Origin of the sequence: Halomonas sp. M4R1S46 (assembly GCF_025725685.1) — a bacterium.
In the GTDB taxonomy this organism is placed as follows: domain Bacteria; phylum Pseudomonadota; class Gammaproteobacteria; order Pseudomonadales; family Halomonadaceae; genus Halomonas.
Genome location: NZ_CP107008.1, coordinates 339,163 through 394,711, shown reverse-complemented (window position 1 = coordinate 394,711; position 55,549 = coordinate 339,163). Strand labels below are relative to the sequence as shown.

Genomic DNA, 55,549 nt, shown 5'->3' with positions numbered 1-55,549 from the left:
GCGGTAGAAGAGGTGGCGGCTGACCTCGTCATCGAAACGCAGGCTGTTGTAGCCCAGGGCACAGGTGCCGGGCTCGCTCATCGCGGCCTCGATCCGGCCGGCGAACTCGGCCTCGGGCAGGCCGCGCCGCCGGGCCTGCTGGGGGGTGATGCCGGTGATCAGGCAGGCCTGCGGATGCGGCAGGTAATCGTCGGCGGGCCGGCAGAACAGCTCGAGGGGCTCGTCGATCTCGTTGAAGTCGGCATCGGTGCGGATGGCCGCGAACTGTGAGGGGCGGTCCCGACGCGGGTCGGCGCCGAACGTCTCGTAGTCGTGCCACAGGAAGGTCAGCGGGGCGGCTTTCGGCTGCGCCATGGGCGAGGCTCTCCGAGCAGGCGATGGGACAAGGGGCCCCAGCCTAGCACAGGCCCGCCCACGACTCAGCCGCCCTCCCCGGCCCTCGGCAGGGTGACGTTCAGCTCCAGCACCGAGCAGTTGTCCTCGCTGTCCAGGCTGATGTTGATGGCATCGTCATCGACCTGGACATAGCGACGGATCACTTCCAGCAGTTCCCGCTCGAGCATCGGCATGTAGTCCGGTTGCCCACGCTGGCTGCGCTGGTGGGCGACGATGATCTGCAGCCGCTCCTTGGCGACGGAGGCAGACTTCTTGCGCTCGCGCTTCAGGAAATCGAGTAGCTTCACCGGCGGACTCCTCCGAACATTCTGCTCAACAGGCTCTTCTTCTGGAACTCGTGGAACCGCAGGGGCACCTCCTCGCCCAGCAGCCGGGACACGGTATCGGCATAGGCCTGGCCGGCATCGCTGCTGTCGTCGTGGGTCACCGGCACCCCCTGGTTGGAGGCCCGCAGTACCGCCTCGGACTCCGGGATCAGGCCGACCAGATCGATGGCCAGGATCTCGCGGATGTCCTCGAGGTTGAGCATGTCGCCCAGATCCACGCGATTCGGGTTGTAGCGGGTGATCAGCAGGTGTTCCTTGATCGGATCGTCGCCCCGCTCGCCACGCCGGGTCTTGGACGACAGCAGGCCGAGGATGCGGTCGGAGTCACGCACCGAGGAGACCTCGGGATTGGTCACCACGATCGCCTCGTCGGCGAAGTACATGGCCAGCTGGGCGCCGCGCTCGATGCCCGCCGGCGAGTCGCAGATGATGTAGTCGAAGTCCTTGTTGAGGGTGTTGAGCACGGTCTCGACCCCTTCCAGGGTCAGCGCATCCTTGTCCCGGGTCTGGGAGGCCGGAAGGATGTGCAGGTTGTCCACGCGCTTGTCGCGGATCAGCGCCTGGTTGAGGCCGGCCTCGCCCTGGATGACGTTGACCAGGTCATAGACCACGCGTCGCTCGCAGCCCATGATCAGGTCGAGGTTGCGCAGCCCGACATCGAAATCGATAACCACGGTCTTCTGGCCGCGCAGCGCCAGGCCCGTCGCGATGGCGGCAGCACTGGTTGTCTTACCGACCCCCCCCTTGCCGGAGGTCACAACAATGATCTTGGCCAAGTGTCGCATCCTGTCTGTCATGGTGATGGAAAGGCGGCAGGCCCATGGCCACTCCGCCGAATCGTCGTTGTTTGTAGCACTTCAGTCCAGCGACATGATGCTCAGCTGGTCGTCGCTCAGGCGCACCTGCACGGCCGTGCCGAGCAGTCTCGGGTCGATGTCTTCGAGACGCTTGTAGTTGCCGGCGACCGACAGCAGCTCGGCACGCAGCTCGCGGCAGAAGATGGCCGCCTGGGGATCGCCGTGGATACCCGCCAGAGCGCGTCCGCGCAGGGCGCCATAGACATGCACGCTGCCGCCGGCCAGCACCTCGGCACCGGCATTGACGGCCCCCACCACCACCAGGTCGCCCTCGGGGGCGGTGATCTGCTGGCCGGAGCGTACCGTGCCGCGGAAGATGCGCCCGCCGGCGGCAACGGCCGGCGGCGCCAGCGCTTCTGCGGCCTCCTCCCCGGCCGGGGATTCGCCGGCGTCGACGGCCGGCACGCTCTCGAGCGTACGGGGGCGCGCCGCCTCCTGGGGCGGGAACCAGCCGAGCCCCAGGGCCCAGGCCGACTGCTTGACCGGGTCGGGGCCACCGCGCACCGCCACCGGCAACAGCTTGTGGGCCCGGCAGACCGCACAGATCCGCTCGAGCGCCAGGTGCGGCTCGTCGAGGCGTTCGACGCTGAGGACCACCGGGGTGTGCTGGAAGAAAGCGGGGGACTGACTGAGCTTGCCGGCGAGTTGTTCGCGTATGCGCTCGGGGTCGGCGCTCGTCAACTCCATGACCGTCATCGGCAGCATGCCGCCCTTGAAGGTGAATGCCATGCCGTCCCTGTCCACTTTGAGACTCATTGCCGAACTCCACGTCGGGTGTTGGTCGGGGTGCTTCACCAAAGCTAAGCGAGTGCCCCGGACCCTGCAACTGATGATAAGCCCAGCACCGCCCCCTTGTCAGTGTCTCGTCTCGGCAACACCCTGCCGCGTCGCCCTTTTCTGCCAGATCGCCGCATGCTTAGATAAGTCCATGACCCGGCGTCTTGCACGCCGACCGTCCAACTCGTTCGCCGGCGCGCCAGCGACACCTGCCGCGCCCATCTCAGGAAGCCCCATGTCAGGATTCCTTCGCCGACTCTTCGCTCCTCGCTGGCAGCACCCCGATCCCGAGGTGCGGCGCCAGGCCATCGCGCGACTCGATCCCGCCCAGGATGGCCAGCGCCAGCAGCTCGAACGCCTCGTGCAGGATCCCGATCCCGGCGTGCGTCGGGCCGCCCTGGCCGGCCTGACCGATCCGGAACGCCTGCTGTCCCTGCGCCGGCAGGGTGATGACTCCCATGAACTCCGCGAACGCTTGATCACCCTGCTGTGCGGCCGCGAGACCTCGCTCGACCTGCCACACCGCATCACCCTGACCGAGGGCCTCGACGACCCCGAGCTGCTCGAGCGGGTGGCCCTGGAGGGCGATAACCAGCAGCTGCGCCTGGCCGCCCTGGCGCGCCTGGACGGCGAGGAGGCGCTGATCCGCCAGGCCTGCGAGAACGGCATCGCCGCCGTGCGCCACGCCGCCGCCGCCCGGGTCGAGAGCGAGCGGGGACTGACGCGCCTGACGCAGGAGGCCCGCCGCGACCGCCAGGTGGTGCGCCAGGCCCGGGAGCGCCTGAACCGCCTGCGCGCCGATGCCGCCTCCCTGGCCGACGCCCGGGCCCGTCGCGAGGCCCTGCTGGCGTCCCTCGAGGCCCATGCCAGGGCCGCCTGGGAGCCGCTCTATGCCGGCCGCTTCCGCCACCTGATGCGCGAGTGGGCGCGTCTCGACGACCTGCCGGACGGCGAGCAGGAACGGCGCTACCAGGATGCCTGCCAGCGCTGCCGCAAGGTGATCAGCGACCATGAGGCCCGCGAGCAGGCCCAGGACGAGGCCGAACGCCATCGCGAGAAGGCCGACCGCTCCCGCGAGGCCCTGGTCGAGGCCCTCGAGGAAAGCCTGCAGGCCCTGCGACACGGCGAGCGCCTGGCCGACCAGGACATCGCCAGCCTGCGCTCCCAGAAGCAGTTGCTCGCCAGCCGCTGGCAGGCACTGTCCGACCAGCACCTGGCCGACGACGAACTGCGCCGCCGCTATGACGCGGCCCTCGCCGGGTACGAGTACATCGTCAAGGCCCGGGTGCGCCTGGACGAGCGCGCCGGTGCCATCGAGCAGGCCCTGCAGGAGGGCGATGACGAGCGCCTGGCCGGCCTGGTCGAGGCCTGCGGCTGGCCCCCGGACCTGCCACCCTCGCCCCTGCTCCAGCGTGCCCACGCGCGCCTGCACGCCGCAGACACTCCGCGCGACCAGGATGTCGAGGCCCGCCTGGCCCGCTTCGCCGAAGCGCTCGACGAGCTGGAGCGACTGCTCGAGAGCGGGGCCTTCAAGGGGGCCAGCCGGCTGCACCAACGCTTGCGTCACCAGGCAGAATCGCTGCCGGCCGACCGTCTCGGGACGCTGCGGGGCCGCCTCAAGCGGCTCGGCGCCCGGCTGGCGGAACTGCGCGACTGGCGCGGCTTCGTCGCCGGCCCCAAGCGTGATCAGCTATGCGAGGCCATCGCCGCCCTGGCCGACGACGACAGCCTCGGCGATGCGGAACTGGACCGCCGGCACCGCCGGCTGGTGAAGGAGTGGAAGGACCTCGGCGATGCGGCCGCCAACCGCGAGCAGTCCGCGGCCTTCCGGGCGGCCTCGGACCGCATTCACGAACGCCTGGCCGACTGGCGGGACCAACGCCAGGCCGAGCGTCAGCAGAACCTGGCCGCCCGGGAGGCACTCTGCGAGCAGCTGGAGACGCTGCTTGCCCAGCCGGCCGAGCAGGCCGACCCGGACGCCCTGCGCGAGATTCGCGACCGCGCCCGCCAGCAGTGGCGGCGCCACTCGCCGGTGCCCCGGGATGCCGCGGAGGCCATCGGCCGGCGCTTCGGGCGCATTCGCCATGCCTTGCAGGCGCTGATCGAACAACGGGCCCACGAGATCGCCGAGGCCAAGCGCGCGCTGATCGAGGAGGCTCGTGCCCTGCGCGACCGCGACCAGGCGCCCGCCCAGCAGGCGGACGCGGCCAAGGCCCTACAGCATCGCTGGCGAGCGCTCGGTCGCGCTCCCAAGGGCGAGGAGCAGGCCCTGTGGCGGGAGTTTCGTCACCTCTGTGACGAGATCTTCGCGCGCCGGGACGCCGCCCGCAGCGACCAGGCACAGCGCGCCAGCTCGCGACTGGACGCCATGCAGCAGCTGATCGACCGCCTGGATGCCTGGCATCCCGCCAACAGCAGCGAGACCACCGACCTGGAGGCGGCCATCCAGAAGGCCTCCGCCCTGGAACCGCTGCCGGCCGGCCGGCGCGGTGAGGGCATGCGTCGCCGCTGGTCGGGCATCGTCCGGGCACGACGCGAACGGCTGGCACGCCTCGCCCTGGCCGAGGAGGTCCATCGCTGGCGCCGGGTGCGACCGCTGCTGGAGGCCCACCTGGCGGCGGATGCCGCCTGCCTGGCCGGCGCCGCCCCCGACGAGGTGGCCGATGCCGGAGACCTGCCGGAGGACCTGCGCCGGGCCCATGTCCAGCGCAATGCGGCCCGCCAGGCGCCGCCGGCGCCGGAAGACGTCGAGGAACGCCTGGCCCGCCTGCGGGTCCACCTCTCGCTGCTGGCCGGCGACCCGGTCAACCGGCAGGACGATCCCCTGCGCCTGGCCATCCAGGTGGAACGGCTCAACGAGAACCTGGGACGGGAGCCGTCCCGTGCCGAGGAGCTTCGCGGCGTGCTGGCCGACCTGCTGGCCACCGGCCCGATCCCCCCGGCCCTCTGGGAGCGCGAGGTCGGCGACCTGGACCGCACCCTGGAGAGCCTCTCGCAGCTGCCACCGCCTTGACGCCCCGGCGCTCCCAACGCAAAGCGCGAGGCCATGGCCTCGCGCTTTGCGTGTCGGGTGAGCGAGTCGGGGGCGGTTCAGCCCATGAACTGGCCACCGTTGATGTCGATGTTGGCCCCGGTGATGAACCCGGATTCCTTGTCGGCCAGGAAGGTCACCAGCCGGCCGATCTCCTCGGGCGTGCCGTAGCGCTTGACCGGGATGGTCTCGCGAATCGCCTCGCGGACCTTCTCCGGGATCTTCATGATCATGTCGGTGGCGATGTAGCCGGGTGAGACGGTGTTGACGGTGATGCCCTTGGTAGCCGTCTCCTGCGCCAGGGACATGGTCAGGCCGTGCATGCCCGCCTTGGCCGCCGCATAGTTCACCTGGCCGAACTGGCCCTTGCGCCCGTTGATGGACGAGATGTTGATGATGCGCCCGTAACCCTGCTCGAGCATGCCCTCGATGACGCCGCGACAGGTGTTGAACACGCTGTTGAGGTTGGTGTCGATGACCTCGCTCCACTGGTCCGGGGTCATCTTCTTCAAGGTCCCGTCGCGGGTGATCCCCGCACAGTTGACCAGCACGCTGATCGGGCCGTAGGTGTCGTGGATCTCCTTGGCCCCCGCCATGCAGGCCTCGTAGTCGGAAAGGTCGGCCCCGGACAGGGCGATGTTGTCGTATCCATCGGCTTTCTGGGTCTCGAGCCAGGCCTTGGCCTTCTCGGGATTGTGGTAGCCCGCGATCACCTGGTACCCGGCATCGGCCAGCGCACGGCAGATGGCCGTTCCGATGCCACCGGTACCACCGGTCACCCAGGCGACGGAAGATGATGTTGTCATTGACTAACTCCCTGATGATTCACGATATCCACTTCTCGTCTCGTTGGACACGGTGTCCAGCCGCTCGGCAACGTCATTGTTGCCAGGAAAGATGTCCCTTTTTTGACACCTCTCCCTGGTCGAGTATGGACCAGAGCCCCGGGGAAATACGAGCCCCGAAAACAGGCTATTGACGCAGGCCAGAATCCATGTAGAATATGCCTCACGTTGATGCGGGGTGGAGCAGTCTGGTAGCTCGTCGGGCTCATAACCCGAAGGTCATCGGTTCAAATCCGGTCCCCGCTACCAAATACCGAAAAAGGCCAGAATCGAAAGATTCTGGCCTTTTTCATGCCTACGGCAGACCTTCTGGTAGCTCGTCGGGCTCGGCTCCGGTCCCCGCTACCCAACATCGAGACAGGCCAAGACCGAGAGGTTCTGGCCTTTTTCATGCCTGAGGTGACAGCGCCGAGTCCTCGTCGGGCTCGGCTCTCTACACCCCCAGGAAGGTCATCGGCTCGACTCCGGTCCCCGCTCCCCAACATCGAGACAGGCCAGGACCGAGAGGTTCTGGCCTTTTTCATGCCTGAGGTGACAGCGCCGAGTCCTCGTCGGGCTCGGCTCTCTACACCCCAGGAAGGTCATCGGCTCGGCTCCGGTCCCCGCTCCCCAACATCGAGACAGGCCAGGACCGAGAGGTTCTGGCCTTTTTCATGCCTGGGGTGTCAGCGCCGAGTCGCTCGTCGGGCTCGGCTCTGCTACACCCCCAGGAAGGTCATCGGCTCGACTCCGGCCCCCGCTCCCCCACATCGAGACAGGCCAGGACCGAAAGGCGGCGGCTCCGGCGCCTCGGTGGGCGTCGGTGCCAGCCCCGCCGGGGCGCGACTGGCCTAGGCCCAGTGACCGACGCCCGCCACCCGGTCGGTGGCCAGCAGCCACACGGGGGCCGCCGACAGCATCACGAGCAGCAACCCGACGCCGGTCCCCCACCACCGGAACCGCTTCATCGTCGCCCTCCCCCTTGAATCCCGCTGCGATCACCCGCATCTGGGTAACAAATTCACCATCATTTCAAGGCCAGCCCATCATGCCGATCGTCGACCCCCGCACCGGGGAGCCGCTCACCGCCGATAGCGGCCCCGAGCCATCGTCCAGCACCGCCGAGGACCAGCCGGGCGCCGAGCTGATCATCGATGTCGACCGCAGCAACATCCAGCAACTGCTCGAGACCTCCATGCAGGTACCGGTGCTCCTCGATTGCTGGGCCCCCTGGTGCGAGCCGTGCAAGAACCTGATGCCGGTACTCGAGAAGCTCGCCCGGGAGTACAACGGTGCCTTCATCCTGGCCAAGCTCAACATCGACGATAACCAGGATATCGCCGGGCAGCTCGGCGTGCGCTCGGTCCCCGACGTCAAGCTGATCAGCCAGGGCGGCCTGGTCGACCAGTTCCAGGGGGCGCTGCCCGAGAAGGAGATCCGCGAGTGGCTGGGGCGCTACTTCCAGGCCCCTGCCGAGGCCCAGCTGAGCCCCGAGGAGCAGGCCGCCGCCGCCCTCGAGGCCGGCGACGCCACCACCGCCCGGCAGATCTACGAGGAGCTGGTCCAGCAGTGGCCGGAGCATGTCCCCTACCAGGTGGAGCTCGCCCGCACCCTGGTCGCCACCGGCGAGCCCCAGCAGGCACGGGCCCTGCTCGACGCCTTGCCGCCGGAGGAACGGGACGCGGCGCCGGCCCGCGGCGTGCGCGCCAGCATCGAGTTCGGCGAGGAGGCGCCCTCCGCCGAGGAGCTCGCCGCCCTCGAGGGGCGCGACGATAGCGAGGCCCGCTACCGGCGGGCACTGCGCCAGGTCGCCGACGGCCAGTACGAGGCCGGCCTGGAGGCCCTGTTGGCGCTGATGAAGAGTGACCGCGCCTACGGCGACGACGCGGCCCGCAAGACCCTGTTGCGGGTCTTCGATGCCCTGGGCGCCGACCACCCGCTGACCGTCACCTTCCGCCGCAGGCTCTTCGCCCAGCTCTACTGACGACCGCTCGGCCGCCCCCGGGGCGGCCGAGTCGTGTCAGGTGCCGAGCACGCCCTCCAGGCGGTCGAGGGCCGCCTCGAGCTGCCGGGCGGTGGTGCCGAAATTGAGCCGCACGAACCCCGGCCAGCCGAAGGCGGCGCCATCGGACAATGCCACCCCGGCCCACTCCAGCAAGGCCTGCTGGGGGGACTTCTGGGTATCCTGCAGGGCCGGCGCCTCGCGCAGGTCCAGCCAGGCCAGGTAGGTGGAGGCCGGCGAGGCCATCGCCACCCCGGGCCAGCGCGCCACCCGCTCGACCAGCCGCCGGCGATTGTCGCGCAGCGTCTCGAGCAGGGCCCGCCGCCAGGGATCCCCATGGCGATAGGCGGCCTCGGCGGCCACCAGCCCAAGCACGTTGCCGTCCGGCTGCAGCCCCCTGGCCCGGGCGGCGAAGCGGCGACGCAGGCCGGCGTCGGGGATCACCGCGCAGGCCGCGGTCAGACCGGCGAGGTTGAAGGTCTTGGAGGGCGCCCAGAGCGTCAGGATCCGCGCGGCGAGGGCCGGATAGGCCGCCGCCAGGGGGCGGTGGCGGACCCCGTCGTCGAGCAGCAGATCACAGTGCAGCTCATCCGAGGCGACGATGAGGTCATGGCGCTCGACCAACGCCGCCAGGCCGTCCAGTTCCTCGGTGGTCCAGACCCGGCCGGTCGGATTGTGGGGCTGACACCACAGCAGCAGCCGCGTCTCGGGCGTGATGGCCGCCTCCAGCGCCGCCAGGTCCAGCGTCCAGTCGCCGTCGGGGCCGGCGGGGGGACGCAGGGCGACCCGCTGCGGCAGGCGCCCGGTGTGCTCGGCCACCTTGAGGAAGGGGGGGTAGATGGGGGTCACCGTCAGCACGCCCTCACCCGGCTCGGTCAAGGCCAGGCTGGCGAGGTGCAGGGCCGGGACCACCCCCGGCAGCCACAGCTGCCAGTCCGGCTCGATCTCCCAGCCATAGTGCTCGGCGCTCCAGGCACAGAGGGTCTGCCTGAGGCTGTCCGGCACCAGTCCATAGCCGAAGACACCATGCGCGACCCGGGCATGCAGCGCCTCGATCACCGCCGGGGGCGAGCGGAAATCCATGTCGGCCACCCACAGCGGCAACACGTCCTCGCCGTAGCGATGCCACTTCTGGGACGGCCAGTCGGAGGCCCCTTCGACCCCGGACGGGTGGCGGCGCTCGACGGGCGTGGCAAAATCGAATTCCATAGACAGTCCTGCTTCCAAGGGGGCCAGACGAATGCCTGAGACCATGCCGCAAAGCGGCTTCTATGCCAAGGTGCGCCGCGGCCTGCCCGCCGTCATCGCCCGCTGGCTGACAACCGGCCAGGGCGATGCGGATCGCCTGGCACTGATCCTGGCCGAGACCGCCCGGGTCGCCAAGCTGGGCGCGCCGGAGGCCACCCCCAGCGGCGCCACCCTCGACGCCTGGAGCCGCGCCGACGGCGGCGAGGAGATCCCCCTCTGGGCCGGCCGCACGGCGGTCTTCCTGCTCGTCCAGATGCCCGCCCGACCGGTGCCGGCCGACGACGACGAGGCCTGCGCCTGGGCCTACTGCTGGCTGCGCAACCGGGCCGATGAGGATTACCAGAGCGCGGCGGGCGCCCTGCCGGAGCACCTGCGGGAGCCGCTCGCCGCCGCCCTCAAGGCGGCCTGGACGGACCGTCAGGGACTGCGACTGGTCTGAGAGCCCGTCTGCCGCTAGCGGCGGCGACTCGGCCGCTTGGGGCGGAAGCCCGGGGGCTTGGTGGACAGCCAGTCGACGAAGGCCCGAATCTCCGGGTGGCGCATCAGCGCCTCACGGCTGCGATAATGCTCAGCCAGCTCGCGCTCGCCGAGCACCCCATGGATGTGCTTGTGACAGGCATGGCAGACCCACAGGATGGACGTGAGCCGCTCGACGCGATCGAACCGACGGCGATAGCGCGCCTTGCCATGCAGCGCGCGGGGAATCAGGTGGTGTCGCGTCAGGGGCGCCGCCCGCCCGCACAGCTCGCAGGTCTCGGGGCGCGGCGGGGGCGAGAGGTCGTGACCGGCCATGGGCACCTCGACGACGGGCATTCATTCAACACAAGGATAAGGGAAACGGCATGGACGTTCCGTTGAGCTGGCAACTGGCCAAGCTGCTGGTGTCGATCGGCGTGGTGCTGGGGCTGTCGGCGATCGCCGAACGCCTCAGCACCCGCGTGGCGGGGCTGCTCTCGGGCTACCCCCTGGGCACCGCCATCGCGCTGTTCTTCATCGGCCTGGAGCTCTCGCCGGGCTTCGCCGCCGAGAGTGCGGTGCATACCCTGGCGGGGTTCTCCGCCACCCTGGCGCTGGGCGGCGGCTACCTGCTCTGCGCCCGCCGCGACGGCCTGCGGGGGGTGCTGACGGGCACCGCCGGCGGCCTGGCCGCCTGGCTGCTGGTCAGCCTGCTGTTGACCCGCATCGAGTTCACCCGGGTCAGCGGCACCCTGACCACCCTGGTGGCGATCCTCGTCTTCATCCGCCTCTACCGCCGCGTGCCGGATATCGCCGCCCAGCCCAAGGGTGGCTTCAGCTGGCCGGCGCTGGGGCTGCGCGCCGGACTGGCCGCCGCCATCATCTTCCTGATCACCGGCCTCGCCCATGTGGTGCCGACGTCCTGGGCCGGGGTCATGGCCGCCTTCCCGGTGACCATGTACCCCTTCCTGGTGATCCTCCACCTGACCCATGGCGCCGCTCCGGTGGCCACGGTGATCAAGCACTACCCGGCCGGCCTCGGCTCGCTGCTGTGCTATGCCCTGAGTGTCTCCCTGACCTACGACAGCCTGGGCCTGGTGCCGGGCACCCTAACCGGCTTCGCCGCCGCCACCGCCTGGCTGCTGGCCTGGACCCGAGGTCAAGCCTGGTGGCAGGCCCGTCGCGCCGCCGCGTCTTGACCGAGCGCTTGCTCGGGGTAATGCTGGAAGCCCCGGCCAGCCGGCCATCGCCCATGAGGAGCCCGCATGTTCGTCCGCACCATCGAGCCCGCCTTCCATGACACCGACGCCCTGGGCCACATCAACAACACCCGCCTGCCGGCCTGGTTCGAGCTGGCCCGCAACGATCTCTTCCGGCTGTTCACGCCGGACCTCGACCCGCGCCAGTGGCGGCTGATCATGGCACGCATGGAAATCGACTACCGGGCGGAACTCTACTATGGCCACGACATCGAGATCCGCACCTACCTCACGCGACTCGGCACCAGTTCCTTCACCGTGACCCAGGAGGCCCGCCAGAACGGCGCGCTCGCCAACCTGGGGCACACGGTGCTGGTGCAGTTCGACCATGACGCCAAGCGTGCCGTGCCCATCGAGGGCGAGCTGCGCCGGGCGCTGGAGGCGCACCTGCAGGAGCCGGAGGCCATCGACGCATGACACCGGCCGTGAAGGTGCTGGAGCAGGCCGGTGTGGCCTTCGCCCTGGCCAGCTACGCGCATGACCCGCGCCGTCCGGCCTACGGCGAGGAGGCCGCCGAGGCCCTGGGACTGTCGCCCTGGGAGGTCTTCAAGACCCTGCTGGCCCGGCTCGACGATGGCCGGCTGGCGATGGCCATCGTCCCGGTGGCGAGCCAGCTCGACCTCAAGGCCCTGGCGCGGGCCGCCGGCGCCCGCAAGGCGGTGATGGCCGACCCCGCGGAAGCCGAACGGGCCACGGGCTATGTGGTGGGCGGCATCAGCCCCCTGGGCCAGAAGAAGCGCCTGGCCGCCTTCGTCGACGACAGCGCCGAGCCACTCGCCGCCCTCCATGTCAGCGGCGGCCGGCGGGGACTGGAGATCCGCCTCGCCCCCCGGGACCTGGCCCGGCTGCTCGAGGCCCGCTTCGCGCCCCTGGCCCGGCGCTGACCGGCACGCCGAGCCGAACGCCATGGGGCGCGGTCCCATGCATACCGCCTCGGCATCGCCGAGCCCGTCCACCCGAGGGAGCCGCCGATGGGTATCCGCTACGATCTCTGGCTCGACCCCGATGATGTCGCGCGTCACCGCGCCGTCGAGGCCGACCTGGAACGCTTCTTCATGGAGCGTTTCGCCGACTTTCCCCACATCCGCTTGTTCGGGGAAGACCCTTACGATTATGATGCGCCGTTCAACCGCCTCTATGACGTGCTGATGGCGCGGGCCGGCGAGTACTGCGAACGGCAGTGGGGCTACGTGGCCACCCCCGAGCAACTCAACCGGACCTTCTTTCGCGCCGTGGGCCGTTCGAACAAGTTCATACGAGACCCCGACGATGGTGATCCGTCCCGACACGATGCCTGACGAGCGCCAGCTGGGCCTCATTGCCGAACAGCTCGGCCGTGCGCCCCGCGGCATCGAGACCCTGGCCGCCACCGACGGCGCGGGCACGCCGCTGGTGCTGCGCATGGCGCCCATCGTCGACGGCAAGCCCTTCCCGACCCTCTACTGGCTCAGCTCCGAGACCCTGAAGGTCGAGCTGTCCCGCATCGAGGCCGCCGGCGTCATCAAGGCTCTCGAGACCCGCCTCCGGGACGACCCCGAGTTCCTGGCCGCCTACCACCGCAGCCATGCCGACTACGTGGACGCCCGCTGGCGGCACATGAGCGCGGCGCAGCGGGCCGAGGTCGAGCGCCTGGGCTATGCCGACGTGCTGCGCGAGCGCGGCATCGGCGGTATCGCCAACTGGGACCAGGTACGCTGCCTGCACACCCAGTACGCCCACCACCTGTGCGGCGACAACGTCATCGGCCGCTGGCTCGACGCCGAGTATGGCGTGATCGACGGCCTGCCCTGAGCCGACTTCACGACGCTTCCCCCTCCCCCGACATCACATCCAAGGAGTCCCCGATGTACCTCGATACCCCTGTGATCGCCAGTCTCGCCCTGATCGCCAGCCTGGTCGGCATCAGCGTCGGCGGCATCGCCCTGCTGCGCCAGGCCATGAAGCGCGACGCCGCCCGCACGCGCTGAACGCTCCGGCCTGGCCAACACAGCGAAGGGCGCCCTGCGGCGCCTTTTTTCGTGGCGCCAGTGCTTTGCCGGGAGCGATTCCGCACCGCTAGGCTAAGAGACCCATCAAGGAGGACACCATGGCGAGTATGTGCATCTATCTGGGCTCGCGGGAAGGCCGCGACCCGCGCTTTCTCGAGGCCGCCCGGGCGCTGGGCGTGGCCCTGGCCCGGCGCGGCCATGCCCTGGTCTACGGCGGCGCCCGGGTGGGCATGATGGGGGCGCTGGCCGACAGCGTCCTGGCCGCCGGCGGCGAGGTCACCGGGGTGATGCCCGACCACCTGGTCGAGCGCGAGCAGGCCCACCACGGACTGACACGGCTGATCCGGGTGCGCAACATGCACGAGCGCAAGGCCAGCATGGCCGCCCACAGCGATGCCTTCATCGCCCTGCCCGGTGGCATCGGCACCCTGGAGGAGCTCTTCGAGGCCTGGACCTGGCAGTACCTGGGGCTCCACGACAAGCCCATCGGGGTGCTCGATACCGACGGCTTCTACGCGCCCCTGCTGGCGTTTCTCGACTCCACCGTCGACCACGGCTTCCTCGACGCCCGCACCCGGACCAGCCTGCTCGCGGCGCCCGAGCCGGATGACCTGCTGGCGGCCATGGAAGCGCGCCTCGCCGATCGCTGACTCACGGAGACCTGCCATGCATGCCATCCATCATGACCAGGACCGCCTCGTCTGGGCCGAGGCGGACGCCCCCGCCGGCCCCGGCCACCGGGAGATACGCCTCCGGGTGGCCTGGGCCGGCGTCAACCGCGCCGACCTGATGCAGCGCGCGGGCCAGTATCCGCCCCCGGCCGGTGCCTCGACGACCCTCGGCCTGGAAGTCAGCGGCACCGTCATGGCGGTGGGTGAGGGCGTCACCGACCTCGCGGTCGGCCAACCGGTCTGCGCCCTGCTGGCGGGCGGTGGCTACGCCGAGGAGGTGATCGTCGACGCTCGGCAGGTGCTGCCGCTCCCGGCGGGCCTCGGACTGCGCGAGGCCGCCGCCCTGCCCGAGGTGTTCGCCACGGCCTGGCTCAACCTCTTCATGGAAGGCGCCCTGGCGCCAGGGGAACGGGTCCTGCTGCATGCCGGGGCGAGTGGCGTCGGCACTGCCGCCATCCAGCTGTGCCGGGCCTTCGCCCATCCCTGCTTCGTCACCGTGGGCAGCGAGGCCAAGCTCGCCGCCTGTCGCGAGCTGGGGGCAGACGCCGGCTGGAACCGCCACGCAGGCAGCTTCGTGGACGCCGTGAAGGCCTGGGGCGGTGCCGACCTGATCCTCGACCCGGTGGGCGCCAGCTACCTCGCCGACAACCAGAAGGTGCTCAATGCCGATGGCCGGCTGGTGGTGATCGGCCTGATGGGCGGACGCCAGGCGGGGCTGGACCTGGGACGGCTATTGATGAAGCGCCAGCGGCTGATCGGCTCCACCCTGCGCGCCCGCCCCCCGGCGGCCAAGGGCGAGATCCTCGCGGCCCTGCGGGGCCATGTCTGGCCACGGCTGACCAGCGGCGAACTGGCCCCCCTGGTGGACCGGAGCTGGCCCATCGCCGAGGCCGAGGCGGCCCACGATCATGTCAGGCGGGATGCCAACATCGGCAAGGTACTGCTGGAGGTGGGCGGCGAGGCCTGAGCCTTGTCAAGTGCCTAGCCGGTCGCGTCGTCCGCCAGGGTGCGCTGATAGGTGAGCTGCAGCAGCAGGGCATCCTCGCCGGCGCGATGCCGGTGGATGCCCTGCTCGCGGATGATCGCTTCCTTGGTGGCACTCCAGCGCGCGAGCTGGACCTCGCTGAGCAGTCGCCGCAGGGCCTCGAGGCGGAACGCCGGGAGCATGCCGGCATGGTGGAAGAGCAGTGACAGCCAGGTGTTGTCGTACCCCCAGCTGTCGCTGTAGGCGATCCCGATCTCGCCGAGCTCGTCGTTGAGCCAGCGGGCCACCTGACGCACGGGGTAGCCTTCCCGCTGCAGGCGTCCCCGGGAGATGCCATGCAACAGCTCCGCCTTGGGGTCCCAGTGGGTCCATTCGGCGAGGGGCTGAACGAGAAAGGCACAGGAACTGCCATCGGACCGGGCCAGGCCGACCTCGATGGGGTAGCTGCCGCGCCCGAATCCGGACGCTTCGATATCCAGCAGTGTCGGTAGCGTCACGGGCTGGGGAATCCTTGGTGATGAAAGCCACCGGCTTCGACAGGGTGACCGCTTTCACCGCCTCGTCATGAGGCGAGCCATCGTCCTAGTGTCGCGTTCCGGCTTCGCTCGTGTCCAGTGACTCGTCAAGCCCGATGAAGCGATCGGCCAGGGTCTGCCAGTGCGCCTGGCGTTCGGCGTCGACCGGCAGGCCGAGCTCACCGTCACGGTAGGCGCGGGCCAGTCGCGCGGCGGCCAGGGCATGTCCCGCCTCGCCGGCCCGAGCGTACCAGGTCACCGCATGGTCATCGCGGCGGGGATACAGGGCGCAACCGTACTCGTAGATCTGGCCGGCCTGGTACTGCGCCCGGGTGTCGCCGCCCTGGGCGGCCTCGAGCACATAGCGGGCACCCCGCGCCTTGTCCTGGGGCGTGATGCCGCGATGGAAGAGCATATGCCCGTACACCGACAGCGCCGCCGGATGGCCGGCATCGGCGCAGCGCTGGAAGAGATGCATGGTCAGTCGCTGGGTACGCGGCGAGCGCGGCAGCCAGCGCGTATGGAACAGCTGCTGTGCCAGACGGTACTCGAGCCGAGTGAACAGTGATGATGCCTGCTGCATGGCAAACAACCTTGCGTCCAGTGGTCCGAAAAATGACGTCGAGCACCACCCTGTGTCCGGCGCCGCTTCCTAGGATGACAGCCGCCCTGCGGACTCTACCGGGGCAACGGGTGGGCAAGCATACGCCCGCCCCGGCGGGGACTCAACCCCCGGGCCGTTTACGGGGCCTGGCCCCCTCGCTACCATGCGGAGCGGACCGCCCCCAACCTCACGAGGAGTGACGGATGCAGACGCGCCCCCTGGGCACTACCGGTATCGACGTCAGCCGACTGTGCCTCGGCACCATGACCTTCGGTGAGCAGAACACCGAGGCCGAGGCCCATGAGCAACTCGACCGTGCCGTGGCCTTCGGCATCAACTTTATCGACACCGCCGAGATGTATCCGGTGCCGCCCCGGGCGGAGACCCAGGGGCGCACCGAGGCCTATATCGGCAGCTGGCTCAAGGCACGCGGCTCCCGGGATGACGTCATCATCGCCACCAAGGCCAGCGGCCCCGGCCTCGAGCACATCCGTGGCGGCCCCCGGCTGACCCGCGAACACCTCCACCGGGCCATCGACGACAGCCTGGCACGCCTGCAGACCGACTACGTCGACCTCTATCAGCTCCACTGGCCCGATCGCCGCACCAACTACTTCGGCCGGCTCGGTTACCAGCACGACGAGGAGGAAGACGCCACCGACCTGGAGGAGAGCCTCTCGGCGCTTCAGGAACTGCTCCAGGCCGGCAAGGTCCGCGCCGTGGGCCTGTCCAACGAGACCCCCTGGGGCGTGATGCGCGCCCTCCACCTGGCCGGGACCCTGGGACTGCCGCGGGTCGCCTCGGTGCAGAACCCCTACAGCCTGCTCAACCGCTCCTTCGAGGTGGGCCTGGCCGAGATCGCCCACCGCGAGAGCGTCGGCCTGCTGGCCTACTCGCCGCTGGCCTTCGGCAAGCTGTCCGGCAAGTACCTGGACGGGGCGCGGCCGGCGAACGCCCGCCTGACGCTCTTCGAACGCTTCCAGCGCTACAACACGCCCCTCGCCGACGAGGCCACCCGGGCCTATGTGGAGCTCGCCCGGGAGCACGGCCTCGACCCGGCGCAGATGGCCCTGGCCTTCGTCAACTCGCGCCGCTTCCTGACCAGCAACATCATCGGCGCCACGACCATGGACCAGCTCGAGAGCGACCTGGCCAGCGAGTCCCTGCGCCTCGAGGACGACGTCCTCGACGCCATCGAGGCCATCCATCAGCGCTACCCCAACCCCTGCCCCTGACGCGGCAGGCCCGGGGCTATGAGGGCGATAGTCCCGGGCCCGTCGCCGGCTTGGTATACTTCCCCGGAACTTTCCCCAGGTACAGGAGCGCCCCATGCTCAGCGTGATCTCGCCCGCCAAGACGCTGGACTTCGAGACCCCGGCTACGACCGCCCACCATACCCAGCCGGACTTCCTCACCCGCAGTCGCGAGCTGATCGGCATCCTGCGCGACCTCTCCCCCCAGCAGATCAGCGAGCTGATGGGGGTGAGCGACAAGATCGCCGGGCTCAACGCGGCCCGTTTCGCCGAGTGGCAGACGCCCTTCACCCCGGACAACGCCAAGCCGGCGGCCCAGGCCTTCCAGGGCGATGTCTATGCGGGGCTCGAGGCCGATCGCTTCGATGACGACGACAACGCCTTCGCCCAGGATCACCTGCGCATCCTCTCCGGCCTCTACGGCCTGCTGCGCCCGCTGGACCTGATCCAGCCCTACCGCCTCGAGATGGGCACCAAGCTGGCCAACCCGGCCGGCAAGGACCTCTACGCCTACTGGAAGGAAGAGCTGACCACGGCCCTCGACCGGGCGGTGGCCGACAGCGGCAGCCCGGTGCTGGTCAACCTGGCCTCCAACGAGTACTTCAAGGCCATCGATGCGAAGCGGCTGCAGGCCCGGGTCGTCACCCCGGTGTTCAAGGACGAGAAGAACGGCCAGTACAAGATCATCAGCTTCTACGCCAAGAAGGCCCGGGGACTGATGGCCGCCTGGATGATCCGCCAGCGCCTGGACGACGCCGAGGCGCTAAAGGACTTCGACGTGGCGGGCTACCGCTTCAACGCCGCTCTCTCCGAGGGCGATACCCTGGTGTTCTGCCGCGACGAGCGCGACCGCTGAGCCACTAGAAGAAGCGCAGGGGGCGCGCCGAGCGCCCCTTGAGAAAACGCCGGTGGACGTCCTTGAAGGCGGCATCGTCACAGCGCTCCAGCCATTCATAGGCGACCATGTCGGCGCTGACCATCAGGGCGCCGGCCTGTGCCATCCGCCGTCGGGCCAGCGCCGCCTCCTCGTGGCGCCGGCTCGCCGTCGCCTCCGCCAGCCAGGCCACCTCGTAGCCGGCCTCGAGCAGGGCCAGGCCGGTCTGCAGCACGCAGATATGCGCCTCGGCACCGCACAGCACGACCTGGTGACGCCCGCTCTCGACCAGCGCCCGGGCGAACTCCGTCTCGGCGTGGGCATTGAAATGCACCTTCTCCCAGCGCCGGTGCTCGCCCAGCGCGTCCAGAAGGCCGGGCGCGGTACCGCCCAGCCCGGCCGGATACTGCTCGGTGAGCCACACCGGCACGTCCAGGGCCTCGGCCACGCCTCCCAGCCAGCCCGCCTCGCTGACCGCCTGGTCTCCGCCATCGATCACCGGCAGCAGCCCGGCCTGCAGATCGACGATCAGCAACAGGCTCGCCTCCCGTTTCAGGCGCATGGCATTCCTCCGCGATGAGTTTCGGATAGACAGTGCCCGGCTTCAGCTTAGCCGCTAGAATGGTCGCTTCGAAAGCCCGCTGGCTGCCCGCAGCCTCCAATGGAGATCCCTCGATGCGTCACCTTCTCATCATGCTCGTCGTCGGCGTCCTGGGCTTCGGCCTGGCCGTCGATCATGCCGACGCTCGCCGCCTGGGAGGCGGCAAGAGCTTCGGCAGCTATTCCCGCTCGGCCGACTCCGCCACCGCCACGCCCCCTCGCGCCACCGGCACCACTACCGGCCAGCGCAAGCCCTCGAGCGGCCTGTCGCGCTTCGCCGGCCCCTTCGCCGGGATGCTGGCCGGCGGCCTGCTGGCGTCGCTGTTCTTCGGTGGCGCCTTCGACGAGTTGCGCCTGTTCGACCTCCTGCTGATCGGTGGCGCGATCTTCCTGCTGGTGCGCCTGTTCGCACGACGCCGCCCGTCCCTGGCCGGCGGGCCGGCCTCCTCCCCCCAGGCGCCGCAGGGCCAGCCGCAGGCCTTCCAGGCCAGCGCCCCGGGCAGTGCCAGTGGTCTCGCTGCGGAACCGGCGTGGTTCGATCGCGAGCGCTTCCTGGGCGGCGCCAAGGAGCACTTCATGACCCTGCAGCGCGCCTGGGACAACAACGACGTCTCGCAGATCCAGGACTACGTCACCCCCGAGCTCTACAACCTGCTGCGCCAGGAGCGTGACCAGCATCCGGCCAACAACCACACCGAGATCGTCCGCCTGTTCGCGGAGCTGGGCAGCGTCCAGGAACTCGGCAACCAGGCCGAGGCCACCGTGCTCTTCCATGGCGTCATCGCCGAGAACGGCGAGCAGAACGCCTTCAACGAGACCTGGCACCTGGTGCGCGAGTTGCGCGACGGGGCCCCCTGGTACGTCCAGGGCATCGAGCAGAATCCCGGCGCCTGACCGGGCGCGCTACCCCTCAGGAACGCAGAAGGCCGGGCATGTTGCCCGGCCTTCTGCGTTCCTGAGGGGTAGCGTTCAGTAGCTCGATTCGTCCGCTGCCTCCTCGACGTTCTCTCCCATTTCCTCGACGGACTCGCCGGCCTCATCCATGGCCTCGTCGACATTTTCGCCGGTTTCATCCATGGCCTCGTCGACATTCTCTCCGGCCTGCTCCGCCGGTCCTTCGTCCTCGCAGGCGGCAAGGCCCAGTGACATCATGCCGATGAGCAGTGACAGCGCGAAGGTACGCAACAGTTGCAGCTTCATGGTATCTCCTCCTGAGATGGCGGTATCCAGCGACTTTCTCCTCACAGGCTAGCCGCCATGACGGCGCCTGACCACCGGGATCTGCGCGATTCCATATCTGCTTGTATGCATATACCGACACTCGCCGGGGCTACTCGAGGACCCGGCGCGCGTTCAACGGCTGCAGCGGCCGGTTGTTGGCCTCGCCCAGCAGCCGGGACATGGCCTGCAACTGGGTCTCGCTGGCCGACAGGGGGGCCTTCGCCACCAGCCAGAGGACGCCCTCCGAACAGGGCGGCGTCGTCAGGGAGCCGTTCAGTCGGTAATACTCCGCCGTATCCGGCAGCAAGGCGTCGGCCTCGAGCCCCGCGTCGAGCGTCACCTGCTGTCCGGGCGTCGCGGGAGCCTGGCGCAGCAGGGCCTCCAGGGCCGGCTCGACCTGGCCCTCCTCGAAGAGCAGCGCCAGGACGGCCAGGCGGCCATCCTCGGCCTCGTGCACGAGGTGGGCCTCCATCGGTAGGGCCTGGCCGTGCAGATGGTGCTCGCCGGGAGCGTGGAAGTGCAGCTGTCGCAGCCGATAGCGCTCGCCCTCGTACACGATGGCATTGCCCGGCGGGAAGGTGACCTTCAGCGTATGCCCATCGTGGCGCACCTGGCGGCCAGTCTGCGAGTACTCGATGGATGGGCCGTCCAGCGATGCCTCCAGCGGAGTGGCGATATCGACCGGCGACTGGTTGTGGCCCATCCCGCAGGCGGCATAGTCGGGGGACAGCTCGGCCCAGTGCTCCGGGCCTCGATCGGCGGTGTAGGACCAGGACGCACCGTCGCCGGCGACGGCCGGAAGGGTGATCAGGACGCTGGCAAAGGCGACGGCGGGGACCGTCAGGTGACGTCGGATCATGGCACGGAGACTCCTTTCTCTCGAGTGAAACGGCCGCTGCCCGGCCCTCTTGCCGGGCAGGCGATCCCCCTTATACCCAACGGAACCCGAGATTGCCAATCGACACCGGTGGCGCCTTCTCCCCCTTTCCCCTGACGGAGGTCTCGCCACCCAGCCATGAAAAAACCCGCTGCCTGTGCAGCGGGGTTGTCTCGGAATAGGTGCCTGAACGTGAAAAAGCCCCGACCTCTTTCGAGGCCGGGGCTTTTCCGGAATAAGTGCCTGACGATGTGCGCGCCGGGCTTCCGGCGGCCGGCCATCCGGAGGGCAGCTCCCCGCTGCTCTCCATGGGGAGTCCCTTGCCGGTGCTATCGGCCCAACATGAAAAACCCCCGGCAGCTGTCGCGACCGGGGGTTTCTCGAAATAAGTGCCTGACGATGACCTACTCTCGCATGGGGAGACCCCACACTACCATCGGCGCTGAGCGGTTTCACTGCTGAGTTCGGCAAGGGATCAGGTGGTTCCCGCACGCTATGGTCGTCAGGCGAAAAAGGCTGCGAATCATGCTGACGCGAGTCGTCTCGTCGTACCCGGCCCTTGTCGGCTGTCATCGACAGACCGCTTGGGTGTTATATGGTCAAGCCTCACGGACAATTAGTATCGGTTAGCTCAACGCCTTGCAGCGCTTCCACATCCGACCTATCAACCAGCTGGTCTTGCTGGGTCCTTCAGGAGGCTCGAGGCCTCGGGGAGATCTCATCTTGAAGGGGGCTTCCCGCTTAGATGCTTTCAGCGGTTATCCCGTCCGTACTTAGCTACCCGGCAGTGCCATTGGCATGACAACCGGAACACCAGAGGTACGTCCACTCCGGTCCTCTCGTACTAGGAGCAGCGCTTCTCAAATCTCCAACGCCCACGGCAGATAGGGACCGAACTGTCTCACGACGTTCTAAACCCAGCTCGCGTACCACTTTAAATGGCGAACAGCCATACCCTTGGGACCGACTTCAGCCCCAGGATGTGATGAGCCGACATCGAGGTGCCAAACACCGCCGTCGATGTGAACTCTTGGGCGGTATCAGCCTGTTATCCCCGGAGTACCTTTTATCCGTTGAGCGATGGCCCTTCCATACAGAACCACCGGATCACTAGAACCTACTTTCGTACCTGCTCGACGTGTCTGTCTCGCAGTTAAGCACCCTTATGCTCTTGCACTCATTGCACGATTTCCAACCGTGCTGAGGGTACCTTCGTGCTCCTCCGTTACGCTTTGGGAGGAGACCGCCCCAGTCAAACTACCCACCACACACGGTCCTCGATCCGGATCACGGACCTGAGTTAGAACGCCAATGATGCCAGGCTGGTATTTCAAGGTCGGCTCCACCCGAACTGGCGTCCGGGTTTCCAAGCCTCCCAGCTATCCTACACAAGCAACATCAGCGTCCAGTGTGAAGCTGTAGTAAAGGTTCACGGGGTCTTTCCGTCTAGCCGCGGGTACACAGCATCTTCACTGCGATTTCAATTTCACTGAGTCTCGGGTGGAGACAGCGTGGCCATCATTACGCCATTCGTGCAGGTCGGAACTTACCCGACAAGGAATTTCGCTACCTTAGGACCGTTATAGTTACGGCCGCCGTTTACCGGGGCTTCGATCAGGAGCTTCGCCGAAGCTAACACCATCAATTAACCTTCCGGCACCGGGCAGGCGTCATACCCTATACGTCCGCTTACGCGTTTGCAGAGTACTGTGTTTTTAATAAACAGTTGCAGCCACCTGGTATCTTCGACCGCGTCGGGCTCCGGTCGCGAGGACCCTCACCCTAATGCGGCGTGCCTTCTCCCGAAGTTACGGCACCATTTTGCCTAGTTCCTTCACCCGAGTTCTCTCAAGCGCCTTGGTATTCTCTACCTGACCACCTGTGTCGGTTTGGGGTACGGTCCCACAGTATCTGAAGCTTAGAGGCTTTTCCTGGAAGCGTGGCATCGATGACTTCCAGACCGTAGTCTGTTCGTCTCGTCTCTCGGCCTTAGGGATCCGGATTTGCCTGAATCCCCAGCCTACTGACTTTCACCAGGACAACCAACGCCTGGCTCACCTAGCCTTCTTCGTCCCCCCATCGCAATACTGTGAGGTACGGGAATATTGACCCGTTTCCCATCGGCTACGCCTTTCGGCCTCACCTTAGGGGCCGACTCACTCTGCTCCGATTAGCGTCGAACAGAAACCCTTGGTCTTCCGGCGGGGGAGTTTTTCACTCCCCTTGTCGTTACTCATGTCAGCATTCGCACTCGTGATACCTCCAGCCTGCCTCTCGACAGACCTTCGTCGGCGTACACGACGCTCCTCTACCGCGCGTCATTCGACGCACCCGTAGCTTCGGTACCTGGTTTGAGCCCCGTTACATCTTCCGCGCAGGCCGACTCGACTAGTGAGCTATTACGCTTTCTTTAAAGGATGGCTGCTTCTAAGCCAACCTCCTAGCTGTCTGAGCCTTCCCACATCGTTTCCCACTTAACCAGGATTTCGGGACCTTAGCTGACGGTCTGGGTTGTTTCCCTTTTCACAACGGACGTTAGCACCCGCTGTGTGTCTCCCACGCTGCCACTCACCGGTATTCGGAGTTTGCCTCGGGTTGGTAAGTCGGGATGACCCCCTAGCCGAAACAGTGCTCTACCCCCGGCGGTGATACGTGAGGCGCTACCTAAATAGCTTTCGAGGAGAACCAGCTATCTCCGGGCTTGATTAGCCTTTCACTCCGATCCACAAGTCATCCAAATCTTTTTCAACAGATCCTGGTTCGGTCCTCCAGTTGATGTTACTCAACCTTCAACCTGCTCATGGATAGATCGCCCGGTTTCGGGTCTATTTCCAGCGACTGGTCGCCCAGTTAAGACTCGGTTTCCCTACGCCTCCCCTATACGGTTAAGCTCGCCACTGAAAATAAGTCGCTGACCCATTATACAAAAGGTACGCGGTCACCGAACGAATCGGCTCCCACTGCTTGTACGCATACGGTTTCAGGATCTATTTCACTCCCCTCTCCGGGGTTCTTTTCGCCTTTCCCTCACGGTACTGGTTCACTATCGGTCAGCCAGGAGTATTTAGCCTTGGAGGATGGTCCCCCCGTCTTCAGTCAAGGTTTCACGTGCCCCGACCTACTCGATTTCACAGGATCAGATTTTCGGCTACGGGACTATCACCCTGTATCGTTGAGCTTCCCAGCTCATTCGCCTAATCAGTCACCTGCTTAAGGGCTGGTCCCCGTTCGCTCGCCGCTACTGGGGGAATCTCGGTTGATTTCTTTTCCTCGGGGTACTTAGATGTTTCAGTTCCCCCGGTTCGCCTCCCACACCTATGGATTCAGTGTGGGATACCCAGGTTACCCTGGGTGGGTTTCCCCATTCGGAAATGTCCGGGTCACAGGTTGTTTGCCACCTCGCCGAACCTTATCGCAGGCTTCCACGTCCTTCATCGCCTCTGGCTGCCTAGGCATCCACCGTATGCGCTTCATCGCTTGACCATATAACCCCAAGGGGTCTGATCCGCGATGACAACACGACAATTGCCGGATACGCTTGAGACGTATCTCGCGTCCTTTCTTTCGAAAGAACGTTTGTCAGCATGATTCACATTGTTAAAGAGCATTTAAAGCTGGAAGCTTTAAGCTGGAAGCTGTAAGTGAACACCCGTCATCGAGGCGACACATTCAGCGTCTAGCTTAAAACTTCAAGGACTGTCGGGGGTTGAGAGTGGTGGAGCCTAGCGGGATCGAACCGCTGACCTCCTGCGTGCAAGGCAGGCGCTCTCCCAGCTGAGCTAAGGCCCCTCTGACTTCCCGTTGTCTATAGGGAAATTTGTGCAAGACGAGGCGCTTTTCGCCGACGTGTAGCCTGCTACACGAGGTGGAAAGCAACGACGTATTGCGCAAATTTGGTGGGTCTGGGCAGACTTGAACTGCCGACCTCACCCTTATCAGGGGTGCGCTCTAACCAACTGAGCTACAGACCCAACACCATTTCACCCGCTGACGGAACGTGTCGGCGTGCCGACCTCACCCTCCTCTCCATAAAGGTCAGGGGGTGCGCTCCCACCAACTGAGCGAAAACCCTAGGGTCACGCTGGGCCGATACCCAAACAGTCTTTGCTCTGGCCGATCAGGTAATTCATTGTGGACACTTGCCGAGTGCCGGCGACGTCGTCGATTAAGGAGGTGATCCAGCCGCAGGTTCCCCTACGGCTACCTTGTTACGACTTCACCCCAGTCATGAACCACACCGTGGTGATCGCCCTCCGAAGTTAGGCTAACCACTTCTGGTGCAGTCCACTCCCATGGTGTGACGGGCGGTGTGTACAAGGCCCGGGAACGTATTCACCGTGACATTCTGATTCACGATTACTAGCGATTCCGACTTCACGGAGTCGAGTTGCAGACTCCGATCCGGACTGAGACCGGCTTTATGGGATTAGCTCCACCTCGCGGCTTTGCAACCCATTGTACCGGCCATTGTAGCACGTGTGTAGCCCTACCCGTAAGGGCCATGATGACTTGACGTCGTCCCCACCTTCCTCCGGTTTGTCACCGGCAGTCTCCCTAGAGTTCCCGACCGAATCGCTGGCAAATAGGGACAAGGGTTGCGCTCGTTACGGGACTTAACCCAACATTTCACAACACGAGCTGACGACAGCCATGCAGCACCTGTCTGTGCGCTCCCGAAGGCACCAAGGTATCTCTACCAAGTTCGCACGATGTCAAGGGTAGGTAAGGTTCTTCGCGTTGCATCGAATTAAACCACATGCTCCACCGCTTGTGCGGGCCCCCGTCAATTCATTTGAGTTTTAACCTTGCGGCCGTACTCCCCAGGCGGTCGACTTATCGCGTTAACTGCGCCACAAAGGTCTCAAGGACCCCAACGGCTAGTCGACATCGTTTACGGCGTGGACTACCAGGGTATCTAATCCTGTTTGCTACCCACGCTTTCGCACCTCAGCGTCAGTGTCAGTCCAGAAGGCCGCCTTCGCCACTGGTATTCCTCCCGATCTCTACGCATTTCACCGCTACACCGGGAATTCTACCTTCCTCTCCTGCACTCTAGCCTGACAGTTCCGGATGCCGTTCCCAGGTTGAGCCCGGGGCTTTCACAACCGGCTTATCACGCCGCCTACGCGCGCTTTACGCCCAGTAATTCCGATTAACGCTCGCACCCTCCGTATTACCGCGGCTGCTGGCACGGAGTTAGCCGGTGCTTCTTCTGTGAGTGATGTCCTTCCTCCGGGGTATTAACCCGAAGGCGTTCTTCCTCACTGAAAGTGCTTTACAACCCGAGGGCCTTCTTCACACACGCGGCATGGCTGGATCAGGCTTTCGCCCATTGTCCAATATTCCCCACTGCTGCCTCCCGTAGGAGTTCGGGCCGTGTCTCAGTCCCGATGTGGCTGATCATCCTCTCAGACCAGCTACGGATCGTCGCCTTGGTGAGCCATTACCTCACCAACCAGCTAATCCGACATAGGCTCATCCGATAGCGCAAGGTCCGAAGAGCCCCTGCTTTCCCCCGTAGGGCGTATGCGGTATTAGCCTGAGTTTCCTCAGGTTATCCCCCACTACCGGGCAGATTCCTATGCATTACTCACCCGTCCGCCGCTCGACGCCTGGAAGCAAGCTTCCATCGTTTCCGCTCGACTTGCATGTGTTAGGCCTGCCGCCAGCGTTCAATCTGAGCCATGATCAAACTCTTCAGTTTCAAAGCTTGATAGTGCATTGAGTGCACCAAACTTGGCTCAAGGTTCAAACGTCTCGTTTGACGAGTCGCTTGCCTTGATATTCAGTGACTGGTCACCGACATCTCGACAAGCGCCCACATGAATTACCTGATCGATTGTTAAAGAGCATCTTGCGTTGCCGTGCCGTCTGGCCCGGCGCCCTGCAAGGAAGGCGTATTCTACGTGATCGGCGTTTCGCGTCAAGCCCTTTTCGATGGCTTCCGAGGAAGCGATCCGGGCGACCGAAGTGTCATTCCGTCGTGGAGTGACTGCCGATCGAGTGGCGTGCATTCTACCGTTTCCGGCGAACCTGTCAACCGAGTCTTTTCAAAAACTCTTGAAGAAACAAGCACTTCTGCCACTCATCACCGCCTGCAACGTTGCCCGTCGCCGGCAGCGGATGCGTACTTTACGGATTCTCCGGGGGTGACGCAAGCCCTTTGGGGAGAAATTCTTCACGCCCCCGATTCCCGCTATCCACAGCCCGTCACGGACGAGCCCCTGTGGATAGTCCTGTGCCTTGGCCCGAAACACGAACGCCCGCCAGGGGGCGGGCGTCTCGGAGCGCGGTGAGGCCGCCGGATCAGGGGGTCTTGCGCAACTTGCGCCACACCGCCAGTACCGGACCGGAAGCCACGTAGGTACCGAACAGCAACAGCAGCATGACCGACGGCTCGATGGAGATGACCACGAAACCGAGCACGATGGCCAGCAGCATGACGAAGGGCACCGGCCCCTTGAGGTCGACATCCTTGAAGCTGTAATAGCGGATATTGCTGACCATCAGGATGCCGGCGGCCCCCACCAGGAACAGCATCAGCAGCTTGAAGCCGAAGGCATCGGCATCGAAGCTGTGGAAGGTCCAGACGCTGGCGGCCACCACCGCCGCCGCCGAGGGACTCGGCAAGCCAATGAACCACTTCTTGTCGACGCTACCGAGCTGGACGTTGAAGCGCGCCAGGCGCAGGGCGGCGCAGGCCACATAGAGAAAGGCCACCACCCAGCCGGTCTTGCCGACATCCTGGAGGATCCAGGTGAAGGCCACGAGCCCCGGCGCCACGCCGAAGGACAGCATGTCGGAGAGGCTGTCGTACTCGGCGCCGAAGGCGCTCTGGGTATGGGTCAGGCGGGCCACGCGACCGTCCAGGCCATCCAGCACCATGGCAATGAAGATGGCGATCGAGGCGGCGGTGAAATCGCCGTTGATGGCGGCGACCACGGCGAAGAACCCGGAGAACAGCGCCGAGGTCGTGAACAGGTTGGGCAGCAGGTAGATGCCCTTGCGGCGCACCTTCTTGCCGTCTTCCACGGCCTCTTCGACCACCTCGGATTCGCGGACGAACGTCGCGGCCAGGTCGTCGTCACTTGCCTCGTCCGTCTCGTGCTCGCGGTTGCGGGGGTCCTGGCTCATCGTTCACATCCGTTGCGGCTTGGGTTGCCCCCATTCTACACACTCGGGCGGCGATGACTCACCGGCCATCGCGATGACCAAACGCGACGAGGGCGCGGTTCGCCGCGCCCTCGTCGATACTACCGGCGTGGATCGATCAGTTCTTGGACTTGTCGACCAGCTGGTTGGCGGCAATCCACGGCATCATGGCGCGGAGCTTCTCGCCGACCTGCTCGATGGGGTGCTCGGCATTGAGGCGGCGACGCGCGGTCATCGACGGGTAGTTGCTGTTGCCCTCGTTGATGAACATCTTGGCGTACTCGCCGGTCTGGATGCGCTTGAGCGCGTTGCGCATGGCCTCGCGGGACTGGTCGTTGATGACCTCGCCGCCGGTCACGTACTCGCCATACTCCGCATTGTTGGAGATGGAGTAGTTCATGTTGGCGATGCCGCCCTCGTACATCAGGTCGACGATCAGCTTGAGCTCGTGCAGGCACTCGAAGTAGGCCATCTCGGGCTCATAACCGGCTTCGGTCAGGGTCTCGAAACCGGCCTTGACCAGCTCGACGGCGCCGCCACACAGCACCGCCTGCTCGCCGAACAGATCGGTTTCGGTCTCGTCCTTGAAGGTGGTCTCGATGATGCCGCTGCGACCACCGCCGATGGCGGCGGCGTAGGACAGGGCCAGCTCCTTGGCACCACCGGAGGCATCCTGGTGGATGGCGATCAGGTCCGGGATGCCGCCGCCGCGGACGAACTCGGAACGCACGGTGTGGCCCGGCGCCTTGGGCGCGATCATGATCACGTCCAGGTCGGCGCGCGGCTCGACCTGGTTGTAGTGGATGTTGAAGCCGTGGGCGAACGCCAGGGTGGCGCCCTGCTTCAGGTTCGGGGCGATCTGCTGCTCGTAGATGGCCTTCTGGTTCTCGTCCGGCGCCAGCACCATCAGCACGTCGGCGGCCTTGGCGGCGTCTTCCACGGAGGCGACCTTGAGGCCGGCGGCCTCGGCCTTGGCCGCGGAGGAGGAGCCCGGGCGCAGCGCGACGGTGACGTCGACACCGGACTCCTTCAGGTTGTTGGCATGGGCGTGGCCCTGGGAGCCATAGCCCACGATGGCCACCTGCTTGCCCTGGATGAGGGAGAGATCGCAGTCCTTGTCGTAGTAAACGCGCATGAGGGGTGCTCCTGTAGAGAAAAAGGGAAGATCGGTGTCAGCGTCGATGGCCACCCGCGCCGTCTGTCGCGGCGCTGGGCGTCTTGCCGCGGGTGTCTCACCCGGCGATGTCTCGACTCTACGCCAGGCCCCGCATTGCGTAAAACGCTATATTTGCAATACCACATCCCGAGTTATGCAATAATCAGCCCATGGACATGCGCCCCCTCAAGCACTTCCTGACCCTGGCCGACACCCTGCACTTCGGCCGCGCCAGCGAAGCCTGCCACGTCAGCCCCTCGACCCTCTCCCGCTCGATCCGCCAGCTCGAGGAGAGCCTCGGCGTGCGGCTCTTCGAGCGCGACAACCGGCATGTGGTGCTGACCCGCCATGGACAGAGCTTTCACGCCTATGCCCGGGATACCCTGGAACAGTGGGAGCAGATGCGCCAGTCGCTGATGAGCGAGGCGCTGACCCTTACCGGCGAGATCAGCATCTACTGCTCGGTCACCGCCAGCTACAGCTTCCTCTACGACCTGCTCAGCGAGTTCCGCACCCGCTACCCCGGCATCGAGCTCAAGCTGCACACCGGCGACCCGGCCCAGTCGATGCCCCGGGTGCTGGGCGGCGACGAGGACATGGCGATCACCTCTCGTCCCCGCCAGCTGCCCGAGGCTCTGGCCTTCAAGTCGCTGACTCGCTCGCCGCTGGTGTTCATCGCCCCGCGGGACGGGGCGCCCTGGGTGCCGCCCGACCCGCGGATCCCCAGCGCCGACCAGTGGCGGGACGTGCCCATGGTGCTCTCCGAAGCGGGGCTGTCCCGGGAGGTCAGCGACACCTGGTTCAAGGCCCTCGGGGTGACGCCGCGGATCTATGCCCAGGTCGCCGGGCACGAGGCCATCGTCAGCATGGTGGGCCTGGGGTTCGGGATCGGCGTGGTGCCGCGCATCGTGCTGGAGGCGAGCCCGCTGGTGGAGCGCGTACGCATCCTGCCGGTCAAGCCGGAACTGCCCCACTACGACGTGGGCCTGTGCGTGCTCAACCGCCGCCTGAAGAGCCCGTTGATCAGCGCCCTGTGGGACGAGGTCGAGGAACGCGGCTGAGCCCACAAAAAAAGCCGCCCCGAAGGGCGGCTCGTGCTCGACTGGCGGGGAAGCCCGCTCAGAGGGACAGCACCTTGTCCCCCCGGGCAATCCCCGACACCCCGGTCCTCGCCACTTCCAGGATGCCCACCGGCGCCATGGCCTGGAGGAAGGCATCGAGCTTCTCGGCATCGCCGGTGATCTGCACCGTGTAGAGGCTCGGCGTCACGTCGACGACCTGCGCGCGAAAGATGTCCACCGTGCGCTTGACCTCGTCGCGGGCCGCTCCCAGGGCCTTGACCTTCACCAGCATCAGTTCGCGCTCGATGTGGCTGCCCTCGGTGAGGTCCACCAGCTTGACCACGTCGATCAGCTTGTTGAGGTGCTTGGTGATCTGCTCGATCACCCGGTCGTCGCCCACGGTGGTCACGGTCAGCCGTGACAGCGTCTCGTCCTCGGTGGGCGCCACGTTGAGGGTTTCGATGTTGAAGTTGCGCTGGGAAAACAGCCCCACCACGCGTGACAGAGCGCCCGGTTCGTTTTCCATCAGAATCGAGATGATATGGCGCATCAGGTCCGCTCCGTCTTGGAAAGCAGCATGTCACGCATGGAGCCCAGGGGCACCTGCATCGGATAGACGTGCTCGTGCGGGTCCACGGCCACGTCGAGGAACACCAGCTCGTCCTTGTCGGCAAAGGTGCGCTCCAGTGCCGGCTCGAGCTCCTCCATCGTCTGCACCTTCAGGGCGGTGAAGCCATACGACTCGATGAGTTTCTGGAAGTCGGGCAGCGACTCCATGTAGGAGTGCGCATGCCGGGACTTGTAGTTGAGGTCCTGCCACTGGCGCACCATGCCCAGCGAGGCGTTGTTCAGGTTGACGATCTTCACGCCGCCACCGAACTGCTTACAGGTCGACAGCTCCTGCATCATCATCTGGAAGCTGCCCTCGCCGGTCACGCAGACCACCTGCTCGTCGGGGAAGTTCTGCTTGATGCCCATGGCCGCCGGGAAGCCGAAGCCCATGGTGCCGAGGCCGCCTGAGGTGATGAAGCGGTTGGGCTTGTCGAACTTGTAGTACTGGGCCGCGAACATCTGGTGCTGGCCCACGTCGGTGGTGACGTAGGCCTCGCCGCGGGTCAGCCGGCAGATCGCCTCGATGACTTCCTGGGGCTTGATCGTCTCGCCGGGCTTTGACGGCTCGTAGAGCTTGCCGCGGCGCTCCTCGCGCCAGCCCTCGATGGTCTGCCACCACTCCTCGAGCGCGTCGGGATTGGCGATCTCCTTGCCCTGCAGCAGGCTGATCATCTCGTTGATCACGCCCTGGGCCGGGCCGACGATGGGCACGTCGGCGCGCACGGTCTTGGAGACCGAGCTGGGATCGATGTCCACGTGGATGATCTTGGCCGTGGGGCAGAACTTGGAGGTGTTGTTGGTCACCCGGTCGTCGAAGCGCGCGCCGATGGCGATGATCAGGTCGGCATGGTGCATCGCCATGTTCGACTCGTAGGAGCCGTGCATGCCGAGCCAGCCGAGACACTGCTGGTCGCTCTGCGGATAGGCGCCGATGCCCATCAGCGTGGTGGTGATCGGGTAGCCCAGGCGCTTGACCATGTCGGTCAGCCCCTCGCAGGCCCGCCCCGTCACCACGCCGCCGCCGGTATAGAACACCGGGCGCCGGGCCTTGAGCATCAGCTCCACGGCCTTCTTGATCTGGCCGGTATGGCCGCGGGCGACCGGGTTGTAGGAGCGCAGCTTGACCTTCTTCGGATAGACGTACTCGTAGCGCTCGGTGGGTGCGGTCATGTCCTTGGGAATGTCCACCACCACCGGGCCGGGGCGTCCGGTTGCGGCCAGGTAGTAGGCCTTCTTGAGGACTTCCGGAATCTCGCTCGGGTGCCGGATCGAGAAGCTGTGCTTCACGATCGGCCGGGTCACGCCGATGATGTCGGTCTCCTGGAAGGCATCGTCGCCGATCAGGTGGCTCATCACCTGACCACACAGCACCACCATGGGGATCGAGTCCATGTAGGCGGTGGCGATGCCGGTGACCGCGTTGGTGGCGCCGGGCCCGGAGGTCACCAGTACCGTGCCGGGCTTGCCGGAGGCCCGGGCGTAGCCGTCGGCGGCATGGGTGGCGGCCTGTTCGTGGCGCACCAGGATGTGCTTGACCTTGTCCTGACGGAACAGGGCGTCATAGATGTGCAGCGCCGCCCCGCCTGGATAGCCATAGATGTATTCGACGCCCTCGTCCTGAAGGAAGCGGGCGATCATGTCCGCGCCGGAAAGCAATTCCACAGATGTTTCTCCCCTGGAGGTCTCGAGTGCGATCCGCATCCCCTCTCGGGATACGGGGTCGAGTGCGGCGGTATGCCGCTGCCGGAACCTGCCGGCACCTGATGCCAAACCCTGGCGTTTTGAGGCCCGGTTAGGGCCAGCACTCTCATCACGGCGGATCACCGCGTCGGGGCGTTGGCCAGGCCGGGCGGTTGGCCCGGACCCGGAAGTCCTACGGCGGGTAGAGGCCCATGGCCTACCCTTCGCGCGGTAATGGGGGATCGCCCGCTCGCGTCCGCGCCCGTCAGTCAGGAACCGACAAGATTCCAATAGCCCCCGAAGAGTGTCAACCACCACCCGCGCCGCGACGCCGAATTGCCGGGGAGCATGGCCGTTTCGCCCCGCCGGCCACGACTAAAGTCTATCATTCTCGGCTCGCGGCTTGGACGCGATGCTGCTTTAATGCTGCCAAGTGACACGATTCAGCTTACCGATGACGCCCCCTGTCGAGCCGAACTCGCCGATCAGGCCCAGGCGACGTGCTCTTTCGGCCACCAGGTGAATCGATTCACTTCCAACAACCAGACAACGCCTCACCAGAGGAGACGCACCATGTCACGCATCGTGCAATGGTCCATCACCGTAGCCCTGGCCGGCTTCCTGTTCGGCTTCGACACCGCGGTGATCTCGGGCGCCGACAAGCCCATCCAGACGCTGTGGGGACTGAGCGACCTGCAGCATGGCCTGCTGATCATGTCCATGGCCCTGTGGGGCACCGTGATCGGCGCGGTCTTCGGCAACTGGCCCACCGACACCTTCGGACGCCGCACCACCCTGCTGATGATCGGTGTGCTCTACCTGGTCTCGGCCGTCGGCTCGGCGCTGGCCACCGACCCGCTGCTGTTCGCCGCCTTCCGCCTGATCGGCGGCATCGGCGTGGGGATCTCCTCGGTGGCCGCCCCCACCTATATCTCCGAGATCGCGCCGCCCCGCTATCGCGGCTTCCTGGTCGCCATGTACCAGTTCAACATCGTCTTCGGCATCCTGATGGCCTTCGTGTCGAACTACCTCATCGGCAGCCTCGTGCTCGACGACAGCGCCTGGCGCTGGATGCTCGGCATCGAGGCCGTGCCCGCCCTGATCTACACCCTGATGATCACCCGGGTCCCCCGCAGCCCGCGCTGGCTGATCCTCAAGCGCAACGACGTCGCGGAAGCCAGCCGGGTGCTGCGCCTGATCAAGCCCGATGCCGACATCGACGCCGAGATCGCCACCATCCGCGCCGCCGAGGACGAGGAACGCAACGCCCACGCCCCCTTCTTCTCGCGGCGCTACCGGCTGCCGATCCTGCTGGCCTTCCTGATCGCCTTCTTCAACCAGCTCTCCGGCATCAACTTCATCATCTACTATGCACCCCGCGTCCTCGAGGCCGCCGAGCTCGGCAGCCAGGTGGCGCTGCTCTCTACCGCCGGCATCGGACTGGTCAACCTGGTGTTCACCATGCTCGGCATGGCGCTGATCGACCGCCTGGGTCGCCGCACCCTGCTGTACATCGGCTCGGCCGGCTACCTGGTGTCGCTGGTGCTGATTTCGCGGGCCTTCTTCAATGACGAGCTCGGCGGGCTCGAGGTGCCGCTGCTGCTGGGGCTGTTCATCGCCGCCCACGCGATCAGCCAGGGGGCGGTGATCTGGGTGTTCATCGCCGAGGTGTTCCCCAACCACGTGCGCGCCCGCGGCCAGTCCTTCGGCAGCTCGATCCACTGGATCTGTGCCGCGCTGATCACCCTGGTGATGCCCTGGGTGCTGGGGACCTTCAGCGGCGGCCCGGTGTTCGCCTTCTTCGCGGTGATGATGCTGCTGCAGCTGGTCTTCGTGATGTTCCTGATGCCCGAGACCAAGGGCGTCTCCCTCGAGGACCTGCAGCGCCACCTGGTCGGCGACAACGTCAGCCTGCGCCGGGTCCACCTGTCGCGGGTCCGGGAGCGCGTCCGGGCCTGACCGCCGGCACGAAAAGGCCCACCGGGACGCACCCGGCGGGCCAGGGGCCATCCCGGCCCGATCGCGTTCGCCCGCGCCAGGCACCCGCCGGCGCGGGCGAACGGTTTCAGCAGCGGAAGACCAGGTGGTCCTCCTCGACCTCGACGCGGATGACGTCGCCGGGCGAGAAACGGCCCGCCAGCAGGTCCTGGGCCAGCGGGTTCTCGAGCCGGCTCTGGATCGCCCGCTTGAGCGGACGGGCGCCGAACACCGGATCGAAGCCCACCACGGCCAGTTGGGCCATGGCCTCGCTGGAGACCTCGAGCCCCAGGTCGTGCTCGGCCAGGCGCGCGCGCAGGCGGTCGAGCTGGATATCGGCGATGGCCTGGATCTGATCCTGCCCCAGGGCATGGAAGACCACGACCTCGTCGATGCGGTTGATCAACTCGGGGCGGAAGTGGCTGCCCACCACCTCCATCACCATGTCCTTCATCTGCTGATAGTCGCTGTCGTCGCCGCCCATGCGCTGGATGACATCCGAGCCCATGTTGGAGGTCATCACGATGACGGTGTTGCGGAAGTCGACCGTGCGCCCCTGGCCGTCGGTGAGGCGACCGTCCTCCAGCACCTGCAGCAGGATGTTGAAGACATCGTGGTGGGCCTTCTCCACCTCGTCGAGCAGCAGCACCGAGTAGGGCTTGCGGCGCACGGCCTCGGTCAGGTAGCCGCCCTCCTCGTAGCCGACGTAGCCAGGGGGCGCACCGATCAACCGCGCCACCGAGTGCTTCTCCATGAACTCGGACATGTCGATGCGCACCATGGCCTCTTCGGTGTCGAACAGGAAATTGGCCAACGACTTGCAGAGCTCGGTCTTGCCCACCCCGGTCGGGCCGAGGAACAGGAAGGAGCCGTTGGGCCGGTTGGGGTCGGCCAGCCCGGCCCGGGAGCGGCGCACGGCGTTCGACACGGCGGTGACCGCCTCGTCCTGGCCGATCACCCGCTCGTGCAGGGCCTCCTCCATGCGCAGCAGCTTGTCGCGCTCGCCCTCGAGCATCTTGGCGACCGGGATGCCGGTCCAGCGCGACACCACCTCGGCGATCTCCTCCTCGGTGACGTTGGAACGCAGCAGCTTGTGGCTGGCGGTATCGGCGTCGGCCTCGGCGGCGCTGCTCTCGGCGATCTTCTTCTCGAGCGCCGGGATCACGCCGTACTGCAGCTCGGACATGCGCGCCAGGTCACTCTGACGGCGAGCCTGCTCCAGGTCCACCCGGGCCCGGTCGAGCTCGTCCTTGAACTGGGCGGCCCCCTGGATGCTGGCCTTCTCGGCCTTCCAGATCTCGTCCAGGTCGGCGTATTCGCGCTCCAGCTCGGCGATCTGCTCCTCGAGGCTCTCGAGACGTTTCTTGGAGGCCTCGTCGGTCTCCTTCTTGAGGTGCTCGCGCTCCATCTTGAGCTGGATCAGCCGGCGATCGAGGCGATCCATCTCCTCCGGCTTGGAGTCGAGCTCCATGCGGATCCGCGAACAGGCCTCGTCGACCAGGTCGATCGCCTTGTCGGGCAACTGGCGGTCGGTGATGTAGCGGGTCGACAGCTTGGCCGCGGCGATGATGGCGCCGTCGGTGATGTCGACGCCGTGGTGCACCTCGTAGCGTTCCTTGAGCCCGCGCAGGATCGCCACGGTGTCCTCCTCGCTGGGCTCGTCCACCAGCACCTTCTGGAAGCGGCGCTCCAGGGCCGCATCCTTCTCGATGTGCTTACGGTACTCGTCCAGGGTGGTCGCGCCGACGCAGTGCAGCTCGCCGCGGGCCAGGGCCGGCTTGAGCATGTTGCCGGCGTCCATGGCGCCCTCGGCCTTGCCGGCGCCGACCATGGTGTGCAGCTCGTCGATGAACAGGATGACCCGGCCCTCCTCCTGGGCCAGCTCCTTGAGCACCGCCTTCAGGCGTTCCTCGAACTCGCCGCGGAACTTGGCCCCGGCCAGCAGCGCGCCCATGTCGAGCGACAGCACGCGCTTGTCCTTGAGCCCTTCCGGCACCTCGCCGTCGACGATGCGCTGGGCCAGGCCCTCGACGATGGCGGTCTTGCCCACGCCGGGCTCGCCGATCAGCACCGGGTTGTTCTTGGTGCGCCGCTGCAGCACCTGGATGGTGCGGCGGATCTCGTCGTCGCGGCCGATCACCGGGTCGAGCTTGCCGCTGGACGCCCGCTCGGTGAGGTCCAGGGTGTACTTGTCCAGCGCCTCGCGGCTCTCCTCGACATTGGGGTCCTCGACCCGCTCGCCGCCGCGCACGCTCTCGATGGCGGTCTCCAGCGCCTGGCGGGTCAGGCCGGCCTGGGTCAGCACCTTGCTCACCGCATGGCGCATCTCCAGGGCCGCGAGCAGCACCAGCTCGCTGGCAATGTACTGATCGCCCCGCTTCTGGGCCTCGCGATCGGTCAGGTTGAACAGCTTCACGAGATCGCGGGAGGGCTGCACCTCGCCGTCGAAGTCACCGACCCGGGGCAGGTCGTCCAGGTGGCCCGTCAGGGCATCGCGCAGCCCCGCCGCATCGCCGCCGGCCTTCTGCACCAGCGCCTTGACGCCGGTGTCGGTGGCCTCCAGCAGCGCCAGCAGCAGGTGGCCGGGCTCGAGCTGGTTGTGTCCGTGCCCCACCGCCAGGGACTGGGCATCGGCCACGGCGTTCTGCAGCTTGGCGGTGAACTTGTCGAATCGCATTCGCTTTCCTCCGTCGGGGTGGCGGCGCGGTCGGACGCGCCGCCTGTCCCTATGTCATGGGTCTTGACATCCTCAATGGAGTCAGGATGACCGGCTTTCAAGGTATGGGCCATCGGAAAGCGAAGGGGATTGATATGGGTCAAGCGCCAGCTGGAAGCTGGAAGCTGGAAGCTGGAAGCTGGAAGCTGGAAGCTGGAAGCTGGAAGCTGGAAGCTGGAAGCTGGAAGCTGGAAGCTGGAAGGCAGCTTGAATCCGCCACAAAAGCCGTCAAGGGTTTTCTTCCCGCTTCAAGCTTACGTTCGCGCAGCGGACGATCTTCCAGCTCCCGGAGAAGCCGGGCTAGCGCAACCAGATCATGCTGGCCATGCGGCCGGTCACGCCGTCGTCACGGCGGTAGGAGTAGAAACGCGGTTCGCAGGCGGTGCAGAAGTGGCCGCCGCTGATATGCGCCAGGCCGAGTCGCTCGAGACGCAGGCGCGCCAGCTTGTAGAGGTCGGCCATGTAGTGGCCGAGCCGGTAGGGACTGGGATCGAAGGCGTCCAGGGCCTCGGGGTGCACCGCCACGAAGGCCTGGCGCACCTCCGGGCCCACCTCGAACTGGGCATTGGAGATGGCCGGCCCGAGCCAGGCCATCTGGGCCTCGGCCGGGACCCCCATGGCCGCCACCGTGGCCTCGAGCACCCCGCCGGCCAGGCCTCGCCAGCCGGCATGGGCCACCCCGACGCGCTGGCCGGCCCGGTCGCAGAAGAACACCGGCAGGCAGTCGGCGGTCAGCACCACGCAGGCATGGCCGCGGTCCAGGGCCACCGAGGCGTCGGCCTCGGGCAGCTCCCCGGAATAGACCTGCTGGACCCGGGCGCCATGCACCTGGTCGAGCCACAGCAGCGGGCGGTCGTCGCCGACCTCCTTGTGCAACTGGCGCCGGCACAGCGCCACATGGGCCGGGTTGTCACCCACGTGCAGGGCCGGATTGAAGGCGGCGAAGTCGCCCTGGCTGGGGCCGATCTCCCGGGTGGTAACGAAGGCCCCCACCGAGGGCGGCGCCGGCCAGTCGGGGCGGATCAGCGTCGGGCGCAGGTCGAGGGCATCGCTCATCGCATCGTCTCGCAGTCATCGCGCAGGAAGTCGAGCAGCATCAGCAGGTCATCGGGCAGGGCCGCCCGGAACGTCAGGGTCTCGCCGCTGCCGGGATGCACGAAGGCCAGCTTGCGGGCATGCAGCGCCTGACGGGGAAACTTGCGCAGCACCTCCTTGAGGGTCTCCCCCGCCCCGGCGGGCAGCTTCAGGCGACCGCCGTAGACCGGGTCACCGATCAGCGGATAGCGCAGGTGGCCCAGGTGCACGCGGATCTGGTGGGTGCGCCCGGTCTCCAGGCGGCAGCGCACATGGGTATGGGCGCGGAAGCGCTCGACCACCCGGTAGTGGGTCACCGCCGGCTTGCCGGAGGCGTTCACCGCCTGGCGCTTGCGGTCCCGGGGGTGGCGGCCGATGGGCGCATCCACGGTCCCGCCGGCGGTCATCACCCCGACCACCACGGCGTCGTACTCCCGGGACACGGTGCGCGCCTGCAGCTGCTCCACCAGCGCGGTCTGGGCGGGCAGCGTCTTGGCCACCACCATCAGGCCGCTGGTGTCCTTGTCCAGGCGGTGGACGATGCCGGCCCGGGGGATCGCCGCCAGCTCGGGGCAGTGGTGCAGCAAGCCGTTGAGCAGCGTGCCGTCGGGGTTGCCGGCGGCCGGGTGCACCACCAGGCCGGGCGGCTTGTTGACCACCAGTACCTGGTCGTCCTCGAAGACCACCTCCAGGGGAATCTCCTCGGGCTCGAAGCGGGCGTCGTCCTCGATCTCGGCGGCGAGCGCCAGTGCCTCGCCACCGTAGACCTTGTCCTTGGGCTTGGCGGGGCTGCCGTCGACGGTCAAGGCACCGTCCTTGATCCATCCCTTGAGACGCTCCCGGGAGAAGTCGGCGAAGAGTTCGGCGGCGGCCTGGTCGAGGCGCAGGCCTGCCATGCGCTCGGGAACGCGATGCTGGGCTTCGAGGGTCTGGGACATGGGCTCGTCGATGGGTCCGTCTGGAGGGTGGCGACGCCCGTAGGCGCTCTGTCATCACGGCCGGCGCGATGACTGCGTTTTACCGCAAGGTGCTTTATAGTGGGCGATTCCTGGCCGATTCTAGCACGGCCGCCCAGGGTTGTTTGACACGAGGATCACGATGCGCGTTATCACGACCGGGACTCGCCTGGCCGCCATGCTGCTGGCGACCACCCTGCTGGCCGGCTGTGCCAGCACCGGCGACGAGGAGGCCCCCGACCTGCAGGAGCGCCAGCTCTACGAGGAAGGCCGCGCCGCGCTGGAAAGCGGCCGCTATACCACCGCCATCAACCGGCTCGAGGCCATCGACACCCGCTTCCCCTTCGGCGATACCGCGGAGCAGGCCCAGCTGGAACTGATCTACGCCTACTACGAGACCGATGACTGGGAGAGCGCCCGGGCCGCGGCCAGCCGCTTCATCCGCCTGCATCCGGACCACCCCCAGGTCGACTATGCCTACTACATGCGCGGCCTGGCGGCCTGGCAGGCGGGTCGCTTCAGTCTCGAGGCCCTGCGCCTGATCGATATTTCCAAGCGCGACCTGGGCGCGAGCCGCGACGCCTATTCCGACTTCCGCGAGCTGGTCCAGCGCTTCCCCGACAGCCAGTATGCCGCGGACGCCCGTCAGCGCATCGTCTACCTGCGCAACCTGCTGGCCCGTCACGAGTTGCAGGTCGCCGATTTCTACCTGCGCAAGGGCGCCTACCTCGCCGCCGTCGAGCGGGGCCGCTGGGTCATCGAGAACTACCCGCAGGCCGCCGGCACCCGGGACGCCCTGGCGGTGATGGTCGAGGGCTACCTGGGCCTGAACATGACCGACCGCGCCCGGGAGTCCCTGAAGGTACTGATCGAGAACGCCCCGGACCACGAGCGACTGAACGGCCGCACCTTCGATCCCCGCTACGTGGACGCGCCGGCCCTCTCGGCCTGACCCGGCCCGGCTTCCCCCCTTCGGATGTAAAAACCGGCGCTGCCAGAAGCAGCGCCGGTTTGTCTTCGAGCCTTCGGCGTCAAGCCTTCCGCTTCATTCTCCCGGCTGCCAGCCGTTGACGATGGGATAGCGGCGGTCACGCCCGAAGCCGCGCCGGGTGACCCGCACGCCCACCGGCGCCTGGCGACGCTTGTACTCGCAGCGGTCGACCAGCCGTACCACCTTGTAGACGTCGTCCCGGTCGAAGCCCGCGGCGATGATCGCCTCGGCGCTCATGTCGCCCTCGATGTAGCGCACCAGGATGGCGTCCAGGGTGTCGTAGTCGGGCAGCGAGTCGCTGTCCTGCTGGTCCGGGGCCAGCTCGGCGGAGGGCGGCCGCTCGATGACCCGCTCGGGGATCGCCGGCGACTGGGTGTTGCGCCACCGGGCCAGTCGATAGACCCAGGTCTTGTAGACGTCCTTGATGGCGTTGTAGCCGCCCACCATGTCGCCATAGAGCGTCGCGTAGCCCACCGCCATCTCGCTCTTGTTGCCGGTGCTCAGCACCATCAGGCCCTTCTTGTTGGAGATCGCCATCAGCAGCACCCCGCGACAGCGCGACTGCAGGTTCTCCTCGGTGGTATCCCGCTGGGTGCCGGCGAAGCTGTCGGCCAGGGTCTCCATGAAGGCATCGACCATCGACTCGATGGGCATCACCTCGTAGCCGACGCCGAGCAGCCTGGCCTGCTCGGCGGCATCCTGCCGGGAGATGTCGGCGGTGTAGTGATACGGCATCATCACCGCATGGACGCGCTGCGGCCCCAGGGCATCCACGGCGATGGCCAGCGACAGGGCCGAGTCGATGCCCCCGGACAGCCCCAGCACCACGCCCTCGAAGCCGCTCTTGTTGACGTAGTCACGAAGCCCGGTCACCAGCGCGCAATAGAGGTTCTCCTCCGGCGCCACCTCGGGGTCGGTCTCCCCGGCCTGGGGAATCCAGCTGCCCTGCTCGTGGACGAACTGCACCGGCATCAGGCCCACCGCCCAGTGCGGCGCCTGCACCCGCAGCTCGCCCCGGGCGTCGACGCAGGCCGACCCGCCATCGAACACCAGCTCGTCCTGGCCACCGATCTGATTGACATAGACGATCGGCAGCGCCACCTCGGAGGCCCGCTGCTTGAGCAGAGCCAGGCGCTCGGCGGGCTTGTCCTGATGGAAGGGCGAGGCATTGAGGGTGACGAGGATCTCGGCCCCGGCCTCCCGCGCCTGGCGCACCGGGGCCTCGGCCCAGATGTCCTCGCAGATCAGGATGCCCAGCCTGGCGCCCTTGTGCTCGACCACCAGCGGCTCGCCGCCGACGGCGAAGTAGCGTTGCTCGTCGAAGACCTCATAGTTGGGCAGGGCCTGCTTGGCGTACTCGTCGAGCCACTCGCCGTTGTAGAGCACCCCGGCGAGGTTCCAGTTGCGTCCCTCGCGACGCCCCGGATAACCGACGATCACCATGACGTCGCGCACCATCTTCTCGGCCATGCGGGCTCGGGCATGGCGCAGGCGGGTCTCCATGGAGGGGCGCAGCAGCAGATCCTCCGGCGGGTAGCCGGTGAGGAAGAGCTCCGGCAGCACCACGATGTCGGCACCATGCTCGATGCGCGCCTCGCGTACCGTCTCGATGGCTCGGTCGGTGTTGCCGGGGATATCCCCGACCAGCGGGTCCAGCTGAGCCATCACCAGCGTCAGGTCTTGCATGGGCGTAGAAATCTCTCGAGAATCGGTTGATACGTGCATTGTCCCGCAAGGGCGGTCGAGTGGCAAAGGCGGCCGGCCCCACTCAGGGAGTCATTTGAGGATGAACCTGTTGCTGATCCGCCTGATCATCTTCGCCGTGCTGTTCTTCGCCGGCCTCAAGCTGTATCGCATGTACCGCGAGTGGAAGCTCGACCGCGAGGAGGCCGCCCAAGGCAGTCCCCAGGGCAACCAGATGGTGCGCTGCGCCTGGTGCCAGGTGCACCTTCCGGAGGACGAGGCCCTGCGGGACAGAGGTCAGTGGTTCTGCTCGCCCGACCACCGCAACAAGTACCTGGAAGAGCAGCACGGGGATTGACCCCGCCTGACCCGCCGGCGCGTCAGGCCGGCAGCCGCCCCGCCAGCCGGTAGGGCGCCGGATCGACGATCGGCTCGCGCCCCAGCAGCTCATCGACCAGCAGGCGCGTCGAGGCCGGCGCCAGCACCAGGCCATTGCGATAGTGGCCGGCGTTCACATGCAGGTTGTCGACGCCCGGTAGCGCACCGATGAAAGGCACCCCGTCCGGCGAGCCCGGGCGCAGTCCCGCCCAGTGGTGCTCCACCTCGCACTCGGCCAGCGCCGGGACGATCCGGGTCGCCGAGTGCCAGAGGGAGTCGCGGGCCTCTCCGGACACGGACTTGTCGAACCCCGCCTCCTCCAGGGTCGAGCCGGCCAGCACCCGGCCATCGGCCCGCGGGATCACGTAGCGCCCATCCATCAGCACCACCCGGCTGACCAGCCCCGCTGGCGCCTTGAAGAGGATCATCTGCCCCTTCACCGGCCGCACCGGCAGCGACACCCCGAGCGGCGCCAGCAGGCCGGCCGCCCAGGCGCCGCCGCAGACGATGACCTGCTCCCCGCCGACGATGCCCTCCGTGGTCTCCACCCCCGCGACGCGCCCCGCCGCGAGGCGCAGGCCCGTGACCTCGCAGCCTTCCCGCAGCGTCACGCGGCCCATCGCGGCCAGGCGGCGGCGCAGCGCCCGGGTCAGCCGCGGGTTGCGGATGCTGCCGAGTGTCGGCATCCACAGCGCCTCGCGGCAGCCGGGTGCCACCTCGGGCTCCTTGTCATAGAGGAAGTCGGCGGAGACCCGCTCCAGGGGCTTGCCGACCTCGCGGGCCCACTCCATGGCCCGCGCCTCGTCGTCGACCCGCAGGTAGAACAGGCCCTTCTGGCGGTACTCCGGATCGATGCCGGTTTCCTCCAGCAGACGCAGGGCCAGCTCCGGATAGAAGCCCTCGGACCAGGTGGAGAGGCGCGAGATCGGCGCGCTGTAGCGCCAGGGATAGAGCGGCGAGACGATGCCGCCGCCGGCCCAGGAGGCCTCGCGGCCGCACTGGCCGCGCTCGAGAAGGGTCACCGAATGGCCGGCATCGGCCAGTTGCAGCGTCGTCATCATGCCGATGACGCCACCGCCCACAACGAGAAAATCACTCACGAGGCGTGTCCGCTATCGCTTACGGAGAGGGCGCGGCACCTGTCTAGCTTGAAGGAATACCCACGAGAACGGGCACTCCCGGGAGACACGGCATGGGACAGGGCACCGCCGAAGGCCATCAGCTTACCGGCAGGCCACCGGGCCTGGCAAAGCCCGCCCAGCGGGGCCTGACACTGATCGAGCTGCTGGTAACGCTCGCCGTGGTGATCCTCATGGCCACCTGGGGCATCCCCAGCTTCCAGCAGTTCACCGCCCGCAACGAGGTCGCCGCGGAGGTCATACGCATCAAGACCGCCCTGGCGCTGGCGCGCAATACGGCGATCACTCGCCGGGCAACCATTTCCGTTTGCCCCGCGTCTTCAGCTGTAAGCACGAACTGCGATTTAAGCGACTGGTCTCTGCCCATCCTCATTGTGGAAGGCCAAGCCCCAAGCGGAGACCTGACCAGTTCCAGCCTACTCAAAGTGATGGAAGGAACCGGCCAACCAACTTCATCTTTCAATAGAGATACACCACTACGCTTTCAATCGACGGGCTGGTCAAGGGGTCATAATGGCACCATTACTATCTGTGGTTATGACGGACAAGGTGCCGACATCATTATCAACAACATGGGGAGAGTGAGAACCGAAAAAAGCACCTCCTGCCAAAGCTGAAAAGCCGCCCCAAGAAGGAGCGGCCTTTTAGCATACTTCAAAACACACTAAATAGTTTCCAGCCAAGAGGCTATATAGTAATTATCTCCCAGACCGACACCCTCTAACCCCCAGAGGTCGACGATACTCAGCGTTTCGTCTGAGCCATCACCGTCCGTATCATACTGAATAGTCACATCAGATATCAGGGAAAATGTATCCAGCAAGACGTCATCATCAAAGTTATACAATGAGGTACCGCCCCCTCCAATGGCAATCGTTTTATCTGCAAATATACATGAAGAACCACAGTCAAGCTCATTCCCGCCTGAACCTTCAGTGTCAGAGACAACAGATCCGTCTTCTTGGTACGTATTCAGCTGATCTATGGGGGCCGACACAACCGAGCCATGAAACTCACCACCACCACCACCGGAAACAATATAATCACCCAGGACAATAATTAGCCCGTCAAAACTGGGGACACCATTAAAATCAACATTCCCATCAATGACCAAGACACCCTTTCCATCGAGATCACCCGAGTGATTAAATGTCGGACGTCCATTCGCATCAGTATCCACCCCAGCCAAGTCATCGCCATGACTAAGAAAGTAAACGCTACCATCTTCCGAAAACTCATCAGATGAAGGAAAATAGTCTTGCACTGACGTTCCTGCATCTGCCTGCAAGGCACTGAGAAAAGTTGCAAGAAGATTGGCATCTGTTAACGCCTGGACATCAATTCCGCCTTGCACACCACCCTGATAATTACATAGCCGATTATTACCACCATCATCTACACAGGTATAGGTGTCAGTAGACGCATCATACTCTGAGGCACTCTCGACAGTTTCATTATTCGGTATGATCTCGCCTACTACACCTTCAGCAATCTGGGTGCAAGCGACTTGAATCGCCGCCCTGTTATTACCATCAATATCTTCTTCACCCGTTATTTCAGCATTTGAGCTAGGAGGTTCAAATATCAAGCTATCCGGATCACATTCTCCTTCATCTTCCGCGACCACGATGGGTGCCCCTGGACCGACCCCAAGATGGGTTTCGAACTGCAAGCTGCGAAATATGGAGTCATTCGGATTGACACGCCCCGTACTGGTAATTACGTAGCGCCCATATAAAGTATTTCCGTCTGCATCGGTTTTCGGTGCACATGTAATGCTATAGGCGGCACTCACCTCAGCAGCAGCGATATTTTCATACCCTGCCGGCCATCCAGAGGTACCACAATTTGGGGCTCCGTTGAGAAATAGCTTCCAAGCTTCTGCCCCGCCGTATTCAGCGGCCATCAGCGCCGAAACCGACGCGCGATAGTTACCAGCCATTTGCTCTTCCAGGCGTGAGGACTGAAAACTGGACAACCCCAACAGCAATGCTATAACCATTAGCACCAAGCTAACAATCAGTGCCGCACCGCCTTGTTTTCTTATCCTAATCATATCAGCACCCTCACATTGCAGTCTTAGGCAGCTACTATTACTCAAACCTCGACACTGCGGAAGCTCGGTTTGTCACTCGAAACGTGAAGGCATCCGGCTGGCCATCAATAGGAACCAAAGATAACCCAATATCCACAAACACCTTATTATTCACAACTCCGGAATCCAGGCTCAAGTTAAATGACGCACCCACAATACCATTAATGATAGATTGCTCAACTGTCGTCACTGCACCACCAGGGTCTATGCAGCTGACCTCAATATTCAAGCTACCGTCCTGTTGAGAATAAACCAACTGATTGAGATCGTCTCCACTACAATAGGCGTCACTTTCCCGTGATTCAGCATAATCAAGTGTCAAGCTGGAGCCATCACTGGATGCCGCCGACAAGGGATCAGCGGTTCTAATATCTTGGGCCATGACATCAACAAGATACCGCAAGGTCTCCTGGCGCTGGTTCAACAGCCTTGCCTGCTCGTAGGATTGTTTCCCCGAGATGAAGATTTGCGTCGCTCCCAATACCACCAGCAACCCTATCACTAGGGCGACCATGAGCTCTACTAGGCTAAAACCGCGCTGGCGAAAACAATTTATCTTCATATTCATGGTGACGCCACCCTACCCGGAAGCTCTACGACGTAGGCAAGACTCGAGACCGAATCTATATTCCCATCCAGGTTTTCATCGAACCGCTCGTCACTCCATTGAACGCTAATGACATATTCGCAGTCCGTAGCAGTAATGGGCGTCGCATCAGATATAGGGAGCAGCGTACTCCACTGAGCATTCCAGGCAGCATTGATAGTTGCCACGGATGTCGCATCTGGGCATATTCCAGGGTTTGAAGCATCTCCCAGCTCGGCCCAAAGCCGTTCCACTGCATCTTGTGCCGAAAGCGTTGCAATCGATCGCTGATAGGAGACATGAGAACTTTTCATCGCATTAAGCTGCATAGCAGCAACCCCTAAGAGACCAAGGGATAGCACCAGGATGGCAATCAATGCTTCGATCAGGGTAAACCCCTTATCCGTATCACCATTCACATTAAAACCTCCTACTGTGCATAGATGGCCTACTTAAAATCAAGGTCTGCTTACCATGCCTGCTGCATTTACCTGCAATGTCTCACTATCACCACCCTGGTATTGAAGCGTCACGGAGCATGGCGTGCCCACTGGACAGTTCGCTCTCCCTAGCTCATTGAAAGTGATAGAGAAAGGGTCTGGCGTGGCAGCACTTATCGCCACGCTCCCATCATCTGACGATAGCGTCTTCATCGTCGTAACCACCCCACCAACGATATGGGTTACCTGTACCTGCCAAGCTCCCGAAATATTGACTGTAATATCGTCACGACGCTTCACAGCCTCACTTCGAGCATAATTCAAGCCTGAGAGGACATGGTTGAAGTCAGCCGCCAGGCGATTTCTTGCCATGAGTTCCTGAAAGCTTGGCACAGCCACTGTGGCCAGGATCACTGCCACTGCCAAAGCGGCCAAAAGCTCGATGAGGGTGAAACCTTTTATCTTCATGACTTCACCAACAGGCCGCAGGCAGCTTACTGCCGGTATGATCTAACGTGATATCGCCACTACAACCATCACTTCCGGAAGCAAGAGAAGCCGTTAAAGTGTAAGCCGATGCACTACTAACTACAGTAATAGTGTAATACTCCTCCGGTGAATCCAGGGTGTCACCATTGCCCAATGCACAGCCAGCATTGTCATAGGCGTTATAGACTGTGTAACAGCGTTCCAGCGTGCCTGCAGCTTGATTCAGGCCCGCATGTGCATCTGTCCGCTTAGCCCTTTCCACATACTGCGTATAGCTGGGATAGGCGATGGCGGCGAGAATCCCGATCACCGCCACCGCGATCATCAGCTCGATCAGCGTGAAGCCGGCCTGGCGCCGGGCATGGTCTTCGGGGCCCTTCGGCCGATGTCGTGTGCGAGTCATGATCACGCGGCGCATCTCCCCTGCTTACGTCACGATTTGTATCAGTATGTATCAGTACTGTCGTTTCCGACAGCCAATGGTCACAAAAAAACCGGGCGCTTGCCCGGTTTTCTTGGCCGTACCAAAGGCTGAGGCGCCCCCTGAGCGCCACGCCCGCGGTAGCACACGGCTAGTCGCTGGCGATCACCCGCTCGCGGAGTTCGCGCGGCATGGAGAAGGTGATGGTCTCCTCGCGGCCCGCGAGTTCCTCCGGCGCACTGGCGCCCAGGGCCTGGAGTCGCTCGATCACCCCCTTGACCAGCACCTCGGGGGCACTGGCGCCGGCGGTGACGCCCACCGCGTTTACGCCCTCCAGCCAGGCCGGGTCGACCTGCTCGGCGCTATCCACCAGATAGGCCGGCGTCCCGACGCGCTCGGACAGCTCGCGCAGGCGGTTGGAGTTGGAGCTGTTGGGGCTGCCCACCACCAGCACCAGGTCACAGCCAGCCGCCAGCTCGCGCACGGCGTCCTGGCGGTTCTGGGTCGCATAGCAGATGTCGTCCTTGCGCGGCCCGGCGATCTCGGGGAAGCGCTCGCGCAGGGCATCGATCACCCTGGCGGTGTCATCCATGGAGAGCGTGGTCTGGGTCACGAAGGCCAGCCGGCTCGGGTCCTTGACCTCCAGGTTGGCCACGTCCTCCTCGTCCTCGACCAGGTAGATCCGGCCCCCGTAGGAGGTGTCGTAACGCCCCATGGTGCCCTCCACCTCCGGGTGGCCCTCGTGACCGATGAGGATGCACTCCTGGCCGCGCCGCGCGTAGCGCAGCACCTCCATATGCACCTTGGTGACCAGTGGGCAGGTGGCGTCGAAGACCTTCAGGCCGCGCCGTTCGGCCTCTTCCTGGACGGCCCGGGAGACGCCGTGGGCCGAGAAGATCACGATGACGTCATCCGGCACCTCGTGCAGTTCCTCGACGAAGACCGCGCCCCGCTCGCGCAGGCTGTCGACCACGAAGCGGTTGTGCACCACCTCGTGGCGCACGTAGATGGGCGGATCGAAGACGTCCAGCGCGCTGTTGACGATATCGATGGCGCGATCGACGCCGGCGCAGAAGCCGCGGGGGTTGGCCAGCTTGATTTGCATGATTTGCCTTGCCTTGATGCTCGAGCATCCGTTCGATCAATGAGTCGTGGCGGGCTTCACGTCCAGTACCTCGACCTCGAAGGTCAGGGTACGCCCGGCCAGGGGGTGATTGAAGTCCACCTCGACCTGCTCGTCGTCGACGCGCTTGATCACCCCGGGCAGCTCGCCGCCGGCAGCATCGGCGAAGGACATCACCATGCCCACCTCGGGCGTGTCGCTGTCGAACTCCTCGCGCTTGAGCACCTGGATGTTCTGGGGGTTGTGCTGGCCGAAGGCATGCTCGGGGGTGATCTCGAAGCTGCCGGACTCGCCGGGGCCCATGCCCTTGAGCGGCTGCTCGAAGCCCGGCGGCAGGTTGCCGTCGCCGACCTGGAAGGTGGCCGGCGCCTTGTCGCGGGTGGAGTCCACCTCGGTGCCATCCTCCAGCTTGAGGGTGAAGTGCAGGGTCACTTCCATGCCCTCGTCGATGTGGTGGCCTTGCGCGTGTTGGTCGCTCATGTGCTCTCTCGAAGCTGTCGTGAAGGTCGCGTGGGGCTGGTGGCTTGGATGACGCGACGCGCCCCGGGTTCCTCAGCGGCCGCGCCGGGCCCGGCGACGCTCGCCGAACACCGACTCCCAGATCAGCCCGATGGCGCCCAGGGTGATGCCGATGTCCGCCACGTTGAAGGCCGGGTAATACCAGCCGGCGGCATGAAAGGACAGGAAGTCCACCACATAGCCGTGCACCAGCCGGTCGTAGAGGTTGCCCAGGGCGCCGCCGATGATCAGTGCCAGGGCGGCGCCGAGGAGCTTCTCGTCGGCCCTCAGGCGGTGCATCCAGACCGTCAGCCCCACGCTGGCCCCCACCGCGAAGGTGGCGAAGAACCAGCGCTGCCAGCCGGGGTGGTCGGCCAGGAAGCTGAAGGCCGCGCCGGTGTTGTGCAGCAGGGTCAGGTTGAAGAACGGCAGCACCACCACCGGCTGGGCATAGGCCAGCAGGCTCGAGGCCAGGGCCTTGGTACCCAGGTCCAGGGCCACCACGGCCGCGGTCAGCCACAGCCAGCGCAACGGCTTGTGCATGGGCGCCGCCTTGGCGGCGCCCTTCGGGGTCTCCGGCATGTTGCCCACCTCATGCATAGTGACGGGCCTCGCCGGGGCCGTCCGGCAGGTTGCTCACGCACCGGCCACAGAGGTCGTCATGGCCGGCATGGCTTCCCACGTCCTCGCGGTGGTGCCAGCAGCGCTCGCACTTCGCGTGGGCGCTGGTCGCCACGGCGACCTTGAGCCCCTCGAGTTCGGTGGCCTCGGCGTCAGCGCCCTCGGCCAGCGGCGCCAGGTGGACCTCGCTGGTCAGCATCACGAAGCGCAGCTCGTCGCCGAGCTTGGCCAGTGTCGCCTGCAGGGCCTCGTCGACGTAGAGGGTCACCTCGGCGGCCAGGCTGCCCTTGATGGTCTTGGCATTGCGGGCATCCTCCAGGCACTTGTTGACGGCCTGCTTGACCTCCAGCACCTGCTCCCAGAAGCCGCGGCCCAGGTCGGCGTCCTCGGCCAGGGTGCCGAGCCCCGCGTAGTACTCCTCGAGCAGCACGCTGTCGCCGCGGCGTCCGGGGATGTGCTCGAAGATCTCCTCGGCGGTGAAGGACAGGATCGGCGCCACCCAGCGCGCCAGGGCCTGGATGACGTGATAGAGCGCGGTCTGGGCGCTGCGCCGGGCCACGGAATCGGCCTGGGTGGTGTACTGGCGATCCTTGATCACGTCCAGGTAGAAGCCGCCGAGCTCCCGGGCGCAGAAGCCGTGCACCTGCTGGTAGACGTCGAGGAAGCGGTACTCTTCATAGGCCGTCTCGATGCGCGCCTGCAGCTGGGCGGCGCGGTCGACCACCCACTGGTCCAGGGCCAGCAGGTCGTCGAAGGCCAGGCCGTCGCGCTCGGGAGCGAAGCCGTTGAGGTTGGCGAGCAGGAACCGCGAGGTGTTGCGGATGCGCCGGTAGACGTCGGCGGTGCGCTTGAGGATCTCGTCGGAGACCGCCATCTCGCCGCCGTAGTCGGTGGAGGCCACCCACAGCCGCAGGATGTCGGCGCCGAGCTTGTCCATGACTTCCTGGGGCGCCACCACGTTGCCCATGGACTTGGACATCTTGCGGCCGTGGGCGTCCACGGTGAAGCCGTGGGTCAGCAGGCCGCGATACGGGGGATGGCCGTCCATGGCGCTGCCGGTGAGCAGCGAGGAGTGGAACCAGCCGCGGTGCTGGTCCGAACCTTCCAGGTAGAGATCCGCCCGGGGGCCCTGCGCGTGGCCATGGGGATGCGAGCCGCGCAGCACGTGGCGATGGGTGGTGCCGGAGTCGAACCACACGTCCAGGGTATCGGTGACCTTGTCGTAGTCGGCGGCCTCCTCGCCCAGCAGTTCGGCGGGGTCGAGGCGGAACCAGGCGTCGATGCCCTCGCGCTCGACGCGCTGGGCGGCCTGCTCCATCAGCGCCACGGTGCGCGGGTGCAGCTCGCCGGTGGCCTTGTGCAGGAAGAAGGGGATCGGCACCCCCCAGTTGCGCTGGCGGGAGATGCACCAGTCGGGCCGGTTGGCGATCATCGCATGCAGCCGCGCCTTGCCCCAGGCCGGGGTGAAGGTGGTGGCCTCGATGCCCGCCAGCGCCTTGTCGCGCAGGGTCCGGCCATCGTGGCCGGCCACGTCCATGCCCACGAACCACTGGGCGGTGGCCCGGTAGATCACCGGCGTCTTGTGGCGCCAGCAGTGCATGTAGCTGTGGGAGATGGTCTTGTGGGCCATCAGCGCGCCCACCTCGTCGAGCTTGGCGACGATCTGCAGGTTGGCCTTCCAGATCATCTGGCCGCCGAAGAACGGCAGGTCGTCCACGTAGACGCCGTTGCCCTGCACCGGGCTCTCGATCTCGCTGAACGCCATGCCATGGGCACGGCAGGTCACGAAGTCGTCCACGCCGTAGGCCGGCGCCGAGTGGACGATGCCGGTGCTGCCGACCTCGGACTCCACGTAGTCGGCGAGATACACCGGCGAGCGGCGCTCATAGAAGGGATGGGCGAACGCGATGCCGTCCAGGCGCTCGCCGGTGGCGGTGGCGATGATCTCGCCCTCGAGCCCGAAGCGCTCGAGGCACGACTCGACCAGCTCCTCGGCCAGCAGCAGCAGGCGCTCGCCGGCATCCACCAGGGCATAGGTGAACTCGGGATGGACGTTCAACGCCTGGTTGGCCGGGATGGTCCAGGGGGTGGTGGTCCAGATCACCACGGCGGCGGGCTTGGCCAGCGCCTCGAGGCCGAAGGCCGCGGCCAGCCGGCCGTCCTCGGCGCAGGGGAAGGCCACGTCGATGGCATCGGACTGCTTGTCGGCGTACTCCACCTCGGCCTCGGCCAGGGCCGAGCCGCAGTCGAAGCACCAGTTCACCGGCTTGAGCCCCTTGAAGACGTAGCCGCCCTCGACCATCTCGGCCAGGGCGCGGATCTCGCCGGCCTCGTTGGCATAGTCCATGGAGCGGTAGGGGTTGTCCCAGTCGCCGATCACGCCCAGGCGCACGAAGTCGGACAGCTGCCCCTGGATCTGCTCGGCGGCATACTCGCGGCACAGCTCGCGGGCCCTGGCCGGCTCCAGATGCTTGCCGTGGGTGGTCTCCACCTTGTGCTCGATGGGCAGGCCGTGGCAGTCCCAGCCCGGCACATAGGGCGCGTCGAAGCCGGCCAGGTTCTTCGACTTGACGATGATGTCCTTGAGGATCTTGTTGACGGCGTGACCGATGTGAATGCTGCCGTTGGCGTAGGGAGGGCCATCGTGGAGCACGAACAGCTCCCGGCCGCGACGCGCCTCGCGCAGGCGATGGTAGAGGTCCATCTCCTGCCACTGCGCCACCCGGGCGGGCTCGCGCTTGGGCAGCATGCCACGCATCGGGAACTCGGTTTCTGGCAGATTCAGAGTGTGCTTGTAGTCGCTCATATCCTGGGGGTCAGCCGTCGTCTTGGTCGGCGGGAAACCCCGCCGAGGAATCGGAAGTCACGGTCTCGCGCGCCAGCGGCGCCGATGCCAGAGGAAGGGGGTCGCCGGCGGCGGATACCGCGGCGAAGAAGCGCCTGGCGCGCGCCTGGTCGGCGGCGATCTGCGCCTTCAGCTCGTCGAGGCTCTCGAATTTCACCTCGCCTCGCAGCTTGGCGCAGGGCAGCACCGAGAGGCGCTGGCCGTAGAGGTCGCCGTCGAAGTCGAACAGGTGCACCTCGAGCACCGGGCGATGGCTGCCGACCGTGGGTCGCCAGCCGATGTTGGCCACGCCCTCGGCACAGTGCCCGTCGGGCAGCTCGGCGGTCACCGCGTAGACGCCTTGCAGGGCCAGCGAGCGCGCGGGCTGGGGCAGGTTGGCGGTGGGCACGCCGATGGTGCGGCCGAGCTGGCGGTCGCGCACCACCCGGCCCGCGAGCCGGTAGGGGCGCCCCAGCATGCGCGCGGCCTGGGCGAAGTTGCCACTGGCCAGCAGGGTGCGCACCCGGGAGCTGGAGACCCGCTCGCCATCCAGCAGGAAGGTCCGGGTGTGCTCGACCCCGAAACCCTGCTCGGCGCCCACCGCCTCCAGCAGCGCGAAGTCCCCGAGGCGGTCGCAGCCGAAGCGAAAGTCGTCGCCCACCACCAGGTGACGCACGCCGAGCCCACGGACCAGCACCAGGTCGATGAACGCCCGGGCGGTGAGGCTGCGCAGGGCATCGTTGAACGGCAGGCAGAGCACCCGGTCGGCGCCGTGGTCGGCCAGCAGCTCGACCTTGTCGCGCAGCCGCGTCAGTCGCGGCGGCGCCTGGTCGCCGGCGAAGAACTCGCGGGGCTGGGGCTCGAAGACCACCACGGTGACCGGCAGCGACAGCTTGCGGGCCCGCTCGCGCAGCTGGTCCAGGATCGCCTGATGGCCGCGGTGGACACCATCGAAGTTGCCGATGGTCGCCACGCAGCCACGATGCTCGTCGCGCAGGTTGTGCAGTCCTCGAATCACTTGCATGGGCGTCATCGCGAGTGGGTAAAGGGATCGATTATAACGGACCGGCGGCCCCTTGACAGCCGGGGCGACCTGGGCATCGGCCTAAGGCGTCCGCGGATAGCCCTGGGAGTCGAAGCGGATCCCGGCGAATCCGAAGCCATACGGACCGAGAGCCTCGCGCTCCAGCCGCCAGCTGTTGTCGCGACCGAAGCGCACGGCCTGCATCATGGTGGCCAGGTCGAGCCGCCAGGCGCCCTTCTCCTGAACCAGGAAGTACGGCGGGCACTGGCGCTCGGCCAGGGGCGCCAGCAGCACGGCCCGCCGCTCCCGGGTATCGGTCAGTTCACGCGCCACGGGGCAGCCGGCCAGGCTGCGCGCCATGTTGTCCATCTGCGCGGGGGTCATCACCCAGTCCGCCAGCATATCGCGCGTGCCATGGCTGTAGATCGCGAGTTCGGGGTTGTCGTTGCGCACCACCATGGCGCGCCGATAGGCCGCGAGCACGTCACGGGGCGAGCCCCCCTTGTCGACCGCCACCTGGGCATCACGGGGCACTGCTCGCCCCTCGCCGAGACGCGCCGGCAGACGCGCCCCGGCACCGCCACTACCGGCGATGGCCGGCACCAGCTCGCCCTCGACCTGCTGGGCCTGGGCCACGATCAGCTCGGTGCTGGCCAGGATACCATCGGCGACCCGCCCCACGGCGAAGAACTCGGTCATCTGGCGCGCCTCCAGATAGGCGACGAAGGCATCGACGAACTGCCCCTCCAGGCCATGTCCCACCTCCAGGCGCACCTGGTCGGCCGACACGTCCAGCGCCAGCAGCAGCCCCCGCCCCCGGTCACCCCCGACGCCATGACGACGCACGTAGTCGACGGCGAAGCGATCGAGATCGCCCAGCTCGCGGTCGATCACCACCCGGTAGTCGATATCGTGGTCGGCCGCCAGCAGGGCGTGATATGCCGCCAGGCGCTGGCGCGCCGCCTCGTCAAGCAGGTCGATCCTGTCTTCCACTCGCTCAACTCGCTCAGGCCCACCTGCCCACCAGAGACCGCCCACCACCAGCACACCGGCCAGGACAGCCAGCCACCCGGGCAGGCGCAGCCCCAACCGGACCAGCAGCCAGCTCAGCAGCAGCAGGCCGAGCCCGACCAGCAGGCCATTCGCCCCGGGAAGGTCAATCATGCCCCGAGCCCCTCCTATTCAAACGCCACGGGGACCGGCTCCTCCGCCCCGGGCCGCGCCTCGAAGTAGTCACGGGGGGGCAGCCCCAGCGAGCCCGCCACCCAGCGCCCGATGAAGCCGCGCAGGGCGCCGTTGTAGTCGCGCACCGCCGCGTTGTAGCGCAGGCGGGCCACATTGATGCGGTTCTCGCTACCTTCCAGTTGGGCCTGCAGGCGCAGGAACTGATCGCCGCTGCGCAGCGCGGGATGCTCGCCGGCCTGACGCATCAGGCGTGCCAGTTCCTGGGAGAGGGCCGCTTCCAGTCCGGCGAACCGCGCAGGGTCCCCCCCGTCCCGGGCGGTCGCCAGGGCGTCGCTCAGGGCGTCGGCGCGCTCGCGAACCAGCCGCACCAGTGTCTCGCTCTCGTAGCTCATGTGCTGCTGGACGCTGCGTACCAGGTTCGGCACCAGGTCGGCCCGGCGCTGCAGGGTGCTCTCGACGTCCGCCCAGGCCGCCGCCACACGCTCCTCGCTGTCGACCAGGCGGTTATGGGTCAGCCAGGGAATGGCGATCAGCACCGCCCCCAACAGCACGATGATCAGCAGGCGGACGGTGCCACCATCGATACGACGACTGCCCTGCGATTCGTCCATGCCGCGTCCTCCGAAGTCATTACCTCAGCCAGCATAGACGCTCCCGGCAGGCCTGAAAGGCGAGGGAAGTGGCTATCCTCGCATCCGGAAGTGGCGCAGGCGGACGCCGAAGGCGGCCAGCCAGGCGAAGTAGACCAGCGCGCCGGCCACCACCAGCAGCGCCAGCCAGCCGATCCGGTGCCACAGCGACCAGTCGAGCCAGGCCTGCCAGGCGGGCGACAGCCAGGCCAGCCCCAGCCCCATCACCACGCAACCGCCGACGAGCTGAACGCCATAGCGCCCCCAGCCGGGCT

The 55,549-nt window shown here is 66.1% G+C and carries 53 protein-coding genes, 3 tRNA genes and 3 rRNA genes (2 of these 59 running past the window's edge); 20 read left to right on the top strand and 39 right to left on the bottom strand.

Annotated elements, in window-relative coordinates:
- From sbcB to minC, 4 genes are all read right to left on the bottom strand, one after another.
- Positions 1-354, bottom strand: the 5' portion of a protein-coding gene (sbcB, locus tag OCT48_RS01905; RefSeq protein WP_263591074.1) for an exodeoxyribonuclease I. It extends 1,137 nt beyond the left edge of the window; the window shows 354 of its 1,491 coding nt (coding positions 1-354); the start codon lies at positions 352-354; its stop codon lies beyond the left edge, outside the window.
- Between the two features lie 65 nt (positions 355-419).
- Entirely contained in the window at positions 420-683 is a 264-nt protein-coding gene (gene minE / locus OCT48_RS01900) for a cell division topological specificity factor MinE (protein WP_126483775.1), read from the bottom strand.
- The gene (gene minD / locus OCT48_RS01895) at positions 680-1,498 is read right to left on the bottom strand and encodes a septum site-determining protein MinD (RefSeq protein ID WP_183385430.1); all 819 of its coding nucleotides are present in this window, start codon (positions 1,496-1,498) and stop codon (positions 680-682) included. Before minD ends, minE begins: the two co-directional genes overlap by 4 nt.
- Positions 1,499-1,579: 81 nt before the next feature.
- Positions 1,580-2,335, bottom strand: a complete 756-nt coding sequence (minC, locus tag OCT48_RS01890; protein WP_263591073.1) for a septum site-determining protein MinC — start codon at positions 2,333-2,335, stop codon at positions 1,580-1,582.
- Positions 2,336-2,591: 256 nt separating this feature from the next.
- Between minC and OCT48_RS01885 the strand changes: the two genes are divergently transcribed.
- Positions 2,592-5,369, top strand: coding sequence for a DUF349 domain-containing protein (locus OCT48_RS01885; protein WP_263591072.1), 2,778 nt, complete (start codon positions 2,592-2,594; stop codon positions 5,367-5,369).
- 77 nt (positions 5,370-5,446) lie between these two features.
- On the opposite strand, the gene phbB is transcribed toward OCT48_RS01885, so the two are convergent.
- Entirely contained in the window at positions 5,447-6,193 is a 747-nt protein-coding gene (gene phbB, locus OCT48_RS01880) for an acetoacetyl-CoA reductase (RefSeq protein WP_263591071.1), read from the bottom strand.
- A 211-nt stretch (positions 6,194-6,404) separates the two neighbouring features.
- Between phbB and OCT48_RS01875 the strand changes: the two genes are divergently transcribed.
- A tRNA-Met gene (locus OCT48_RS01875) sits at positions 6,405-6,481 on the top strand.
- A gap of 778 nt (positions 6,482-7,259) precedes the next feature.
- On the top strand, positions 7,260-8,195 hold the full coding sequence (locus OCT48_RS01870; protein WP_263591070.1) for a tetratricopeptide repeat protein: 936 nt from the start codon (positions 7,260-7,262) through the stop codon (positions 8,193-8,195).
- 36 nt (positions 8,196-8,231) lie between these two features.
- On the opposite strand, the gene OCT48_RS01865 is transcribed toward OCT48_RS01870, so the two are convergent.
- Positions 8,232-9,422: a MalY/PatB family protein gene (locus tag OCT48_RS01865; RefSeq protein ID WP_263591069.1), complete on the bottom strand. Its 1,191-nt coding sequence runs from the start codon at positions 9,420-9,422 to the stop codon at positions 8,232-8,234.
- A gap of 43 nt (positions 9,423-9,465) precedes the next feature.
- Here OCT48_RS01865 and OCT48_RS01860 point away from each other — a divergent pair, with 43 nt between their 5' ends.
- The gene (locus tag OCT48_RS01860) at positions 9,466-9,900 is read left to right on the top strand and encodes a hypothetical protein (RefSeq protein ID WP_263592555.1); all 435 of its coding nucleotides are present in this window, start codon (positions 9,466-9,468) and stop codon (positions 9,898-9,900) included.
- A 14-nt stretch (positions 9,901-9,914) separates the two neighbouring features.
- Here OCT48_RS01860 and OCT48_RS01855 read toward each other — a convergent pair whose 3' ends face one another.
- Positions 9,915-10,253, bottom strand: a complete 339-nt coding sequence (locus OCT48_RS01855; RefSeq protein WP_263591068.1) for a hypothetical protein — start codon at positions 10,251-10,253, stop codon at positions 9,915-9,917.
- Positions 10,254-10,303: 50 nt separating this feature from the next.
- Between OCT48_RS01855 and OCT48_RS01850 the strand changes: the two genes are divergently transcribed.
- The 8 genes from OCT48_RS01850 (at position 10,304) to OCT48_RS01815 (ending at position 14,802) form a co-directional block, all read left to right on the top strand.
- Positions 10,304-11,116 (top strand): hypothetical protein, encoded by an 813-nt coding sequence (locus OCT48_RS01850; RefSeq protein ID WP_263591067.1) that lies wholly within the window; start codon positions 10,304-10,306, stop codon positions 11,114-11,116.
- Between the two features lie 66 nt (positions 11,117-11,182).
- The gene (locus OCT48_RS01845; protein ID WP_263591066.1) at positions 11,183-11,593 is read left to right on the top strand and encodes an acyl-CoA thioesterase; all 411 of its coding nucleotides are present in this window, start codon (positions 11,183-11,185) and stop codon (positions 11,591-11,593) included.
- Positions 11,590-12,060 (top strand): Cys-tRNA(Pro) deacylase, encoded by a 471-nt coding sequence (gene ybaK / locus OCT48_RS01840; protein ID WP_263591065.1) that lies wholly within the window; start codon positions 11,590-11,592, stop codon positions 12,058-12,060. Before OCT48_RS01845 ends, ybaK begins: the two co-directional genes overlap by 4 nt.
- A gap of 87 nt (positions 12,061-12,147) precedes the next feature.
- A complete protein-coding gene (locus OCT48_RS01835) occupies positions 12,148-12,474 on the top strand; it encodes a hypothetical protein (RefSeq protein ID WP_263591064.1) in 327 nt (108 codons plus the stop codon).
- A complete protein-coding gene (locus OCT48_RS01830; RefSeq protein ID WP_263591063.1) occupies positions 12,446-12,967 on the top strand; it encodes a DUF501 domain-containing protein in 522 nt (173 codons plus the stop codon). The genes OCT48_RS01835 and OCT48_RS01830 overlap by 29 nt, the downstream gene beginning before the upstream one ends.
- Before the next feature lie 53 nt (positions 12,968-13,020).
- A complete protein-coding gene (locus OCT48_RS01825; RefSeq protein ID WP_263591062.1) occupies positions 13,021-13,143 on the top strand; it encodes a hypothetical protein in 123 nt (40 codons plus the stop codon).
- Between the two features lie 119 nt (positions 13,144-13,262).
- On the top strand, positions 13,263-13,814 hold the full coding sequence (locus tag OCT48_RS01820) for a TIGR00730 family Rossman fold protein (RefSeq protein WP_263591061.1): 552 nt from the start codon (positions 13,263-13,265) through the stop codon (positions 13,812-13,814).
- A 16-nt stretch (positions 13,815-13,830) separates the two neighbouring features.
- Entirely contained in the window at positions 13,831-14,802 is a 972-nt protein-coding gene (locus OCT48_RS01815; RefSeq protein WP_263591060.1) for an NAD(P)H-quinone oxidoreductase, read from the top strand.
- Between the two features lie 14 nt (positions 14,803-14,816).
- Here the strand turns inward: OCT48_RS01815 and OCT48_RS01810 are convergent, their stop codons facing one another.
- Positions 14,817-15,317, bottom strand: coding sequence for a hypothetical protein (locus tag OCT48_RS01810; protein ID WP_183385416.1), 501 nt, complete (start codon positions 15,315-15,317; stop codon positions 14,817-14,819).
- Positions 15,318-15,402: 85 nt separating this feature from the next.
- Positions 15,403-15,918 (bottom strand): tetratricopeptide repeat protein, encoded by a 516-nt coding sequence (locus tag OCT48_RS01805; RefSeq protein WP_263591059.1) that lies wholly within the window; start codon positions 15,916-15,918, stop codon positions 15,403-15,405.
- Positions 15,919-16,142: 224 nt separating this feature from the next.
- Here OCT48_RS01805 and OCT48_RS01800 point away from each other — a divergent pair, with 224 nt between their 5' ends.
- Together OCT48_RS01800 and yaaA are read left to right on the top strand one after the other, a co-directional pair.
- Positions 16,143-17,174, top strand: a complete 1,032-nt coding sequence (locus OCT48_RS01800; RefSeq protein ID WP_263591058.1) for an NADP(H)-dependent aldo-keto reductase — start codon at positions 16,143-16,145, stop codon at positions 17,172-17,174.
- 94 nt (positions 17,175-17,268) lie between these two features.
- On the top strand, positions 17,269-18,048 hold the full coding sequence (yaaA, locus tag OCT48_RS01795) for a peroxide stress protein YaaA (protein WP_263591057.1): 780 nt from the start codon (positions 17,269-17,271) through the stop codon (positions 18,046-18,048).
- Positions 18,049-18,052: 4 nt separating this feature from the next.
- Here yaaA and OCT48_RS01790 read toward each other — a convergent pair whose 3' ends face one another.
- Complete coding sequence (locus tag OCT48_RS01790) at positions 18,053-18,628, bottom strand: isochorismatase family protein (RefSeq protein ID WP_263591056.1); 576 nt, start codon at positions 18,626-18,628, stop codon at positions 18,053-18,055.
- A gap of 113 nt (positions 18,629-18,741) precedes the next feature.
- Here OCT48_RS01790 and OCT48_RS01785 point away from each other — a divergent pair, with 113 nt between their 5' ends.
- On the top strand, positions 18,742-19,560 hold the full coding sequence (locus tag OCT48_RS01785) for a Tim44 domain-containing protein (protein WP_263591055.1): 819 nt from the start codon (positions 18,742-18,744) through the stop codon (positions 19,558-19,560).
- 75 nt (positions 19,561-19,635) lie between these two features.
- Here the strand turns inward: OCT48_RS01785 and OCT48_RS01780 are convergent, their stop codons facing one another.
- The 9 genes from OCT48_RS01780 to ilvC all read right to left on the bottom strand — a co-directional run bounded on the left by OCT48_RS01780 (position 19,636) and on the right by ilvC (position 29,051).
- A complete protein-coding gene (locus OCT48_RS01780; protein ID WP_263591054.1) occupies positions 19,636-19,866 on the bottom strand; it encodes a hypothetical protein in 231 nt (76 codons plus the stop codon).
- A 130-nt stretch (positions 19,867-19,996) separates the two neighbouring features.
- On the bottom strand, positions 19,997-20,746 hold the full coding sequence (locus OCT48_RS01775) for a carbonic anhydrase (protein ID WP_263591053.1): 750 nt from the start codon (positions 20,744-20,746) through the stop codon (positions 19,997-19,999).
- A 409-nt stretch (positions 20,747-21,155) separates the two neighbouring features.
- Positions 21,156-21,271 (bottom strand): 5S ribosomal RNA (rrf, locus tag OCT48_RS01770).
- 88 nt (positions 21,272-21,359) lie between these two features.
- Positions 21,360-24,247: ribosomal RNA gene (locus OCT48_RS01765) — 23S ribosomal RNA — on the bottom strand.
- A gap of 230 nt (positions 24,248-24,477) precedes the next feature.
- Positions 24,478-24,553: transfer RNA gene (locus OCT48_RS01760), tRNA-Ala, on the bottom strand.
- Positions 24,554-24,658: 105 nt separating this feature from the next.
- Positions 24,659-24,735 (bottom strand) — tRNA-Ile (locus tag OCT48_RS01755).
- A gap of 195 nt (positions 24,736-24,930) precedes the next feature.
- A 16S ribosomal RNA gene (locus OCT48_RS01750) occupies positions 24,931-26,468 on the bottom strand.
- Together the 16S, 23S and 5S rRNA genes with 2 tRNA genes alongside form the textbook arrangement of a ribosomal RNA operon.
- A 602-nt stretch (positions 26,469-27,070) precedes the next feature.
- A complete protein-coding gene (pssA, locus tag OCT48_RS01745) occupies positions 27,071-27,898 on the bottom strand; it encodes a CDP-diacylglycerol--serine O-phosphatidyltransferase (RefSeq protein WP_263591052.1) in 828 nt (275 codons plus the stop codon).
- A gap of 136 nt (positions 27,899-28,034) precedes the next feature.
- Positions 28,035-29,051 carry a ketol-acid reductoisomerase gene (ilvC, locus tag OCT48_RS01740; protein WP_126485040.1) on the bottom strand — a complete coding sequence of 339 codons (1,017 nt, stop codon included), beginning with the start codon at positions 29,049-29,051 and terminating at the stop codon, positions 28,035-28,037.
- Between the two features lie 191 nt (positions 29,052-29,242).
- Here ilvC and ilvY point away from each other — a divergent pair, with 191 nt between their 5' ends.
- A complete protein-coding gene (gene ilvY / locus OCT48_RS01735) occupies positions 29,243-30,133 on the top strand; it encodes an HTH-type transcriptional activator IlvY (RefSeq protein ID WP_263591051.1) in 891 nt (296 codons plus the stop codon).
- 58 nt (positions 30,134-30,191) lie between these two features.
- Here ilvY and ilvN read toward each other — a convergent pair whose 3' ends face one another.
- Positions 30,192-30,683, bottom strand: a complete 492-nt coding sequence (gene ilvN / locus OCT48_RS01730; RefSeq protein WP_126485044.1) for an acetolactate synthase small subunit — start codon at positions 30,681-30,683, stop codon at positions 30,192-30,194.
- Positions 30,683-32,407, bottom strand: a complete 1,725-nt coding sequence (locus OCT48_RS01725) for an acetolactate synthase 3 large subunit (RefSeq protein WP_263591050.1) — start codon at positions 32,405-32,407, stop codon at positions 30,683-30,685. Before OCT48_RS01725 ends, ilvN begins: the two co-directional genes overlap by 1 nt.
- 366 nt (positions 32,408-32,773) lie before the next feature.
- Here OCT48_RS01725 and OCT48_RS01720 point away from each other — a divergent pair, with 366 nt between their 5' ends.
- The gene (locus OCT48_RS01720) at positions 32,774-34,384 is read left to right on the top strand and encodes a sugar porter family MFS transporter (protein WP_318152547.1); all 1,611 of its coding nucleotides are present in this window, start codon (positions 32,774-32,776) and stop codon (positions 34,382-34,384) included.
- Between the two features lie 106 nt (positions 34,385-34,490).
- Here the strand turns inward: OCT48_RS01720 and clpB are convergent, their stop codons facing one another.
- From clpB to rluD, 3 genes are all read right to left on the bottom strand, one after another.
- Entirely contained in the window at positions 34,491-37,079 is a 2,589-nt protein-coding gene (clpB, locus tag OCT48_RS01715; protein ID WP_263591048.1) for an ATP-dependent chaperone ClpB, read from the bottom strand.
- Positions 37,080-37,418: 339 nt separating this feature from the next.
- Positions 37,419-38,174: a peptidoglycan editing factor PgeF gene (pgeF, locus tag OCT48_RS01710; RefSeq protein WP_263591047.1), complete on the bottom strand. Its 756-nt coding sequence runs from the start codon at positions 38,172-38,174 to the stop codon at positions 37,419-37,421.
- Complete coding sequence (rluD, locus tag OCT48_RS01705; RefSeq protein WP_263591046.1) at positions 38,171-39,130, bottom strand: 23S rRNA pseudouridine(1911/1915/1917) synthase RluD; 960 nt, start codon at positions 39,128-39,130, stop codon at positions 38,171-38,173. The genes pgeF and rluD overlap by 4 nt, the downstream gene beginning before the upstream one ends.
- A 160-nt stretch (positions 39,131-39,290) precedes the next feature.
- On the opposite strand from rluD, the gene OCT48_RS01700 reads away from it, so the two are divergent.
- Positions 39,291-40,100 carry an outer membrane protein assembly factor BamD gene (locus OCT48_RS01700; RefSeq protein WP_263591045.1) on the top strand — a complete coding sequence of 270 codons (810 nt, stop codon included), beginning with the start codon at positions 39,291-39,293 and terminating at the stop codon, positions 40,098-40,100.
- 93 nt (positions 40,101-40,193) lie between these two features.
- Here OCT48_RS01700 and OCT48_RS01695 read toward each other — a convergent pair whose 3' ends face one another.
- Positions 40,194-41,825, bottom strand: a complete 1,632-nt coding sequence (locus tag OCT48_RS01695; protein WP_263591044.1) for an NAD+ synthase — start codon at positions 41,823-41,825, stop codon at positions 40,194-40,196.
- Positions 41,826-41,925: 100 nt separating this feature from the next.
- Here OCT48_RS01695 and OCT48_RS01690 point away from each other — a divergent pair, with 100 nt between their 5' ends.
- Positions 41,926-42,180, top strand: coding sequence for an HTTM domain-containing protein (locus tag OCT48_RS01690; protein WP_263591043.1), 255 nt, complete (start codon positions 41,926-41,928; stop codon positions 42,178-42,180).
- A 22-nt stretch (positions 42,181-42,202) separates the two neighbouring features.
- Here OCT48_RS01690 and thiO read toward each other — a convergent pair whose 3' ends face one another.
- Entirely contained in the window at positions 42,203-43,300 is a 1,098-nt protein-coding gene (thiO, locus tag OCT48_RS01685; protein WP_263591042.1) for a glycine oxidase ThiO, read from the bottom strand.
- Between the two features lie 92 nt (positions 43,301-43,392).
- Here thiO and OCT48_RS01680 point away from each other — a divergent pair, with 92 nt between their 5' ends.
- Positions 43,393-43,956: a GspH/FimT family pseudopilin gene (locus OCT48_RS01680; RefSeq protein ID WP_263591041.1), complete on the top strand. Its 564-nt coding sequence runs from the start codon at positions 43,393-43,395 to the stop codon at positions 43,954-43,956.
- A 47-nt stretch (positions 43,957-44,003) separates the two neighbouring features.
- Here the strand turns inward: OCT48_RS01680 and OCT48_RS01675 are convergent, their stop codons facing one another.
- From OCT48_RS01675 to murJ, 13 genes are all read right to left on the bottom strand, one after another.
- Positions 44,004-45,395 (bottom strand): PilX N-terminal domain-containing pilus assembly protein, encoded by a 1,392-nt coding sequence (locus OCT48_RS01675; RefSeq protein WP_263591040.1) that lies wholly within the window; start codon positions 45,393-45,395, stop codon positions 44,004-44,006.
- A 37-nt stretch (positions 45,396-45,432) separates the two neighbouring features.
- Positions 45,433-46,002 (bottom strand): PilW family protein, encoded by a 570-nt coding sequence (locus tag OCT48_RS01670; RefSeq protein WP_263591039.1) that lies wholly within the window; start codon positions 46,000-46,002, stop codon positions 45,433-45,435.
- Positions 45,999-46,439, bottom strand: coding sequence for a type IV pilus modification protein PilV (pilV, locus tag OCT48_RS01665; RefSeq protein ID WP_263591038.1), 441 nt, complete (start codon positions 46,437-46,439; stop codon positions 45,999-46,001). The genes OCT48_RS01670 and pilV overlap by 4 nt, the downstream gene beginning before the upstream one ends.
- A gap of 39 nt (positions 46,440-46,478) precedes the next feature.
- Positions 46,479-46,928: a GspH/FimT family pseudopilin gene (locus OCT48_RS01660; RefSeq protein WP_263591037.1), complete on the bottom strand. Its 450-nt coding sequence runs from the start codon at positions 46,926-46,928 to the stop codon at positions 46,479-46,481.
- A 4-nt stretch (positions 46,929-46,932) separates the two neighbouring features.
- The gene (locus OCT48_RS01655; protein ID WP_318152545.1) at positions 46,933-47,367 is read right to left on the bottom strand and encodes a type IV pilin protein; all 435 of its coding nucleotides are present in this window, start codon (positions 47,365-47,367) and stop codon (positions 46,933-46,935) included.
- Positions 47,368-47,521: 154 nt separating this feature from the next.
- Positions 47,522-48,475: a 4-hydroxy-3-methylbut-2-enyl diphosphate reductase gene (gene ispH, locus OCT48_RS01645; protein WP_263591036.1), complete on the bottom strand. Its 954-nt coding sequence runs from the start codon at positions 48,473-48,475 to the stop codon at positions 47,522-47,524.
- Between the two features lie 36 nt (positions 48,476-48,511).
- On the bottom strand, positions 48,512-48,973 hold the full coding sequence (gene fkpB, locus OCT48_RS01640; RefSeq protein WP_263591035.1) for an FKBP-type peptidyl-prolyl cis-trans isomerase: 462 nt from the start codon (positions 48,971-48,973) through the stop codon (positions 48,512-48,514).
- Between the two features lie 72 nt (positions 48,974-49,045).
- Entirely contained in the window at positions 49,046-49,573 is a 528-nt protein-coding gene (lspA, locus tag OCT48_RS01635; protein WP_263591034.1) for a signal peptidase II, read from the bottom strand.
- 10 nt (positions 49,574-49,583) lie between these two features.
- Entirely contained in the window at positions 49,584-52,418 is a 2,835-nt protein-coding gene (gene ileS / locus OCT48_RS01630; RefSeq protein WP_263591033.1) for an isoleucine--tRNA ligase, read from the bottom strand.
- Between the two features lie 10 nt (positions 52,419-52,428).
- Positions 52,429-53,460 carry a bifunctional riboflavin kinase/FAD synthetase gene (gene ribF, locus OCT48_RS01625; protein ID WP_263591032.1) on the bottom strand — a complete coding sequence of 344 codons (1,032 nt, stop codon included), beginning with the start codon at positions 53,458-53,460 and terminating at the stop codon, positions 52,429-52,431.
- An 81-nt stretch (positions 53,461-53,541) separates the two neighbouring features.
- Positions 53,542-54,624 carry a TPM domain-containing protein gene (locus OCT48_RS01620; RefSeq protein WP_263591031.1) on the bottom strand — a complete coding sequence of 361 codons (1,083 nt, stop codon included), beginning with the start codon at positions 54,622-54,624 and terminating at the stop codon, positions 53,542-53,544.
- A 14-nt stretch (positions 54,625-54,638) separates the two neighbouring features.
- Entirely contained in the window at positions 54,639-55,256 is a 618-nt protein-coding gene (locus OCT48_RS01615) for a LemA family protein (RefSeq protein WP_263591030.1), read from the bottom strand.
- Between the two features lie 72 nt (positions 55,257-55,328).
- A protein-coding gene (murJ, locus tag OCT48_RS01610; protein ID WP_263592554.1) for a murein biosynthesis integral membrane protein MurJ crosses the window boundary here: on the bottom strand, positions 55,329-55,549 show its final stretch. It continues 1,303 nt past the right edge of the window; only the last 221 of its 1,524 coding nucleotides appear in the window; its start codon lies off the right edge, out of view; the stop codon is at positions 55,329-55,331.

Excerpts from the sequence above, each read along its gene's own strand:
- OCT48_RS01695 (WP_263591044.1), bottom strand. The coding sequence starts at position 41,825 with ATGCAAGACCTGACGCTGGTGATGGCTCAGCTGGACCCGCTGGTCGGG.
- OCT48_RS01690 (WP_263591043.1), top strand. The coding sequence starts at position 41,926 with ATGAACCTGTTGCTGATCCGCCTGATCATCTTCGCCGTGCTGTTCTTC.
- OCT48_RS01820 (WP_263591061.1), top strand. The coding sequence starts at position 13,263 with ATGGCGAGTATGTGCATCTATCTGGGCTCGCGGGAAGGCCGCGACCCG.
- OCT48_RS01670 (WP_263591039.1), bottom strand. The coding sequence starts at position 46,002 with ATGAATATGAAGATAAATTGTTTTCGCCAGCGCGGTTTTAGCCTAGTA.
- lspA (WP_263591034.1), bottom strand. The coding sequence starts at position 49,573 with ATGCCGGAGACCCCGAAGGGCGCCGCCAAGGCGGCGCCCATGCACAAG.
- OCT48_RS01790 (WP_263591056.1), bottom strand. The coding sequence starts at position 18,628 with ATGCGCCTGAAACGGGAGGCGAGCCTGTTGCTGATCGTCGATCTGCAG.
- OCT48_RS01835 (WP_263591064.1), top strand. The coding sequence starts at position 12,148 with ATGGGTATCCGCTACGATCTCTGGCTCGACCCCGATGATGTCGCGCGT.
- clpB (WP_263591048.1), bottom strand. The coding sequence starts at position 37,079 with ATGCGATTCGACAAGTTCACCGCCAAGCTGCAGAACGCCGTGGCCGAT.
- OCT48_RS01825 (WP_263591062.1), top strand. The coding sequence starts at position 13,021 with ATGTACCTCGATACCCCTGTGATCGCCAGTCTCGCCCTGATCGCCAGC.
- rluD (WP_263591046.1), bottom strand. The coding sequence starts at position 39,130 with ATGTCCCAGACCCTCGAAGCCCAGCATCGCGTTCCCGAGCGCATGGCA.
- OCT48_RS01675 (WP_263591040.1), bottom strand. The coding sequence starts at position 45,395 with ATGATTAGGATAAGAAAACAAGGCGGTGCGGCACTGATTGTTAGCTTG.
- OCT48_RS01660 (WP_263591037.1), bottom strand. The coding sequence starts at position 46,928 with ATGAAGATAAAAGGTTTCACCCTCATCGAGCTTTTGGCCGCTTTGGCA.
- OCT48_RS01775 (WP_263591053.1), bottom strand. The coding sequence starts at position 20,746 with ATGATCCGACGTCACCTGACGGTCCCCGCCGTCGCCTTTGCCAGCGTC.
- yaaA (WP_263591057.1), top strand. The coding sequence starts at position 17,269 with ATGCTCAGCGTGATCTCGCCCGCCAAGACGCTGGACTTCGAGACCCCG.
- OCT48_RS01800 (WP_263591058.1), top strand. The coding sequence starts at position 16,143 with ATGCAGACGCGCCCCCTGGGCACTACCGGTATCGACGTCAGCCGACTG.
- pssA (WP_263591052.1), bottom strand. The coding sequence starts at position 27,898 with ATGAGCCAGGACCCCCGCAACCGCGAGCACGAGACGGACGAGGCAAGT.
- OCT48_RS01780 (WP_263591054.1), bottom strand. The coding sequence starts at position 19,866 with ATGAAGCTGCAACTGTTGCGTACCTTCGCGCTGTCACTGCTCATCGGC.
- OCT48_RS01885 (WP_263591072.1), top strand. The coding sequence starts at position 2,592 with ATGTCAGGATTCCTTCGCCGACTCTTCGCTCCTCGCTGGCAGCACCCC.
- OCT48_RS01860 (WP_263592555.1), top strand. The coding sequence starts at position 9,466 with ATGCCGCAAAGCGGCTTCTATGCCAAGGTGCGCCGCGGCCTGCCCGCC.
- fkpB (WP_263591035.1), bottom strand. The coding sequence starts at position 48,973 with ATGAGCGACCAACACGCGCAAGGCCACCACATCGACGAGGGCATGGAA.
- OCT48_RS01815 (WP_263591060.1), top strand. The coding sequence starts at position 13,831 with ATGCATGCCATCCATCATGACCAGGACCGCCTCGTCTGGGCCGAGGCG.
- ybaK (WP_263591065.1), top strand. The coding sequence starts at position 11,590 with ATGACACCGGCCGTGAAGGTGCTGGAGCAGGCCGGTGTGGCCTTCGCC.
- ispH (WP_263591036.1), bottom strand. The coding sequence starts at position 48,475 with ATGCAAATCAAGCTGGCCAACCCCCGCGGCTTCTGCGCCGGCGTCGAT.
- ilvC (WP_126485040.1), bottom strand. The coding sequence starts at position 29,051 with ATGCGCGTTTACTACGACAAGGACTGCGATCTCTCCCTCATCCAGGGC.
- phbB (WP_263591071.1), bottom strand. The coding sequence starts at position 6,193 with ATGACAACATCATCTTCCGTCGCCTGGGTGACCGGTGGTACCGGTGGC.
- OCT48_RS01700 (WP_263591045.1), top strand. The coding sequence starts at position 39,291 with ATGCGCGTTATCACGACCGGGACTCGCCTGGCCGCCATGCTGCTGGCG.
- OCT48_RS01850 (WP_263591067.1), top strand. The coding sequence starts at position 10,304 with ATGGACGTTCCGTTGAGCTGGCAACTGGCCAAGCTGCTGGTGTCGATC.
- OCT48_RS01855 (WP_263591068.1), bottom strand. The coding sequence starts at position 10,253 with ATGGCCGGTCACGACCTCTCGCCCCCGCCGCGCCCCGAGACCTGCGAG.
- OCT48_RS01865 (WP_263591069.1), bottom strand. The coding sequence starts at position 9,422 with ATGGAATTCGATTTTGCCACGCCCGTCGAGCGCCGCCACCCGTCCGGG.
- OCT48_RS01680 (WP_263591041.1), top strand. The coding sequence starts at position 43,393 with ATGGGACAGGGCACCGCCGAAGGCCATCAGCTTACCGGCAGGCCACCG.
- OCT48_RS01785 (WP_263591055.1), top strand. The coding sequence starts at position 18,742 with ATGCGTCACCTTCTCATCATGCTCGTCGTCGGCGTCCTGGGCTTCGGC.
- pgeF (WP_263591047.1), bottom strand. The coding sequence starts at position 38,174 with ATGAGCGATGCCCTCGACCTGCGCCCGACGCTGATCCGCCCCGACTGG.
- OCT48_RS01830 (WP_263591063.1), top strand. The coding sequence starts at position 12,446 with ATGGTGATCCGTCCCGACACGATGCCTGACGAGCGCCAGCTGGGCCTC.
- ilvY (WP_263591051.1), top strand. The coding sequence starts at position 29,243 with ATGGACATGCGCCCCCTCAAGCACTTCCTGACCCTGGCCGACACCCTG.
- ileS (WP_263591033.1), bottom strand. The coding sequence starts at position 52,418 with ATGAGCGACTACAAGCACACTCTGAATCTGCCAGAAACCGAGTTCCCG.
- OCT48_RS01655 (WP_318152545.1), bottom strand. The coding sequence starts at position 47,367 with ATGCGCCGCGTGATCATGACTCGCACACGACATCGGCCGAAGGGCCCC.
- ribF (WP_263591032.1), bottom strand. The coding sequence starts at position 53,460 with ATGCAAGTGATTCGAGGACTGCACAACCTGCGCGACGAGCATCGTGGC.
- OCT48_RS01870 (WP_263591070.1), top strand. The coding sequence starts at position 7,260 with ATGCCGATCGTCGACCCCCGCACCGGGGAGCCGCTCACCGCCGATAGC.
- ilvN (WP_126485044.1), bottom strand. The coding sequence starts at position 30,683 with ATGCGCCATATCATCTCGATTCTGATGGAAAACGAACCGGGCGCTCTG.
- minC (WP_263591073.1), bottom strand. The coding sequence starts at position 2,335 with ATGAGTCTCAAAGTGGACAGGGACGGCATGGCATTCACCTTCAAGGGC.
- OCT48_RS01805 (WP_263591059.1), bottom strand. The coding sequence starts at position 15,918 with ATGCAGCAGGCATCATCACTGTTCACTCGGCTCGAGTACCGTCTGGCA.
- OCT48_RS01620 (WP_263591031.1), bottom strand. The coding sequence starts at position 54,624 with ATGATTGACCTTCCCGGGGCGAATGGCCTGCTGGTCGGGCTCGGCCTG.
- OCT48_RS01845 (WP_263591066.1), top strand. The coding sequence starts at position 11,183 with ATGTTCGTCCGCACCATCGAGCCCGCCTTCCATGACACCGACGCCCTG.
- OCT48_RS01615 (WP_263591030.1), bottom strand. The coding sequence starts at position 55,256 with ATGGACGAATCGCAGGGCAGTCGTCGTATCGATGGTGGCACCGTCCGC.
- OCT48_RS01720 (WP_318152547.1), top strand. The coding sequence starts at position 32,774 with ATGGCCGTTTCGCCCCGCCGGCCACGACTAAAGTCTATCATTCTCGGC.